Here is a 55233-nt window from a genome sequence, read left to right on the forward strand (position 1 = left end):
GCGGCACTTCGGAAGGCGCTGGTGGCTCAAGCTTCTACCTGTTCACCGACAGCATGATCAACCAGTTCGCCCGTGCTGGCGAGAACACCAACTTCGGCCAGTATTCGTATGACTTCGCCTCGCTGGGCGTTCCGGGCCTGAAGGCTTCGGTTGCCTACCTGCGCGGTGATGACATTCGCTACAAGAGCGGCCACGGCACCTACAACGAGTGGGAACGTGACGCACGCATCGATTACACCATTCAGGAAGGCACCCTCAAAGGCCTGGGCTTCAGCCTGCGTCAGGGTGTCTATCGTGGCAGCGGTGGTTCGAGCAGCGAGTTCACCAAAGACCAGGATCAGGCTCGCTTCATCGTGAACTACACTTACAGCTTCCTGTAAGCCGTAGCCACACAGAAAGCCTCGCCTAGTGCGAGGCTTTTTTGTGGCCGCAATTCTGTATGCGTAAAAGTTATAAATAAATCATTATTTATTCTTTTTATTTCTCATCGAATGCAGGCACATTGAACCCACAACGCCAGAACACAGCACAGGAGCCGCACCCCATGAGCCTCAAACTCGGCGACATCGCCCCGGACTTCGAACAGGAATCCAGTGAAGGCAAGATCCGCTTCCACGAATGGCTGGGCAACAGCTGGGGTGTGCTGTTCTCCCACCCGGCGGACTTTACCCCGGTGTGCACCACCGAGCTGGGCCTGACCGCCAAGCTCAAGGATGAATTCGCCAAGCGCGGCGTGAAGGCCATCGCCCTGTCGGTCGACCCGGTCGATTCGCACCATAAATGGATCGAGGACATCAACGAGACCCAGAACACCGTGGTCAACTTCCCGATCATCGCCGACGCCGACCGCAAGGTCTCGGACCTGTACGACCTGATTCACCCCAATGCCAGCGACACCCTCACCGTGCGCTCGCTGTTCGTCATCGACCCGAACAAGAAGGTGCGCCTGACCATTACCTATCCGGCCAGTACCGGGCGCAACTTCAATGAGATCTTGCGGGTGATCGACTCGCTGCAGCTCACCGACAACCACAAGGTCGCCACACCAGGTAACTGGCAGGACGGCGACGAGGTGGTGATCGTGCCTTCGCTGAAGGACGAAGACGAAATCAAGCAGCGCTTCCCGAAAGGTTATCGGGCGGTGAAACCCTATTTGCGGCTGACCCCGCAACCGAATCGTTGATGAATTCCTCGTTGCATTGCTCTTAGCCATAGCAGGGATTTCCGGGCCGTTTCGACGGCCCTTTTTTTATGGCTGCGAAACACTCAATCAAATAGATTTGAATGGAATAAACAAATGAAAAAATATGATTTCTAGATATATGGCCAGGCTGGTAATGTCACTCCAACAGAACACCAGGCAACGCCGACACCACTGACCGGCCGAGCCATCGCTCCACCACCTTACTCGCCCGTCAACGAGGCAAGCAGGTGCAACCCGAACCCCAATCGCACAGGAGAGCGCCATGCGCACAGTCTTCTTGCGTCGTGGTCTGGTCGCCCTGTTTGCGGCGGCTGTGTCCTTCGGCGCCATCACCCAAGCCCAGGCCGAGAGCCTGCGTATCGGTTACCAGAAATACGGCACCCTGGTGCTGCTCAAGGCCAAGGGCACGCTGGAGAAGCGCCTGGCCGAGCAGGGCGTGCAAGTGCAGTGGACCGAGTTCCCAGGCGGCCCGCAGCTGCTTGAAGGGCTGAACGTCGGCTCGATCGACTTCGGCGTCACCGGCGAGACCCCGCCCGTGTTCGCCCAGGCTGCTGGCGCCGACCTGCTCTACGTGGCCTACGAGCCACCCGCGCCGCACAGCGAAGCCATCCTCGTGCCCAAAGGCTCGCCGATCCAGTCGGTGAAAGAGCTCAAAGGCAAGAAAGTCGCCCTCAACAAAGGCTCCAACGTCCACTACCTGCTGGTCCGCGCCCTGGAAGATGCCGGCCTCAAGTACACCGACATCCAGCCTGTCTACCTGCCGCCTGCCGATGCCCGCGCGGCCTTCGAGCGTGGCAGCGTCGATGCCTGGGTGATCTGGGACCCGTACCAGGCGGCCGCCGAGCAGCAGCTGCAGGCCCGTACCCTGCGTGATGGCAAGGGCCTGGTCGACAACCACCAGTTCTACCTGGCTACCCGCACCTACGCCACCCAGCACCCGGCGGTGATCAGCACCCTGATCGACGAGGTGCGCGCCGTGGGCCAGTGGTCCCAGGCCAACCCGCAGGAAGTCACCGACCAGGTCGCGCCACTGCTTGGGCTGCCCGCCGACATCACCCTGACCTCGGTTAAGCGCCAAGGCTACGGTGCCCAGGCGCTCACCCCGCAAGTGGTGGCCGCGCAACAGAAGATCGCCGACACCTTCCAGGCGCTCAAGCTGATTCCCAAGCCGCTGAGCATCAAGGACGTGATCTGGACACCCCCGGCCAAGGTCGCCACTGCGCCTTGATTGATTCGCCTGCGCCGGGGCGCCGCCCTGGCCCTCGCCACCCCTGAGGAGACAACTCCAATGAGCCTTAACATTTTCTGGTTCCTCCCTACCCACGGTGACGGCAAGTACCTGGGCACCTCTGACGGCGCCCGCGCGGTCGATCACGGTTACCTGCAGCAGATCGCCCAGGCCGCCGACCGCCTGGGCTTCGGGGGCGTGCTGATCCCTACCGGGCGATCCTGCGAGGACTCCTGGCTGGTGGCCGCGTCGCTGATTCCGGTGACCCAGCGCCTGAAGTTCCTGGTGGCCCTGCGCCCAGGCATCATTTCGCCGACCGTGGCCGCACGCCAGGCCGCAACCCTCGATCGGCTGTCCAATGGCCGTGCACTGTTCAACCTGGTGACCGGGGGCGACCCGGACGAACTGGCCGGCGATGGCCTGCACCTGAACCATCAGGAGCGCTACGAAGCCTCGGTCGAGTTCACCCGTATCTGGCGCAAGGTGCTGGAAGGCGAAACCGTCGACTACGACGGCAAGCACATCCAGGTAAAGGGCGCCAAACTGCTCTATCCGCCCATCCAGCAGCCGCGCCCGCCGCTGTACTTCGGTGGCTCTTCGGAGGCTGCCCAGGACCTCGCCGCCGAGCAGGTCGAGCTGTACCTGACCTGGGGCGAGCCGCCGAGCGCAGTTGCCGAGAAAATCGCCCAGGTGCGTGAGAAAGCCGCCGCCCAGGGCCGCGAAGTCCGCTTCGGCATCCGCCTGCACGTGATCGTGCGGGAAACCAACGAAGAAGCCTGGGCTGCCGCCGACAAGCTGATCTCGCACCTGGACAACGACACCATCGCCCGTGCCCAGGCCTCGCTGGCCCGTTTCGACTCGGTCGGCCAGCAGCGCATGGCAGCCCTGCACAAGGGTAACCGTGACAACCTGGAAGTCAGCCCCAACCTGTGGGCCGGTGTCGGCCTGGTGCGTGGTGGTGCCGGGACCGCGCTGGTCGGCGATGGCCCGACCGTGGCGGCACGGGTCAAGGAGTACGCCGAGCTGGGTATCGATACCTTCATCTTCTCCGGTTATCCACACCTGGAAGAGTCGTATCGGGTTGCCGAACTGCTGTTCCCGCACCTTGATGTGCAACGCCCGGAGCAGGCCAAGGCTGGCGGCTACGTGAGCCCGTTCGGCGAAATGGTCGCCAACGACATCCTGCCCAAGTCCGTCGCGCAGAGCTGAGGGCCGGGTCATGAGTCGTGCAACCTCCACCACTTTGAGCCAGCGCCTGGCGCCGTGGGCACTGCCGGTGCTGCTGCTGGCGGTCTGGCAGCTGGCGGTCAGCGCCGGCTGGCTGTCGACCCGCATCCTGCCTGCGCCGAGCGCGGTGGTCAGCGCCGGTGTCGAGCTGGTGCGCAGCGGTGAAATCTGGACCCACCTGGCCATCAGTGGCTGGCGGGCCGGGCTGGGCTTTGCGATCGGCGGCAGCATCGGCCTGTTGCTGGGCTTCATCACCGGCCTGTCGAACTGGGGCGAACGCCTGCTCGACAGCTCGGTGCAGATGATCCGCAACGTGCCGCACCTGGCGCTGATCCCGCTGGTGATTCTGTGGTTCGGTATCGACGAGTCGGCGAAGATCTTCCTGGTCGCGCTGGGCACGCTGTTCCCGATCTACCTGAACACCTACCACGGTATCCGCAATGTCGACCCGGCACTGGTGGAGATGGCCCGCAGCTACGGCCTTTCCGGCTTCGGCCTGTTCCGTCAGGTGATCCTGCCCGGTGCGCTGCCATCGATCCTGGTCGGTGTGCGCTTCGCGCTGGGTTTCATGTGGCTGACGCTGATCGTCGCCGAGACCATTTCGGCCAACTCCGGCATCGGTTACCTGGCCATGAACGCCCGTGAATTCCTGCAGACCGACGTGGTGGTGCTGGCCATCGTCCTGTACGCCGTGCTCGGCAAGCTCGCCGACCTCGCCGCCCGCGGCCTGGAACGGCTGTGGCTGCGCTGGCACCCGGCCTACCAGGTAGCGAAGAAGGAGGGCGCATGACCGTGCTCAAGGACCAGCCGCCACGCCTGCTGCGTGGCATCCCGTTGGCCGCCAACGGCCTGCGCAAGGCCTTCGGCCAACGTGAAGTATTGAAAGGCATCGACCTGCATATCCCGGCCGGCCAGTTCGTCGCCATCGTCGGTCGCAGCGGTTGCGGCAAGAGCACCTTGCTGCGCCTGCTGGCCGGTCTCGACCAGCCGACTGCCGGTCAGTTGCTGGCCGGTGCCGCCCCGTTGAGCGAAGCCCGCGAGGAAACGCGGCTGATGTTCCAGGAGGCACGCCTGCTGCCCTGGAAGAAGGTGATCGACAACGTCGGCCTGGGCCTCAGTGGCAACTGGCGCCAGCGCGCGTTGGATGCGTTGGAGGCGGTCGGCCTGGCTGATCGCGCCAATGAATGGCCAGCGGCGTTGTCCGGTGGCCAGAAGCAGCGCGTGGCCCTGGCCCGCGCCTTGATCCACCAACCACGCCTGCTGCTGCTGGATGAGCCGCTGGGGGCGCTGGATGCGCTGACCCGCATCGAGATGCAGCAATTGATCGAACGTCTGTGGCGTCAGCACGGTTTTACCGTGCTGCTGGTGACCCACGACGTCAACGAGGCGGTGGCCGTCGCTGACCGGGTAATCCTGATCGAGGACGGCGAAGTCGGCCTGGACCTCACCGTAGACCTGGCAAGGCCAAGGGCGCGTGGTTCGCACCGCTTGGCCGCGCTGGAAAGCGAAGTGCTGAACCGTGTTCTGTCGGTACCGGGCATCCCGCCCGAGCCGGACCCTGTAGCCCCTTTGCCCACGCAACTGCGTTGGGCGCATTGAAAGACTCACTAAGCCAAAGAGAAGGAATCAAGCCATGACCATCAAAGCCATCAACGTCCGCAACCAGTTCAAAGGCACCGTGAAAGAAATCCTCGAAGGCCCGGTACTGTCGGAAATCGACGTGCAGACTGCCTCGGGTGTCGTCACCTCGGTGATCACTACCCGCTCCGTGCGTGAGCTGGAGCTTCAGGTGGGCAGTGAGGTGATTGCCTTTGTGAAATCGACCGAAGTGTCCATCGCCAAGCTGTGATGCGGTTCGTGACTGGGGCCGCAGAGCGGCCCTAGAATACCGGGTTGGAACGCTTTGCCAGAAACGGCGGCAGATAAAGCCCCAGGTACGCCTCGAACACCCGCTTGCCTTCTTCGGCCATGCGCGGGGTAATCGCTTCATGCAACTGCACCGACCGCGCATACACCCGGTCGCTCAGTTCCATCGCCAAGGCGAACACATCCACATCCGCCGGCATCACCGGCAGGTGGAAGTGCTGGTCGAACAACTTGTGCATCAGTTCGCCCAGCTCCATGTCGTGCTGCCGGTCGGCCTGCACCACTTCGCTGAGCCCATGCTGGGCCAGGATCAACTGCCGCGCCGCCGCATCCCCGTTGTAGATATCGAGCATGCGTTGTTCGATCAGCCGCGACAGCTCGTGCCAGGTGGCAAACGCGCTGCTGTCGATCGGCGCACTCAATGCCTCGCGAAACGCCCGGTGCACATCGGCGGTCAGCGCTTCCAGCAAGGCCGGGACGCTGGCGAAGAAGTGATACACCGACGACGGTGGAATCTGCGCCCGCTCGGCCACGCTGTAGATCGACAGTGCTGCCACCCCTTGTTCAGCCAGCAGCTCGCGTGCGGCCGCCAGGATCGCTTCGATCCTGGCCTGGCTGCTGGCGCGAGGCTTGCGCGGGGTGGCGGTGCGGCTCATCAGTTGCTGATCGCCAGGATGCTGGCCTGGTAGGCGCCGACGAACAAGTCGAAGTCGCCGACCTCCTCCTGCTCCAGCTCGGACTGCTTGGCGAGCGACTCGCGAGCCAACGTCTCGAAGGCCTGTTGCTGCTCGGCCGACAGTGGCTGCTCGCGGAAGGTCTCGGCGTGCAGGCGGCTCTGGCGCAGGGAGAACTGGACGAAGGTTTCGTCATGCTCGGTCATGCGTGCCAGCACCTGGGCCGAGGGGGTCAACGAGGCGTCATCGACCTTGGCCTGTTGGGTGGCCAGGGCCTTGGCGTGTTCGTTGCCACCCTGGGCGAGGTCGAGCAACTCCGCCAACTGGCCGATGCGGCTGATCAGCTCGGTGGCCCATTCGCGCAGGGCGATGGGCTGGCCGTTGCGGTGCAGCTCCAGGCCTGGGCGGCGGCCTTCCTTGACCACGGTGAGGAAGTTGCTGGTGCACTGGCCGCACTCGCCGTTGTCCAGCTGCGGGCTCTCTTCAAGGGCGCAGAACAGCAGGAAGGCGTCGAGGAAGCGCGCTTCGGTCAGGTCGATGCCCACCGGCAGGAACGGGTTGATGTCCAGGCAGCGCACTTCGACGTACTGCACGCCGCGCGAGGTCAGCGCCTGGATCGGCCGCTCGCCGGTGTAGGTGACGCGTTTCGGGCGGATGTTCGAGTAGTACTCGTTCTCGATCTGCAGGATGTTGGTGTTCAGCTGCACCCACTCGCCATCCACGTGGGTACCCACCTCGACATACGGCGGGTAGGGCGTGCCCACCGCCTTGCGCAGGCTGTCGGTGTAGCTGGCGAGGTTGTTGTAGCAGGGCGTGAGGCCGGCCTGGGCGTTGCTCTGGTAGCCCAGGTCGCTCATGCGCAGGCTGGTGGCATACGGCAGGTAGAGGGTTTCGGCGTCCAGCTCTTCCAGCTGGTGCGGGCGGCCGCGCAGGAAGCCTTTGTCCAGTGCTGGCGAGGCGCCGAACAGGTACATCAGCAACCAGCTGTAGCGGCGGAAGTTGCGGATCAGCGCAATGTACGCCGAGGACTGGAAGTCGCGGTCGCTTTCTTCGCTGCCTTCGCTATCGCGCAGCAACGGCCACAGCGCTTCGGGCAGCGAGAAGTTGTAATGAATGCCGGCGATGCACTGCATGGTGCGGCCGTAACGCAGGGCCAGGCCCTTGCGGTAGACGTGCTTGAGCTTGCCGATGTTCGAGGTGCCGTACTCGGCGATCGGGATGTCCTCCTCGGCCGGCAACGTGCAGGGCATCGACGGGCTCCACAGGTATTCGTCGCCAAGCTTGCTGTAGACAAAGCGGTGGGTCTGTTCGAGGCTTTCGAGCACCTTGGCCGGGTCGGCCAGGGCCGGGGTGATGAACTCCAGCAGCGACTCGGAATAGTCGGTGGTGATCTGCTCGTTGGTCAGCGCCGATCCCAATGCTTCGGGGTGCGGGGTCTGGGCCAGGCGACCTTCGTCGGTCACGCGCAGGCATTCGCGCTCAATACCGTGCAGGCACTGCTTGAGCAGGGGAAGATTGGCGCCGAGCAGGCTCAGGCGGCGGTTGAGGAGGTCGCTCAAGATGTATTCCTTCACGCGTCAGTCGCCCCAATATGGGGGTAGAGATGACGGTCTACAAGGGTAGGAAAAAAGGAACTGGCGTTGTCGCCTGGTTTACGCGGTTCCGGCAGTGCCAGCGCACTGCCGAAAAATACCGCAGATACCCCTTGGTGAGCTAGAGAACCGCGAAGGTTCCTTGCGCTTTCGCCACCAGTTTGTCGCCTTGAACTACGTCGGCGTCGACCACCAGGGTACGGCGCCCGGCGTGCAGCACACGAGCGGTGCACAGCACTTCACCGTCGCTGATGGCGCGCATGTAGTTGATCTTGCATTCGATGGTCACGCTCTGTTGGTCGAAACCGTGGCTGGCCGAGCAGGCCAGGCCCATGGCGATGTCCACCAGGCTGAAGATCGCCCCGCCGTGCAGCTTCTGGCCGCGGTTGCGCAGCTGCGGCTCAAGTGCCAGGGCCACCTCGGCAACGCCTGTATCCAGGCGTTGCACGCGGCAGCCAAGGAGCTGGCTGTAGGCGCTTTGGACCAAGTCCTTGGGAATATCCATCACTTCTTCTTCAGCTGCTTGGCGTTGGCGAACAACGAGGCCATGGCGTTGTTGGCTGGGGCTGCAGTGGCGGTTTCACGCTGGCGTGGCGCCTGCTGCTGACGGTTGCCGCCATTGCCACGGTTGCCGCCGCGGTTGCCTTCGACCTTTTCGCCCGGGGTGTCGCTCATGCGCATGGACAGGCCGACGCGTTTGCGCGGGATGTCCACTTCCATGACCTTGACCTTGACCACGTCGCCCGCCTTGACCGCTTCGCGTGGGTCCTTGATGAACTTCTCCGACAGCGCCGAAATGTGCACCAGGCCGTCCTGGTGCACGCCGATGTCGACGAAGGCACCGAAGTTGGTGACGTTGGTCACCACGCCTTCGAGGATCATGCCTGGCTCCAGATCCTTGAGGTCCTCGACGCCGTCCTGGAAGGTGGCGGTCTTGAACTCCGGGCGTGGGTCACGGCCGGGCTTGTCCAGTTCCTGCAGGATGTCGGTGACGGTTGGCAGGCCGAAGGTTTCGTCGGTGAACTTCTTCGGGTCCAGGCGCTTGAGGAAGCCGCTGTCGCCGATCAGCGAGCGGATGTCGCGGTCGGTGTCGGCGGCGATGCGCTGCACCAGCGGGTAGGCCTCAGGGTGCACGGCGGAGGCGTCGAGCGGGTTGTCGCCGTTCATCACGCGCAGGAAGCCGGCGGCCTGCTCGAAGGTCTTTTCGCCCAGGCGGCTGACCTTTTTCAGCGCCGCACGGGTGGCGAACGGGCCGTTGGCGTCGCGGTGGGCGACAATGTTCTGGGCCAGGGTCGCGTTGAGGCCGGAAATACGCGTCAGCAGCGCCACGGAAGCTGTGTTGACGTCGACGCCGACGGCGTTCACACAGTCCTCGACCACCGCGTCCAGGCCGCGAGCCAGCTTGATTTGCGACACGTCGTGCTGGTACTGGCCGACACCGATGGATTTCGGGTCGATCTTCACCAGTTCGGCCAATGGGTCCTGCAGGCGGCGGGCGATCGACACGGCGCCACGGATCGACACGTCCAGGTCCGGGAATTCGCGGGCGGCCAGTTCAGACGCCGAGTACACCGAAGCGCCTGCCTCGGAGACCATGATCTTGGTGATCTTCAGTGCCGGGTACTTCTTGACCAGCTCGGCCACCAGCTTGTCGCTCTCGCGGCTGGCGGTGCCGTTGCCGATGGCGATCAGCTCCACCGAGTGCTTGGCGCACAAGGCGGCCATGATGGAAATGGTGCGGTCCCAGTCGTTCTTCGGTGCGTGCGGGTACACCGTGGTGTAGTCCAGCAGCTTGCCGGTGGCATCGACCACGGCGATCTTGCAGCCGGTGCGCAGGCCCGGGTCGAAGCCCAGGGTGGCGCGCGGGCCGGCCGGGGCGGCCAGCAGCAGGTCGTGCAGGTTGTGGGCAAAGACGTTGATTGCCTCGCCTTCGGCATTGTCGCGCAGCTCGCCGAACAGGTCGGTTTCCAGGTGGGTGTAGAGCTTGACCTTCCAGGTCCAGCGCACCACTTCGCCCAACCATTTGTCGGCCGGGCGGCTGCGGTTTTCGATGCCGACGTGGTTGCTGATCATCAGCTCGCACGGGTGCAGGGTGCCGGGCAGTTCTTCGCCGACCTTGAGCGAGGCGCTCAGCACGCCTTCGTTGCGCCCGCGGAAGATCGCCAGGGCGCGGTGCGAAGGGGCCGTGCGCAGCAGTTCATCATGGGCGAAGTAGTCGCGGAACTTGGCGCCTTCCTCTTCCTTGCCGGCCACCACGCGGGCGCTGAGCACCGCTTCCTGCTTGAGGAAACTGCGCAGCTTGTCGAGCAGGGCGGCGTCTTCGGCGAAGCGCTCCATGAGGATGTACTTGGCGCCTTCCAGCGCGGCCTTGACGTCGGCCACGCCCTTTTCGCCATCGACGAAGCGTGCGGCTTCGCTTTCCGGGGTCAGGTTGGGGTCGTTGAACAGGCTGTCGGCCAGCGCGCCGAGGCCGGCTTCCAGGGCGATCTGGCCCTTGGTGCGGCGCTTCTGCTTGTACGGCAGGTAGAGGTCTTCGAGGCGGGTCTTGGTGTCGGCCAGCTTGATCTCGCGGGCCAGTTCCGGGGTCAGCTTGCCCTGTTCCTCGATGCTGGACAGGATGCTGGCGCGGCGCTCGTCGAGTTCGCGCAGGTAGCGCAGGCGCTCTTCCAGATGGCGCAGCTGGGTGTCGTCGAGGCTACCGGTCACTTCCTTGCGGTAACGGGCGATGAAAGGCACGGTGGAGCCTTCGTCCAACAGGCCCACGGCCGCCTCGACCTGCTGGGGGCGTACGCCCAGTTCCTCGGCGATACGGCTGTTGATGCTGTCCATGTAAACCACCTGACATTTGTGAATACGGGGGTCGCCGGCGGGCCTTGGGCCCGGTGGCGCTGGATGAAAGGCGCGCATTATACCCATCGCAAACGGCTTGCGGTGATGGCGCCCGGCCAGCCGGAACTGGCGCCCGGGGAAAAATCTGCTAACAATGCTCACGCAACGTGCAGCAATGGCTACGCCATAATGCGCGGCGATATCAGAGGAGTTATTCATGACCGGCACCGCAAACACCGCTGAAGGTGACAAGATTCTCATCGTCGACGACGATCCGGGGCTCAGCAGCCTGCTGGAACGTTTCTTCACCAGCAAGGGCTACCGCGCCCGTGCGGTGCCCAACACCGAACAGATGGACCGCCTGCTTGCACGCGAAGTGTTCAACCTGGTGGTGCTCGACCTGATGCTGCCAGGCGAAGACGGCCTGTCCGCCTGCAAGCGCCTGCGCCAGTCGAACAACCAGATCCCGATCATCATGCTCACCGCCAAGGGTGATGAGCTCAGCCGCATCAAGGGCCTGGAACTGGGCGCTGACGACTACCTGGGCAAGCCGTTCAACCCGGACGAGCTGATGGCGCGGGTCAAGGCCGTGCTGCGCCGCCAATCGCCGAGTGTGCCGGGTGCCCCGGGCAGCGAGGACGAGTCGGTCACCTTTGGCGACTACGAGCTTTCGCTGGCTACTCGCGAACTCAAGCGTGGCGACGAAGTGCACATGCTCACCACTGGCGAGTTCGCCGTGCTCAAGGCGCTGGTGATGCACGCCCGTGAGCCGCTGACCCGCGACAAGCTGATGAACCTGGCCCGTGGCCGCGAGTGGGACGCGCTTGAGCGCTCCATCGACGTGCAGATCTCGCGTCTGCGCCGCATGATCGAGCCGGACCCGTCCAAGCCACGCTACATCCAGACGGTCTGGGGCGTCGGCTACGTGTTCGTTCCAGACGGAAACGCCGGCAAATGATGCTTCGCCGTCAATGAAAACGCCGCTCTGGTTCCCGCAAAGCTTCTTTGCCCGCACCCTGTGGCTGGTGCTGATCGTAGTCCTGTTCTCCAAGGCACTGACGCTGGTCTACCTGCTGATGAACGAGGACGTGCTGGTTGATCGGCAGTACAGCCACGGTGTGGCGTTGACCCTGCGCGCCTATTGGGCGGCGGATGAAGAAAACCGCGACAAGATCGCCGAAGCCGCCGGGCTGATCCGGGTCACCGGTTCCGGCGTGCCGGAGGGTGAGCAGCACTGGCCTTACAGCGAGATCTACCAGCGGCAGATGCAGGCCGAGCTGGGTGAAGATACCGAGGTACGCTTGCGCATCCATGCGCCGCCTGCGCTGTGGGTGAACGCACCGAGCCTGGGCCCGGGCTGGCTGAAGGTGCCGTTGTACCCGCACCCGCTGCGTGGGCAGAAGATCTGGAACGTGCTGGGCTGGTTCCTGGCCATCGGCCTGTTGTCCACCGCCTCGGCTTGGATCTTCGTGCGTCAGCTCAACCAGCCGTTGAAGCGCCTGGTGTTCGCTGCCCGGCAGGTAGGCCAGGGGCGCAGCGTGCGCCTGCCAATCAGCGACACGCCCAGCGAGATGACCGAGGTTTACCGCGCCTTCAACCAAATGGCCGAAGATGTCGAGCAGGCCGGTCGTGAGCGGGAGCTGATGCTGGCGGGGGTATCCCATGACCTGCGTACGCCGCTCACGCGCCTGCGGTTGTCGCTGTCGCTACTGAACAGCGATAACGAACTCAGTGATGACATGGTCCGCGATATCGAGGACATGGACGCGATTCTCGACCAGTTCCTCGCGTTCATTCGCGATGGGCGGGACGAGCCGGTCGAGGAGGTCGACCTGGCCGACCTGGTGCGCGAAGTGGTGGCGCCCTATAACCAGCCGGAAGAGCGTGTGCGCCTGTGCCTGGAGCCGATTCCGCCGTTCCCGCTGCGCCGGGTTTCGCTCAAGCGCATGCTTGGCAACCTGATCGGCAATGCCCTGCATCACGCGGGCAAGGGCGTCGAGGTGGCGGCCTATGTGTCGGGGGACGAGAGCGCACCGTATGTGGTGCTCAGCGTGCTGGACCGGGGTACCGGGATCGACGAATCGGAGCTGGAAACCATCTTCAACCCGTTCATTCGCGGCGACCGCGCCCGAGGCGGCAAGGGGACCGGGCTGGGCTTGGCGATCGTCAAACGGATCGCGGCGCAGCATGGCGGCAATGTCGAGTTGCGTAACCGCTCAGGTGGCGGGATCGAAGCGCGGGTAAAGCTGCCATTGGGGCTGTTGCTGCCGCGTAATGCTGTTTGAGGTTCTCTGGCCTCATCGCGGCTTTAGCCGCGATGAGGCCGGTGCAGGCTGAATCAGCCCTTGCCCTTGGTCCGGGTCTGATTCGGCCCGCCATTCTTCTCCAGGTGCTCGATGATCATCCCGGCCACGTTCTTGCCGGTGGTCACTTCGATCCCTTCCAGCCCAGGCGACGAGTTCACTTCCATCACCAGTGGCCCGTGGTTCGAGCGCAGGATATCCACACCCGCCACGCTCAACCCCATCACCTTGGCGGCACGAATGGCGGTCATGCGTTCTTCGGGGGTGATCTTGATCAGGCTGGCCACCCCGCCGCGGTGCAGGTTGGAGCGGAACTCCCCCGGCTTGGCCTGGCGCTTCATCGAGGCGATCACCTTGTCGCCCACCACGAAGCAGCGGATATCCGCACCGCCGGCCTCCTTGATGTACTCCTGAACCATGATGTTCTGCTTCAGGCCCATGAACGCCTCGATCACCGACTCGGCAGCCTTGGTTGTCTCGCACAGCACCACGCCGATGCCTTGGGTACCTTCCAGCACCTTGATCACCAGCGGTGCGCCATTGACCATCTGGATCAGGTCGGGGATGTCATCCGGCGAGTGGGCGAAACCGGTGATTGGCAGGCCGATGCCGCGCCGCGACAGCAATTGCAGCGAGCGCAGCTTGTCGCGCGAGCGGGCGATGGCCACCGATTCGTTCAGCGGATAGACGCCCATCATCTCGAACTGGCGCAGTACTGCGCAGCCATAGAAGGTCACTGAAGCGCCGATGCGTGGGATCACCGCATCGAAGCCCTCCAGCGGCTTGCCGCGGTAGTGGATCTGCGGCTTGTGGCTGGCGATGTTCATGTAGGCCCGCAGGGTGTCGATCACCACCATTTCATGGCCCCGCTGGGTACCGGCTTCGACCAGACGGCGGGTGGAATACAGACGCGGATTGCGCGACAGCACAGCGATCTTCATGCAGCACCTGTGACAGGGGAGAGGGTGGCCGGATAGGCCGGTTTGTCTTGTACGTATTTCAGGCCGGGGTTGACCACCAGCTGGCCATGTATGAGCGCCTTGGAGCCCAGCAGCAGGCGATAACGCATGTTCTTGCGACAGGCCAGGGTGAACTCTACTTCCCAGACCGCATCGCCCAGGGCCAGCGTGGTGCGGATCACGTAACGGGTCTGCGCCTGGCCGTTGGAGCTCTTGATGGTCTTCATGGTCACCAGCGGCGCTTCACAGCGGCGGTGGCGCAACTGCACCACCGAGCCAAGGTGGGCGGTGAAGCGTACCCAGGCCTGGCCGTCACGCTCGAACGGCTCGACTTCGGTGGCATGCAGGCTGGAGGTGCTGGCGCCGGTGTCGATCTTGGCGCGCAGGCCCGCCACGCCGAGGTCGGGCAGGGCCACCCACTCACGCAGGCCGATCACTGTCAGATGGTCAAATTTCTTCACGAAGCACACCCTGCGGATAAGGTGGTGAACTGTAAGCACGGCGGGGACTTTTTGCATCCGTCAGTTACGGTAGTACAGTTCGATGAAAGACAGAATTCGAGGAAACGAGATGGCACAAAAAGCCGAGGACGACGACAAGGTCCGCCTGGACAAATGGCTGTGGGCGGCGCGGTTCTACAAGACCCGTGCGCTGGCCAAGGCGGCGATCGAGAGCGGCAAGGTGCATTGCCGGGGCGAACGCTGCAAGCCGGGCAAGGAACCGCGGCTGGGCGATGAGTTCGTCTTGCGCACCGGGTTCGACGAGCGCACGGTCGTGGTCAAGGCGCTGTCGGTGGTGCGGCGCGGGGCGCCGGAGGCGCAGACGCTGTATGAAGAGACTGACGAGAGTGTGCGCCGCCGTGAGCAGGCGGCCGAGATGCGCAAGGCAGGGGCGATGGGGGTGACTACCGATGGCCGGCCGACCAAGAAGCAGCGGCGGCAGATTCACCAGTTGCATGGGAGCTTCGAATAGCTGGGGCCGCTGTGCGGCCCATCGCCGGCAAGCCAGCTCCCACATTGATCGACGTACGCATGACCTTGTGGGAGCTGGCTTGCCAGCGATGGGCTGCGCAGCAGCCCCAGGGATCTAGCGGATCACTGCCAATCGTCCGACCAACGGTAGCTTGGCCGCGATCGCAAACAACGGCGCCGTCCCGCGCAGCAGCAAGCCACTGCCCTTGGCCGCCAGCGGCGTATGGCAACTCCAGCCCAACGCCAGCACCGCCATCAGCAGGCCGCCAATGTAATCGTCTTGCCCCCAGTGCGCCCCGGCCACCAGCCGCGGCATCATGAACAGGAACGCCAGGCTCCAGACCACCAGATGCTGTACCAGCCGGCGGCTGAACAGGCTCATGAACAAGGCCCAGATCAGCAGCACCGAAGCATGATCACCCGGGAAACTGTTGCTGGAGCGGTCCTTCAGTTCCCAGGCTTTTTCCAGGTTCGGGTAGTAGCTGCTGAGGTGTACCACGTGGTCGAACACCATCGACGGGCTGTCATGTTGCCAACCCATTGCATCCACCCACTTGGAAAACAGCGCGCGAATCACCACTAATAGGAGCAGCGTGACCAGAAAGCCAAAGAAGGCTTCGCGAACCTGGCTGGCCTTGAACACCCAGTTGCCACGGATCAGCACGGCCAGAAGGATCAGGCCTACGACGATGTCGAAGGGGCGCAGGCTGCCGACGGTCCAGATGTAGCGCCACGCCGTGTGGTCGGCCAGTGGCGTATTGAGGCTATGGAATAGCCACTCGTCGAAAGTCAGGCACAGGATCTGGCCAATAGGCCATAACCAGAAACACAGTAGAGCGATGGGAAGCAGCGTACAGGCTGCCAATGGCCCCAAGGACCACCTTGCTTGGAACAGTGGTCGATTGTCCATAGAATACCTCTATTGCAAACAGGAATCAGAGCGCCTTGTGAGCGCTCTACCACGGGATATCGCAGTAGTTCGACATCCGGTGTAACCATTTTGTCATCATTTTCAGATAGCCAAAACCTATGAGCGATTTGCCTGATACCGATTTCACCCAACGTTTCATCTTCGACGAGCGCGATGTGCGCGGCGAGTGGGTGTCTCTCGATGACAGCTACGCCGCGGTGCTGGCTCGTCATGAGTACCCGCAGCCGGTGCAGGCACTGCTTGGCGAACTGATGGCCGCCACCGCCTTGCTGGTGGGCGCGTTGAAGTTCGACGGCCTGCTGATTCTGCAGGCGCGTTCCGAAGGGCCGATCCCGCTGCTGATGGTCGAATGTTCGGGCGAGCGCGACATCCGTGGCATGGCCCGCTACGAGGCGCAGCAGATCCCGGCCGATGCCACCCTGGAGCAGTTGATGCCCGGCGGCCACCTGACCCTGACCATCGACCCGGTCAAAGGCCAGCGTTACCAAGGCACCGTCGAGCTGGACGGCGCCGACCTGGCGGAGTGCTTCACCAACTACTTCGTGCAGTCGCAGCAGCTCAACACCCGCTTCTGGCTCAACGCCGATGGCGGCAAGGCCCGTGGCCTGCTGTTGCAGCAACTGCCGCGCGATCGCCAACCGGACGATGAGGAGCGCGAAGACAGCTGGCAGCACGTGATTGCCCTGGCCAAGACGCTCAAGCCCGAGGAGTGGTCGGAAGACAACGAAACCCTGCTGCACCGCCTCTACCACGAAGACGCCGTGCGCCTGTTCGACATCCAGCCGCTGCGCTTCAAGTGCAGCTGCTCGCGCGAACGTTCCGGCAATGCGCTGGTCAGTTTGGGCGAGCACGATGCCAACGCACTGGTCGAGGAGTGCGGTGGCACGGTGGAGATCGATTGCCAGTTCTGTAACCAGCGCTATTTCTTCGATGCCAGCGATGTTGCGCAACTGTTTGCCGGTGGCGGCACGGAAGCGGCGTCAGAAACTCGCCACTGAAACGTTTAATTTCAGGGGAATCTCCTGTCGAATTGCGCAAAAGAGCAGTTCTGACAGGAGGGGCCTACTTTTTTTGGGCGTTTCTGGCATAATCCGGCCACTTTTTTCGCTGTAGTAGTTTTTTCGAGACAACTACAAAACGTTTGGAGCACTCGGCCTCGGGCCGGATGGGGTATCTCATGACGCAAGCCAACAACACCGTGTACACCGACCTGAGCGTCGATAAGCTGGTTGAAGAAGCGCTGCAACGCGGTGAAGGCGTGCTGGCCGATACCGGCGCACTGGTAGTCGAAACTGGCCACCGTACTGGCCGCTCGCCGGCTGACCGTTTCATCGTCGAAGAACCTTCCACCCAGGCCGCTATCGCCTGGGGCCCGATCAACCGCAAGTTCCCGGCTGACAAGTTCGATGCCCTGTGGGACCGCGTCGAGGCGTTCAACAACGCCCAGGATCACTTCGTTTCCTACGTTCACGTAGGGGCTGCTGCCGAGCACTACCTGCCGGTGAAGATGACTACCCAGACTGCCTGGCAGAACCTGTTCGGTCGTTGCCTGTTCATCAACCCGGAGCCAGGCCAGTTCAACCCGGCCGGTCGCGACCAGTGGCAGATCCTCAACGTTGCCAACTTCGTTTGCGAGCCTGAGCGTGACGGCACCAACTCCGACGGCTGCGTGATCATCAACTTCGCCCAGAAGAAAGTGCTGATCGCTGGCATGCGCTACGCCGGCGAAATGAAGAAAGCCATGTTCTCGGTGCAGAACTTCCTGCTGCCGGCTGCCGACGTGCTGCCGATGCACTGCGCTGCCAACATCGGCGAAGAAGGCGATGTCACCCTGTTCTTCGGCCTGTCCGGCACCGGCAAGACCACCCTGTCGGCCGACGAAAGCCGTTACCTGATCGGTGACGACGAGCACGGTTGGGGCGAAGGCGTTGTCTTCAACATGGAAGGCGGCTGCTACGCCAAGTGCATCGACCTGTCCGAGAAGAACGAGCCGGTCATCTGGAAAGCCATCAAGCACGGCGCCGTGCTGGAAAACGTTGTTCTCGACGCCAACAAGCACGCCGACTACACCGATGTCAGCCTGACCCAGAACAGCCGTGCGGCCTACCCGCTGGAGCACGTTGCCAAGCGCTCCGAAGCGAACCTGGGCGGCGAGCCTAATGCCGTTATCTTCCTGACCTGCGACCTGACCGGTGTTCTGCCTCCGGTTTCGATCCTGAACAACGAGCAGGCGGCCTACCACTTCCTGTCCGGTTACACCGCGCTGGTCGGTTCCACCGAAATGGGTTCGGGCGGCGGCATCAAGTCGACCTTCTCCACCTGCTTCGGCGCACCGTTCTTCCCGCGCCCGGCTGGCGAGTACGCCGAGCTGCTGATCAAGCGTATCAACGCCTTCGGCTCCAAGGTCTACCTGGTCAACACCGGCTGGACCGGCGGTGGCTACGGCGTTGGCAAGCGCTTCAGCATCCCGACCACCCGTGCGGTGATCGCTGCGATCCAGAGCGGCGCGCTGGTCGGTGCCGAAACCGAGCACCTGGACATCATCAACCTGGACGTGCCGAAGGCTGTTCCAGGCGTTGAAACCGAGCTGCTCAACCCGCGCACCAACTGGGCTGACAAAGCTGCCTACGACGAGGCCGCCCAAGGCCTGGCCAAGCTGTTCATCGAAAACTTCAAGAAGTTCGAAGTTTCCGACGCCATCAAGGCTGCTGGCCCACAGCTGTAAGCTGAGCCCAGCCGCAACGAGAAAGCCGCCCATTCGGGCGGCTTTTTTGTATCTGGGTCACGGCCACTGCTGCCGTGCATGGAGGATGCGTATGATCTCAATGCGGTCATCCATGATTCGGTAAATCATCACATAATTCGACCTTACGACAATTTCTCTCGTGCCTGGGTATCTGCCGGCCTTATACAGCGTGGGTGCCAGAGTGGCGCGCCTCGCCTTGTCTCTGAACGTCTCGTCCAACACTACGGCAGCTGCAGGATTGTTCTCGGAAATGTGCTCCATGATGCGAATACGGTCTTTAAGCGCCATTTCTCGCCAAACCAGTCGCATCAGCGAGTCTTGGCTTTGAGGTTGGCGCGCAAGACAGCGAGTTGCCGCTCCGCATCATCGTCCTCGATCACAGGGGATACATCCTTGAGGCTTGCCTCGACCTGTTCGGAAAACCACCCTTCATAGGCTGCTGCCTCATGAGCTCGTTTGAGTGCCAGCGCACGGTCAGGACGTTGGTAGGTGCTCAGCTGGGCCGGGTCGAAGGTGGACGCATCGACCTGGAAATGCTCAATGCCGAGGTCGAGCAGGTAGGTCACCAAGGTTTCGAATTTCTTGAACAGCCTGACATTGCCACTGCGTTGAGCAATGAGCACATGTTCCTGATGGTTGACGTCAACCTGGACAGCCCAGCCTCCGGGCTGCCCTACAATATGTGTTGCATTGATTCGGCCTGATTCTGCCATTCGGCTAAGGTGTGCATGGTCCAGCTGATGAGTAGGCACTGGTGTGATTCTCGATTTCATGGGGGATACACCATGCTATGCAATCTATAGTTGAGTGCGACTATAGGCCTTCCTGACTTGTTGTGGGAAGCTTCTCTCTGATGTAACCAATTGTGGATAACTCATGACCGAATCCCCCAACCGCACGGCCTTCTCCCACTTCCACCCGATCCTCACCCGCCCCCAGGACAACGACGTCAACGGCCACATCGCTGGCGCCACCGTGCATGGTTTCTTCGAAACCGCCATCCAGGCCTTCCTTGTCGAACAGGCGGATGTCGATCTGCGCGATGGCGAGCTGGCGGCTTTCGTGGTGAGTTCGGCGGCAGACTTCTTCGCTTTGCCGGGTTTCCCGGATGTGCTGGAGGTGGGGCTGGGCGTGATGCGGCTGGCAGGCAGCACGGTGGAGTACCGCCTGGCACTCTACCGCCCAGGGGAAACCGATGCGTGCGCGGCAGGGACGGTGGTGCAGGTGTTCATCGAGCGTGCCAGTGGCAGGCCGGTGCCGCTGCCCGAGGCACTGCAGGTGATCCTGGCCGGCCTGCAACTCGATCCGCAGGCATGAAAAAGCCCTGCCGGTGAGGGCAGGGCTCTTTTTACCTGTGGGCTGAGCCTCAGGTATCAGTCACGCCAGTGACGGTGCTTGCGGTGGCCATAGTGGCGGCCACGGTCGTAGTGGCGACGGTCGTCGTAGTCACGACGGTAGCGACGGTCGTCATGGCGATCTTCTTCATCGGCTTCTTTGCCCATGTAGTTGCCCAGTGCACCACCAGCGCCGCCGCCAGCGGCTGCACCGATGTAGCTACCGGTGGTGCCGCCCATCGAGCGACCTACCGCGTTACCGCCTGCGGCGCCCAATGCGCCACCGATGGCAGCCTCACCACGCTGGTGCTTGTTGGCACCTACGGCACTACCGGCAGCGCCGCCCAGGCCAGCACCGATGGTGCCGCCAGTGCTACCGCCGATGGACTGGCCCACGACTGAGCCCAGTACCCCACCCAATGCGCCGCCAATGCCGGCCTCGGTGGTGCCGCCTGCCATGGCAACGCCGCTGAGCAAGCTGAAAGACAACAACAGAATCGAGGAGTACTTCTTCATCGAGAAAGCCTCATAGGGATGACGAGGGCGAATTTGAGGCTAAGGCGGGCGGCTGGCAACGAAAATCCGACGAGTAACACGAGTTGTACACAATTCTCTAACTTACTGTATTTGCTATGAAACTTTGTCTATTTTCGCTTGTCTGAGTTTATTGTGACAAAGCCCTGGACCTCGCGGTTCAGGGCTTTTTTCGTTTTTGCCGGGGCACTTCTGCTTACAGGATTCGGCCGTCGTCCCGGGCGCGTTCCAGCTTGATGGCAACGAACTTGGAGGTCGGCGTATGGCTGCCGTCGCCGATGCTTTCCAGGGGAATCAGCGGGTTCACTTCCGGATAGTACGCCGCCGCTTGCCCCGCAGGGATATCGAAGGCCAGCAATGTGAAGCCATGCACACGGCGCACATGCTCGTCACCCCACAACGAGACGATGTCGACCTTCTGCCCAGGCTGGAAGCCCAGGCGGATGATGTCGGCCTCGTTGGCGAACAGTACCTCGCGCTGCCCGCGCACGCCGCGGTAGCGGTCGTCTAGGCCGTAGATGGTGGTGTTGTACTGATCGTGGGAGCGCATCGACTGCATGATCAGGTCCGGCAACTGGCCGCTGGCGCGAACGCGCTCGTCGATCAGGGTGTCGGGCAGCAGGTTGGCCTTGAAGTTGGCGCGGCCCGTGGTGGTCTTCCACTGGCGGCTGCCAGCGCTGTTGCCCAGGTAGAAACCGCCCGGGAGGGCCAGGCGTTGGTTGAAGTCGGTAAAACCGGCAATGGTGTCGCCGATCAGGTCGCGGATGCGGTCGTAATCGGCCACCAGCCAGTGCCAGTCCACCGGGTGTTTACCCAAGGTAGCGGCCGCGATACCGGCAACTACGGCAGGCTCCGAGCGCATCTGGGTCGACAGCGGCTTGAGCTGGCCATTGGAGGCGTGGACCATGCTGAACGAGTCTTCCACGGTGACGGCCTGGGGCCCGTCGGCCTGCAGGTCGATATCGGTGCGGCCCAGGCACGGCAGGATCAGCGCTTGCTTGCCGTGGATCAGGTGGCTGCGGTTGAGCTTGGTGCTGATGTGCACGGTGAGGTCGCAGTTGCGCAGGGCCTGCGCGGTGCGTTCGGTGTCCGGGGTGGCCTGGGCGAAGTTGCCGCCAAGGCCGATGAACACTTTCGAGCGGCCATCGAGCATGGCGTGGATCGCCTCCACGGTGTTGTGGCCGTTATGCCGCGGCACCGGGAAGTTGAAACGTTTTTCGATGGCATCGAGCAGCGCCGCTGGCGGGCGCTCGTTGATGCCCATGGTGCGGTCGCCCTGCACGTTGCTGTGGCCACGTACCGGGCACAGGCCGGCGCCTGGCACGCCGATGTTGCCGCGCAGCATCTGCAGGTTGACGATTTCCTGGATGGTTGGCACCGAATGGCGGTGCTGGGTGATTCCCATCGCCCAGCACATGATCACCCGCTTGCCACGGCAGTACATGCGGGCAGCCAGCTCGATGTCGGCTAGCGTCAGGCCGGATTGTGCCTGGATGTGTTCCCAGGAGGTGGCGTCCACCGCTGCCAGGTATTCCTCCACGCCGTGGCCGTGCTCAGCAATGAACACGTGGTCGAACACTGCCGGCTCGCCGTTGGCCTGGGCTTCGCGCTCCCATTGCAAGACGAACTTGGCCATGCCGCGCAGCAACGCCATGTCGCCGCCCAGTGCCGGGCGGAAGAAGGCCGTGTTGGTCGGGCGGTCGCTGTTGGTCAACATTTCCAACGGGTTTTGCGGGTGCTGGAAGCGCTCCAGGCCACGCTCCTTGAGCGGGTTGACGCAAACCACCTGGGCGCCGCGTTTCACCGCGTCGCGCAGTGGATCGAGCATGCGAGGGTGGTTGGTACCTGGGTTCTGACCCCAGACGAAGATCGCATCAGCGTGCTCGAAGTCGTCATAGGTGACAGTACCCTTGCCGACTCCGATGCTCTGGCCCAGGGCCACACCGCTGGCTTCGTGGCACATGTTCGAGCAGTCGGGGAAGTTGTTGGTGCCATAGGCGCGCACGAACAGCTGATACAGGTAGGCCGCTTCGTTGCTGGCCCGGCCGGAGGTGTAGAACTCGGCCTGGTCGGGGGTGGCCAGCTTGTTCAGCTCACGGGCGATCAGGGCGTAGGCGGCATCCCAGGCGATCGGCTGGTAGCGGTCGCTTTGTGGGTCGTAAACCATCGGCTCGGTCAGGCGGCCCTGGTACTCAAGCCAGTAGTCACTCTGTTGCAGCAGTGCGCTGACGCTGTAGCGAGCGAAGAACGCCGCATCGACACGGCGTTTGGTGGCTTCCCAGTTGACCGCCTTGGCGCCGTTCTCGCAGAACTTGACCATGCCGCTCTCGGGCGAGTCACCCCAGGCGCAGCCGGGGCAGTCGAAGCCGCCGTTCTGGTTGGTCTTGAGCAGGGCGCGGATGTTCTTCAGCGCGTTGTCGCTGCCGACCCAGGCCTTGGCCACGCTGCGCAGCGCGCCCCAACCACCGGCGGGGCCGTGGTAGGGCTGGTAGCGAGGGGTGGAGGCAGGGGCGTTGTCCGGGAGTTGCTGGTACGAGGTCACGACTGTTACGACTCCGCCGCTGGGCTGTAGACCCGCGGTGCACTGTGTTTGGGCAGATGAATGAGGTTGAGGTTGTGCTTGCGCGCCCATTGCAGGGCCAGGCCGGTGGGCGCCGAGAGGCTGACCAGGGTCTGGATGCCGGCGCGCAGCACTTTCTGGATCAGCTCCAGGCTGCAGCGGCTGGTGACGATCGCCAGGCCGCCTTCGGTGCTGATGCCTTGGCGCAGCAGGGCGCCGATCAGCTTGTCGAGGGCGTTGTGCCGGCCGATGTCTTCGCGGCCCATCAGCAGTTCGCCCTGGGCGTTCATGAACAGCGCCGCGTGCACGGCACCGCAGTGCTGGCCCAGCGGCGTGAACGCATCGATGCGCTCGCGCAGGCCTGCCAGCCATTGCGCCGGCGGCAACGGAGCGCCCGGCAGAGCAGTCAGTTCCGGTAGCGCCTGTTCCAGGGCTTCCACCCCGCACAAGCCGCAGCCGCTGGTACCGGCCAACTGACGGCGCTGGTTCTTCAGGTTCCAGAACGCACGGCTGGAGATCTCCAGGTCGGCATACATCGCCGAGCCGCTGCCGGAAAGCTTCAGGTCATAGATCTCCGCAGTGCCTTCGACAATGCCGCTGCCGACGCTGAAACCGACCGCGAAGTCTTCCAGGTCGGTGGGGCTGACCAGCATCACCGCCTGGTTCAGGCCGTTGTAGGCAATGGCCAGGGCGACTTCTTCGGCCAGCGGCGTGCAGGCGCGTTGGCCGTCGCTGAGCTGGACGTAGTCGTAGGTGTTGCTGGCGGCGGGCAGGGCCAGAGGCATGGAGGCCGCGCAGACCGGAGGTTTGCTTTGCATCGGGAGGCTGACTACCGGCGGCTGTTTGATAGCATCAAGCCTAGGCTTGTGGGCCGGTCGCGTCTAATCGCTAGGGTCTATGCCTTGATAGACCGCGTCGATTGGTCGCAGTGGGGCGGGCGGGGCAATCATGGCCTAGACTCCTGGCTCCGAGGTTTACGTCAACAAGGAGCGCGTCATGAGCCTGTTCAGTTTCGTGAAGGAAGCCGGCGAGAAGTTGATCGACCTGCTGACTCCCGGCAATGCCAACGCCGAGGAGCAGTTGAAGAAACACGTGGAAAGTGTCGGCCTGGGCAACCCGAATATCTCGGCCACTGTAGAGGGTGACAAGGTCACTCTCAAGGGCGAGGTGGCCAGCCAGGAGGAGAAAGAGAAGATCATTCTTGCTGCGGGCAACATCGCCGGGGTGGCCAGCGTCGATGACCAGATCACCGTGACCGGGCCGGTCGTGGCGGCGGCCAGGTTCGTCACCGTGAAAAAAGGCGACACGCTGTCAGCGATTGCGGTGGTCGCGTATGGTAAGGCCGATTACAACAAGATCTTCGAGGCCAACAAGCCGATGCTCAAGCACCCGGACAAGATCTATCCGGGGCAGGTGCTGCGCATTCCTGACTGATCTCTATCTGCCGTCCCGGCCCTTTCGCGGGTTTACCCGCGAAGAGGCCCTTACAGGCCTACCAGCAAATCCCGGTAGTCCTCGACCGCCGCGAACTCCTCGGTATCGCGCGGCTGCGCCTTGCTGTCCGGCTGGCGTATTGCCAACAGATGCCCCACGCCAAACCGCCGCGCACTGCGCAGGATGGCCAAGGTGTCATCGATGAACAGGCTGCGCTGCGGATCAAAGCCGATATCCGCCTTCAAGGCATCCCAGAACTGCGGGTTCTCCTTTGGGAAACCGTAATCGTGCGAACTGATCAGCCGTTCGAAATACGGCGCCAGTTCCACCCGCTCCAGCTTCAGCGACAGTGAATCGCGGTGGGCATTGGTGATCATCACCACGCGCTTGCCGGCCTTGCGGATGGCCGCGAGGAAGGTGTCGGCATCGGGCCGCAGGGCGATCAGGTCGGCGATTTCGCGCTTGAGCTGGCGAATCGGCAGTTTCAGCTCGCGGCTCCAGAAGTCCAGGCAGTACCAGTTGAGTGTGCCGGCATTGCGCTCGAACAGTGGCTGCAGCTCCATTTCCGCCATGGCCCGGCTGACTCCATGCAGCTCGGCGTAGCGCTGGGGCAGGTGGTCGAGCCAGAAGCGGTTGTCGTAGTGCAGGTCGAGCAGGGTGCCGTCCATGTCCAGCAGGACGGTATCGATGGCAGACCAGGGAAGAACAGGCATGGGAAACTCTCGATCAGTCGGCAAGCCACGGTATAGTAACCCGTTCACGCCAAGGAGCCGCCCCATGCGCCAGAAACCCACCGTCCTCAGTCGCGAAATCGTCGCCAGCAGCCGCCTGTTCAGGGTCGAGGCCGTGCAGCTGCGCTTCAGCAATGGCAACGAGCGCACCTATGAGCGCCTGGTTGGCCGTGGCAACGGCTACGGCGCGGTGATGATCGTGGCCATGCTCGACGCCGAGCACGCGGTGCTGGTGGAGGAATACTGCGGCGGCACCGACGAATACGAGCTGTCGCTGCCCAAGGGCCTGATCGAGCCAGGTGAGGACGTGCTGGCCGCCGCCGACCGTGAGCTCAAGGAAGAAGCCGGCTTTGGCGCTCGCCAGCTGGAGCACCTGACCGAGCTGTCGCTGTCACCGGGCTACATGAGCCAGAAGATCCAGGTGGTACTGGCCAGCGACCTGTACGAGGAGCGCCTGGAGGGCGACGAGCCGGAGCCGATGCGGGTCGACAAGGTCAACCTGCGCGAACTTTCGGCCCTGGCCATGCACCCGCAGTTCACCGAGGGGCGGGCGTTGGCGGCGCTGTACCTGGCTCGTGACCTGTTGATCCAGCGGGGGCTGCTCGACGCATGAACGACCTGCAACTGATGCACCAAGTGGTCAAGCTCGCCCAGCAGGCCGGCGAGGCCATCCTGCCGTTCTGGCGCGCCGACGTGGCGGTGACCAACAAGGCCGACGATTCGCCGGTGACGGCTGCCGACCTGGCGGCGCATCGGGTCATTGCCGATGGCTTGCTGGCGCTGGCGCCGCAGATTCCGGTGCTCTCCGAAGAGGACTGCAATATCCCGCTGGCCGAGCGCCAGGGCTGGAGCCGCTGGTGGCTGGTTGACCCGCTCGACGGCACCAAGGAGTTCATCGCCGGCAGTGAGGAATTCACCGTCAACATCGCGCTGGTCGAGAACGGCGAGGTGGTGTTTGGCGTGGTGTCGATGCCGACCAACGGGCGCTGCTATTTCGGTGGCCGTGGCCTGGGTGCCTGGCGTGCTGAGGCTGGCGCCGAGGCTTCGCCCATTCAGGTCCGCAATGCGCCGCCTGCCGGTAGCCATTTCACCGTGGTGGCCAGCCGTCGTCATTCCAGCCCGCAACAGGAGGCGCTGCTGGCGGATCTGAGTGCTGCCGTCGGTGAGCTGGAGTTGGCGAATATCGGCAGCTCGCTGAAATTCTGCCTGCTGGCCGAAGGCAGCGCCGACTGCTATCCACGCCTGGCGCCGACTTCGCAATGGGATACGGCGGCGGCGCAGGGCGTGCTGGAAGGTGCCGGGGGCGAGGTGATTGGTCTGGATGGCCAGCCGTTCCGCTACCCGGCCCGTGAGTCGTTGCTCAATCCCTTCTTCCTGGCCCTGCCCGGTGCCGCCAGCTGGCGCCAGGCGCTGATCCAGCTCGCCTCAGCGATGTAACACATACTGCCCGCTGAAGGTGACGGCGGGCTCATCACTGCCAGCGTTGCTGACCGTGGTGACCAGCGTCAGCCGGGCCCGGCCACGGCGCTGGTACATCGTCAGGAACCGCTCCCAGGCCTTTTCGTCCGGTGCTGCGCAACGCGCCACCGCCGCGCCGGTCACCGGCAGCGGATAGCTGATCTGGCCTTCCTGGATGACGATATGCCCGTCATCGATGCCCAGATCGCGCAGGCGCAGGTGCAGCCAGCCCCAGCCCACCAGCACCGCGGCACAGTACAGGCTGCCGCCGAACATCGTGCTCTTGTGGTTGACGTTGGCCGCCAGCGGCAGTTGCAGGCGCAGGGTCTGGGCTTGCCAATCGATGACTTCCAGGCCCATTTCACGGGTCAGCGGAATGTCGCCGTGCAGCACGGACTGCAGGTATTGGCTATCGGAACTCATGGGCGGTTTTCCTCGTGGTCGTCGCTGCCGCTGGCACCGCCTTCAAAATGCAGGCCGTGCTTGCGCAGCTTGTCGTGCAGGGTCTTGCGCGGGATACCGAGGGCTTCGGCGAGGCTGCGCATGGAACTGTGGGGCTGGGCCAGTTCGGCGGCGATCAGCGAGCGTTCGAACCGCTCGACCTGCTCGCTGAGGTTGCCCAGCAGGATTGGCGCCGCAGTCGGTGCAGCAGCGGGTGCCTGCTCATCGAGGGCCAGCTCCAGGCCCAGGGCAAAACGTTCGGCAGCATTCTGCAGTTCGCGCACGTTGCCCGGCCAGTCATGGCGCAGCAGCATGGCCCGCTGGGCCGGTTGCAGGCTGTGGGGTGGCAGGCCATGGCGCTGGCTGGCGGCATCGGCGAAGTGCTGGAACAACACCAGGATGTCGTCCCCGCGTTCGCGCAAAGGGGGGATGCGCAGCGGTGCCACGTTCAGGCGGTAGTAGAGGTCGGCGCGAAAGCGCCCCTGGTCGGCAGAGGTGCGCAGGTCTTCCTTGGTGGCCGCGATGATGCGGATATCCAGCGGGATGAGCTGGTTGCCGCCGAGGCGCTCGACCACCCGCTCCTGCAGCAGGCGCAGCAGCTTCACCTGCACGTCCAGGCTCATGCTCTCGATCTCGTCGAGGAACAGCGTGCCGCCATTGGCGAACTCGAACTTGCCGATGCGGCGCTTCTGCGCACCGGTGAAGGCGCCCGGCTCGTGGCCGAACAGCTCGCTTTCGACCACCGACTCGGCCAGTGCACCGGCATTGATTGCTACGAACGGGCCCGCGCGACGGCTGGACAGGTCGTGCAGGGCGCGGGCGACCACCTCTTTGCCGGCGCCGGTTTCGCCGAGGATCAGCACATCGGCGCGGGTACCCGCCAGGGCGCCGATCTGTTCACGCAGGCGATGCATCGACGGTGAGTGGCCGACCAGGCGGGTGGCCAGTTGCTGACGGTCGCTCAGGGCCAGGCGCAGGCTGCGGTTGTCCAGCACCAGGCGGCGCAAGGCCAGGGCGCGGCGCACGCTGTCGAGCAGGGCGTCGCTGGCGAAGGGCTTTTCCAGGAAGTCGTAGGCGCCCGCGCGCATCGCCTGCACCGCCAGTGGCACATCGCCGTGGCCGGTGATCAGCAGCACCGGTAGCTCGCTGTCGCGGCCGTGCAACTGCTCCAGCAGTTGCAGGCCGTCGATGCCTGGCATGCGGATATCGCTGACCACCACGCCCGGCCAATCAGGCTCGATGCGCTCGGCCAGGCCTTGGGCATCTGCCAGGGCGGCGACCTTGAGCCCGGCCAGGTCGAGGGTCTGGCTCAGGGCCTGGCGCAGGTGTGGGTCGTCATCGACCAGGATCACCTGGGCCTGGCTGTCGATGTAAGGCTCGGTCGTCATGCCGAGGGGTCCTCCGAAGTGGGCAAAGTAGCGCCGGGTGCGGCCACGCGCAGTTGCAGGGTGAGCAGGGCGCCACCTTCAGGGTGGTTGGCCAGCAGCAGTTCACCGCCCAGGGCGCGCATCAGGCTTTCGCAGATGGCCAGGCCCAGGCCCAGGCCCTGGGTGCGGGTCTTGGTGGTGAAGAACGGCTCCTTGGCGTGCTCCAGGGCCTGGCGGCTGAAGCCCGGGCCGTTGTCGCGAATGTACAGGTAGACGTAGCCATCGCGCTGTTCGGCACTCAGCCACAGGCGCCGCGGGTTGGCCTTTTCCGTCAGGGCGTCGAGGGCGTTGGCCAGCAGGTTGCCAAGCACCTGGCGCAAGCGGGTTTCGCCGGCCTGCACCCACAGGGTGGCTTCGGGCAGGTCGCGGATCAGCTCCACGGCCATTGCCCGGCGGCGCTTGGCCAACAGGGCCAGCGCATCATCCAGCGCTGGCTGCAGGGCTACGCTTTCCGGGGCGTGGCGGTCGCGACGGGCAAAGGCGCGCAGGTGGGCGATGATCGAAGCCATGCGCCCGGTCAGTTCGCCAATCAGCTTGAGGTTGCCGCGGGCGTCCTCGGTGCGCTGGTGGTCGAGCAGGATTTCGGCGTTCTCGGCGTAGCTGCGGATCGCCGCCAGGGGCTGGTTGAGCTCGTGGCTGATGCTCGCCGACATGGTGCCTAGCACCGACAGCTTGCCGGCCTGGACCAGTTCGTCCTGGGCGCGCACCAGCTCCTGCTGGGCGTTCTCGCGCTCCAGTACGGCGCTCTTGAGCCGGGCATTGAGGCCTTCGAGGGCGGCGGTACGCTCGGCCACGCGTGACTCCAGCTCCTGGCGGCCACGGGCCTCGAAGTCGATGCGGTCGATGTAGTGGCGGCGCCGCTGCATCACCAGGCCGGCGAACAGCATCAGCACCAGCAGTGCGCCAGCGCCGATGGCCATTACGGTCTGCACCGAGCGATCGACCAGCGAGCGTGGGGCAAGGATGCTCACCTGCCAGCCGGTTTCCTTGATGTCGCGGGTCTGGGTGAGCCAGGCGTCCTGGTTGAGCATCAGTGGCTGCGGGGCCTGGGTCGGGTAGGGCTGGATAGCGATGATCGCCTGGCGCTCGGCGTCGGTCAGTTCACGGGTGGCACGAAAACGCCATTCGGGGCGCGAGGTGAGGATCACCACGCCGTTGTGGTCGGTCAGCAGCAATTGCTCGGGGGTACGGCCCCAGAGGGTTTCGGTGTGGTCCAGGTCGACCTTGACCACCAGCACACCGACGATGCGTTCGCGGTCGCGCACGGCGGCAGCGAAGAAGTAGCCGCGTTTGGCCGAGGTGGTGCCTTGGCCGAAGAAGCGACCCAGGTGGCCGGCCATGGCTTCGATGAAGTACGGGCGGAACGAGAAGTTACGGCCGACGAAGCTGTCCTGCTTGTCCCAATTGGAGGCGGCCAGGGTATTGCCGCTGACGTCCATCAGGTACATCACCTCGGCGCCGGTCTGTTGGACGATGTCCTTGAGCAGGCGGTTGGCATTGGTGACCGCTTCGAGGCGGAACGGGTCGGCCAGCACGCCGCGCAGTGCCGGCAGGTCGCCGAGGATCTGCGGCAGGGTTTCATAGCGGTGCAGGGTGCCGAGCAGGTTGGCGACGTACAGGTCGAGGGTCTGGCGGTTCTGCGAGGCCAGTTCGTCCTGGTAGTAGCGCTCGGCCAGATGGTGCAGTGGCCACAGCAGTGGTGCCAGGCACAGGGCCAGCAGGGCCAGGCTGCGCCAGCGGGGACGGCGAGGGGGCGTGGGTTTTGCAATCATCGCGTACATGCGCCAGAAGGGTCTGGCGCAATTATGCGCTACTTGAGGCAGTCGATCAGTGCCTGGTGCCAGTGCGGCAGGTGTACGTCCCACTCACGGGCCAGGCGCGAGCAGTCCAGGCGTGAGTTGGCCGGGCGGCGCGCTGGGGTCGGGTACTCGCTGGACGGGATCGGCAGCAGCTCGGCGCAGGGCAGGCCGCGCGCCTTGAGCTGCTCGCCGATGGCCTGGGCGAAGCCGAACCAGGAAGTTTCGCCTTGGGCGGTGAGGTGATAGGTGCCCCAGGCGCCGCGCCGCCCGGCTTGCCAGCGCTCGATCAGTTCCCGGGTGGCGACGGCGATGGTCGTGGCCCAGGTGGGGGCGCCGACCTGGTCGCTGACCACGCGCAGCTGCGGTTTTTCCTGCAGCAGGCGTTGCATGGTCAGCAGGAAGTTGCGCCCGTACAGCGAGTAGACCCAGCTGGTGCGCAAAATCAGGTGTTCACCATCCACTGCGGTGATGGCTTGCTCCCCGGCCAGTTTACTGCGGCCGTAGACCCCCAGCGGGTTGGGGTGGTCGAGCTCGGTGTAGGGCAAGGCCTTTTCGCCATCGAAGACATAGTCGGTGGAGTAGTGGATCAGCGGCGCACCCAGGCGCACCGCCTCTTCGGCCAGAACCCGTGGGCTTTCTGCATTGATCGCGAAGGCCAGGTCGGCTTCGCTTTCGGCCTGGTCCACCGCGGTATGGGCGGCGGCGTTGATGATCAGCTGCGGGGCAAGGCGTCGCAGTGGTTCGCGCAGCGCCTCGGGCCGTGCCATGTTCAGTTGATCGCGGCCAAGCAGATGCACTTCGCCAAGCCCGTTCAATTGCGCCTGCAGCGCCTGAGCGACCTGGCCATGGTGGCCACAGACGAGGATTTTCATGGGAACAGGTCCGCGTCTTTCAACCGCACGGCCGCCTGGTCCTTGGCCGACAGGGTCGGGTTCTCCACCCCCCAGTCGATGGCCAGGTCAGGGTCGTCCCAACGGATCGAGCGCTCGGCGGCAGGGTTGTAATAATCGGTGGTCTTGTACAGGAAGTCGGCTGTTTCGCTCAGCACCAGGAAGCCATGGGCGAACCCCGGTGGAATCCAGAACTGCAGGTGGTCGGTGGCGGTCAGGCGCCGGGCTACCCAGCGGCCGAAGTACGGCGAACTGCGGCGGATGTCCACGGCCACGTCCAGCACTTCGCCCTGCACCACGCGCACCAGTTTGCCCTGAGGGTTGTCGATCTGGTAATGCAGGCCGCGCAGCACGCCGCGCTGGGAGCGCGAATGGTTGTCCTGGACAAAATGGCCGTCAAACCCGGTCTGCTTCTTGAATTCGCGGGCATTGAAGCTTTCGAAGAAGAAGCCACGGCTGTCGCCGAAGACCTTTGGTTCGATGATGACTACGTCGGGTATCTCGGTCGCTATGATGTTCATGGAAATTCTTCGGTCAGTGTGCTGAAGGTCCGACCTTGAAAGGTCCGCTCTAAGTCCGCCGCCTTGGCAAACTGAGCCTAGATCGGCTGGCGGTGAGCCAGCACGAGCCCACCTGTCGATTTCATCTTTGCACCGGGTTATCGGCCACAAGCTCGGCTTTTCAAGCAGAAAGATGAAACAGGTTTCATCTTGAGGCTTTTTGGCATGCTGGTGCAGCCTGCGCCAAACAATTATATCGAACGTCGATACCCGATTGATCTTGGCTGACCACTTGTCGATTGATATCGGTCAAAAGTAGAAATTTATCAATCATTAATCGTATTTTAGGCTTCTAAAGTCGATATGTATCGGTTATAAATTAGCCAAATGCCGCCGGCATCCTGCACCGTCGGAAATGTCACATTCACTTGCTATCCATCGACCATCGGCCTAGTGCCTTTGCAGAGGTTACCCATGAAAACCCTCAATTCCACCCCCCGCGCCGACGGTTTCCACATGCCCGCCGAATGGGCGCCGCAAAGCCAGGTCTGGATGGTCTGGCCAGAGCGCTCGGACAACTGGCGCCTGGGCGGCAAACCAGCTCAGGCGGCCCATGTCACCCTGGCCAAGGCAATTGCCCGCTTCGAGCCGGTAACGGTAGCCGTTTCCGCCGGTCAGTACGAAAACGCCCGTCGTCAGCTCGACCTGCCGAACATTCGTGTGGTGGAAATCAGCAACGATGACGCCTGGGTGCGTGACACCGGCCCGACCTTCGTGATCAACGACCACGGTGAAGTGCGCGGTGTGGACTGGGGCTTCAACGCCTGGGGCGGCTTCGACGGTGGCCTGTATGCGCCGTGGAACCGCGATGAGGAACTGGCGGCCAAGGTGCTGGAAATGGAGCGCTGCCAGCGCTACCACACCGAAGGCTTCGTGCTGGAAGGCGGTTCGATCCATGTCGATGGTGAAGGCACCCTGATCACCACCGAAGAGTGCCTGCTCAACCGCAACCGCAACCCACACCTGAACCGCGAGCAGATCGAAGAGACCCTGCGCGAGCACTTGGCGGTGGAAACCATCGTCTGGTTGCCCGATGGCCTGTACAACGACGAAACCGACGGCCACGTCGACAACTTCTGCTGTTACGTAAGCCCGGGCGAAGTGTTACTGGCCTGGACGGATGATTCCAACGACCCCAACTACGCCCGTTGCCACGCCGCCTACGAGGTGCTGAAAAACACCCGTGATGCCAAAGGCCGCGAGTTTGTGGTGCACAAGATGCCGATCCCTGGTCCGCTGTTTGCCACAGAAGAAGAATGCGCCGGTGTCGATCAGGTGGCCGGCAGCCAGGAGCGCGACCCGTCGGTGCGCCTGGCCGGTTCGTACGTGAACTTCCTGATCGTCAACGGCGGCATCATTGCACCGAGCTTCAATGACCCGGCAGATGCGCAGGCCAGAGCGATTCTTGCCAAGGTCTTCCCGGACCACGAAGTGGTGATGATCCCGGGCCGTGAGCTGCTGCTTGGCGGTGGCAACATACATTGCCTGACCCAGCAGCAGCCGGCACCGTTCAAGCGCTGATAGCTGCCACACGAAAAAGCCCGTCAGATGACGGGTTTTTTTTGCTCCGACGATATCCGGAAGGCTGCGTGGCATACGTTTTGTATTGTTTTTCAGGGAGTTACCCAGGCAGGCCGGGCACACCGTCCTGTAACAATCAAGACGTAAATTAGCCGCTCACGGGCCCAGGGAGTACGTGTGGACATGAACGCAGCAAGTGAGACGGCTTTGCGCCCATCGGCAGTCAATCACCACTCGCTCAGGGTTGTGGCGCAGTGGTTGAAACACCATGGAGGCAAACGGGTCAGGACGACCGACCCACGACGTCTGCTTGACGGCCGCTATCCTCAAGGGCTGATCAGCGACGCTGAGCTGGATGCGCTGCTGGGGGTCTGGCACTGACCAGGGCAGGAGCCCGCCCCAAAAAAAACGCCACCGCTATTGCGGTGGCGTTTTCGTTTGTGGCCTGGCAAGCCGTTGCAAGGGTTCGCCGGGATTTGTCTGATAGGTCAAGAGGGCCAATCCTACAAAAGAGAAATTGCCTTTCGTATTGGCAAACCTGCATGGAAATGCACCAAGTCATTCCTCGAATTTGGTCATATCAACCTGCAATTCACGACTTTTTGACATTTGTAATCGCACACGGATAGGATTCGGCCAACGCTTGCTGGCCACCCATGGCCATGCTGCTGCGAAAAGCCCGCCATCCCATGATCGGCGGGCCTTTCAGTTCGGATCCGCATAGCGTCGAACCTACGAAGGGGCGTTGGTTCCTGGCGTAATAGTGCAAAGCGTTTTTGATTTGGAAATAAGGAAAACAACATGTTGAAAACCAGGATCAGCCTGGTCGCCCTGGCGATGATCGCCGCGACCCAGGCACAGGCCAACGATCAGGCCGACAGCAAGGGCTTCCTCGAGGACAGCCACGCCAACGTTCTGCTGCGCAATGCCTACATCAACCGTGACAAGAAGCACGGCAAGAACGATCAGAGCGAATGGGGCCAGGCGTTCATCGGCAAATTCTCCTCCGGCTTCACCCAAGGCACCGTAGGTGTGGGCGTTGACGCCTTTGGCCTGTATGCACTGCGCCTGGATGGTGGCAAAGGCCGTAATGGCGGGGCCGGCATCGACTTCTTCAAGCCAAGCGACACCGCGCCGACCAATTCGCCGCACAACCTGGCCCGCGGTGGCGCTGCCATCAAGTTCCGCGTCTCCAACACCGTGCTCAAGTACGGTGACATGATGCCTGAGCTGCCGGTTCTGCAGTACGACGACAGCCGCCTGCTGCCCGAGAGCTACACCGGTACCTTCATCACCTCCAAGGAGATCGAAGGCCTGGAGCTGAACGCCGGTCACTTCACCGAGCAAGCGCGCAAGAGCGCCGAAGGTCGTGACAGCGGCCACCTGAAGTCGATCGACGTATTCGGTGGCAGCTACAAGTTCACCGACAACTTCACCGCTTCCGCCTACACGTCGAACATCGAAGACGTGATGAAGAAGCACTACCTGGGCATGAACTACGTCTTCCCGATCGCGGCAGACCAGTCCCTGACCCTGGACTTCAACGGCTACAAGTCGGACATCAACAGCAAGTACGTCCAGAAAGCCGAACTGACCGGTGACGAAAACACCATCTGGAGCCTGGCGGCCACCTACGCCTTCGGCCCGCACTCGGTGACCCTGGCGCACCAGCGCAGCACCGGCAGCACCGGCTACAACTACGGCTGGTACCAGGACCGCGGTGGCGTGGGTGACGGTGGTTCGACCATCTACCTGGCCAACTCCTACTGGTCCGACTTCAACGCCGAAGACGAGCGCTCCTGGCAGCTCGCCTACGGCCTGGACTTCGGCGCCTTCGGCATGCCGGGCCTGACCTACAAGATCGCCTACGTGGCGGGTGACAACATCAACACCCACGGCTTCGGCGAAGGTAAAGAGCGCGAAATCTTCAACCAGCTGCGCTACGTCGTTCAGGACGGCCCGGCCAAGGACCTGTCGGTCAAGCTGCGTGGTTCCTGGCTGCGTACCAACAACGCGGTACAGCAGAACGGCTACAACGACGACGGCAACGAAGTCCGCGTATTCGTCGAGTACCCGATCAGCATCTTCTGATCCTGACCGAGCGTCCCGAACAGCCCCGGCTTATGCCGGGGCTGCTTCTTTGCGGTGCACCCTGGCCGATACCGGTGCGCCCGCTACCTCGCCTGTCTCCGGCGCAAAGCTGTCACTGCGCGCCATCCGCCACATCCGCGCATAGAACTCGCTTTCGATCGAGCCGCTGAGCAATTCGCCAGGCTTGAGGAATTGGTGCAGGTCGGAAAACAGGCTGATCTGGCTGGTGCTGATACGCCGCGCCAGGTGCTTGGGCTTGAGCTCCGACGGGTGCTCCAGCCCTGCGGCCGCGAGCATTTCGGCCAGGGCATGCAGCGTGTTGCGATGGAAGCTGGCCACCCGCTCGGCCTTGTCGGGTACGACCAGTGCACGCTGGCGCAGGGCGTCCTGCGTGGCGACGCCGGTCGGGCATTTGTTGGTGTGGCAGCTTTGCGACTGGATGCAGCCGATGGCGAACATGAAGCCACGGGCCGAGTTGACCCAGTCGGCGCCGATGGCCAGCACGCTGGCGATATCGAAGGCGCTGACGATCTTGCCCGCGGCGCCGATGCGGATGCTTGAGCGCAGGTTCAGGCCGACCAGGGTGTTGTGCACGAACATCAGGCCTTCGCGCATCGGCACGCCCATGTTGTCGCTGAACTCCCGAGGCGCCGCGCCGGTGCCGCCTTCCTTGCCGTCGACGACGATGAAGTCTGGGGTGATGCCGGTGACCAGCATGGCCTTGGCGATGCCCATGAACTCCCACGGGTGGCCCAGGCAGAACTTGAAGCCCACCGGCTTGCCGCCCGACAGCTCGCGCAGGCTGGCGACGAAGTGCAGCAGCTCCACCGGGGTGCGGAACGCACTGTGCGCGGCCGGCGAGATGCAGTCTTCGCCCACGCGCACACCGCGGGTGGCAGCGATTTCCGGGCTGACCTTGTGTGCCGGCAGAATCCCGCCATGGCCGGGCTTGGCGCCCTGGCTGAGCTTGATTTCGATCATCTTCACCTGCGGGCTGCGTGCCTGCTCGGCGAAGCGTTGCGCGTCGAAACCGCCGTCTTCGGTGCGGCAACCGAAGTAGCCGCTGCCGATTTCCCAGATCAGGTCGCCGCCATGCTCGCGGTGGTAAGGGCTGATGCTGCCCTCGCCGGTGTCATGGGCAAAGCGGCCAAGGCGTGCGCCCTGGTTGAGTGCGGCAATCGCGTTGGCACTGAGCGCGCCAAAACTCATGGCCGAGATGTTGAAGATCGACGCGGAGTAGGGCTGGCGGCATTGCGGCCCGCCGATGGCAATGCGCAATGATGCCGGGTCGGGTGTGGCGACCGGCAGCATCGAGTGGCTGATGAATTCGAAGCCAGGCTTGTAGGCATCGTTGAGCGTGCCGAAGGCTTTCTCGGCGCTCTCGTTCTTGGCCCGGGCATATACCAGCGAACGCTGCGAGCGGGAGAACGGCAGCTTGTCGTCGTCACCTTCGATCAGGTACTGGCGGATTTCGGGGCGGATGGTCTCGATCAGGTAGCGGATATTGCCCAGGATCGGGTAGTTGCGCCGCACCGCGTGGTGGCTTTGGCGCAGGTCGTTGAGGCCGACCAGGCTGAGCAGGGCGGTAACCACCGTCAGCGGCCAGAGCCAACTGTGCTGGGCAAGGAACGGGATACTGGCGAAGGTGAACAGCAGGCACAGGGCCAGGCAGGCATAACGGCTGGGGAGCGAGTCTTTCATGGGTCCATCGCAGGCTGGATGACGCGGCCTAGGATAGGCAAACCGCAGGTTCGGAAAACCTGGGGTTTTGGTAAAAGACTATTACCTGAACGCGGGGCTGGATCACCGAGGCAGCAGTACACTGACGCGCAAACCGCCGCCTTCACGATTGCGCAGCAGCAGTTCGCCGCCATGGCTGCTGGCGATGCGCTGGGCGATGCTCAGCCCCAGCCCATAGCCCCCGGACGCCTGGTTGCGCGAACCTTCGCCACGCACGAACGGATCGCTGATGGTGGCCAGCAGGCCCGGCGCGATGCCGGGGCCGCGGTCGTCGATATGGATGTACACGCCGGTGATGGCGGTTTCCAGGGTCACCGAAACCTCCCTGGCATAACGCAGGGCATTGACCACCAGGTTCTGCAGGCAGCGTTGCAGCAACAGGGCATCGACCCGCAGGCTGCCGCCCTTGCCGTGCACAGGCAAGGGCTCGGCACTGCTGGCAAGGTCGACGCACAGCCGCGCCACCAGCCGGTCGAGGTCGACCAGCTGGAGGTTCTGCTGTTCGCCAGCACGCAGGTAGTCGAGCACCTGGCCGATCATGTTGTCCATCTGGGTGATGTTCTGCCGCAGGCGTTCGCGCTGCTCGTCGTCTGGCAGCCGCTCCAGGCGCAGGCGCATGCGTGTCAGCGGGGTGCGCAGGTCGTGGGACACGGCAGCCAGGAAGTAGGCCTTGTCGTTGACCATGGCGATCAGGCGCTGTTGCATGGCGTTGAAGGCCAGCGCGGCCTGGCGCACTTCCTCGGGGCCGTCCAGGGCCAGTGCCGGCTGCTCGAGGTTGCTGCCCAGCCCGCGCGCCGCGTCGGCCAGGCGCCGCAACGGGCGCAGGCACAGGCGCACCGCGATCAGGCAGACCAGCAGCACGGCGACGATGCGCAGCGCATAGACCCGCAGCAGGTAGTCACTGATCAGCACCCACGCCGACTCGCCGCTCCAGCCTTGCAGTTCCTGGCCGTCGATGCTCAGCCAATGGCCGTCGGGCAACGGTACGGCGAACTGGATATGCGCCTGGGCCGTGCGCAGGCCGAACAGGCTGCGCCAGACGATCGGCTGGCCCTGTTCATCGGTCAGTTGCACCATCAGCAGGCGCACCTCCTGGGCATGGCCCAGTTCGTACTTGAGCGCCTGCTGCAGCAGCAGTTCGACGCGCCGGTGCCCGCGCCGCTGATCCTGCTGTTGCGTGGGTTCGCTTTCGGCGCAGCGCAGCTGATAGTGCACCGGCACCTGCAACTGTTCCGTGTGGCAGTCGGCCTGCGCAATCAGCGGGGCGCTGCGCGCGGCCATGAGCCGGATCGGTGCCTCGAGCACCTGGGCGAAACGCACATCGAACCAGATGCTGCTCGACATCAACTGGATCACCAGCGTGCCGCTGACCATGATCAGCAGCAGCTGGCCAAACAGCGTGCGCGGCCACAGGCGGCGGAGCCAACGCATTTCAGCCGCCTGCCTCGGCACGGGCGATGCTCAGCAGATAGCCTTCGTTGCGGATGGTCAGGATCTGGATGTCGCTGGCCGGCGCACGGCGCAGTTGCTGGCGCAGGCGGCTGATGCACATGTCCACCGAGCGGTCATCGGGGTGGTGATCGCGGCCAAACGCGCTGCGTGTCAGCTGATCGCGCGAGACCACACGGTTGTTGGCTTCCAGCAGTTCACGCAGCACCCGGTAATCGGAGCGGGGCAGGGTGAGGGTTGTGCCGTCGGGGCGGGTCAGCAGGCGCTTGACGTGATCGAGGCTGAACCCGGCGAAACGCTCGGCTGGGGCAGCGGCTGCTTCGGCCGGGGTATCCAGGCGTTGCGGGCGGCGCAGCACCGCCTTGATGCGGGCGATCAGTTCGCGCGGTTCGAATGGCTTGGCCAGGTAGTCGTCGGCGCCCACTTCCAGGCCGATGATGCGGTCCAGCGTACTGCCCTTGGCCGACAGCATGATCACCGCCAGGCCCGGCGTCGCTTGCAACTGGCGACAAAGGCTCAAGCCGTCCTCGCCAGGCAGCATCACGTCGAGCACCACCAGGTCGACCTTGCTCGCAGCCAGTTGCTCGCGCATGCCTTCACCGTCTGCTGCCGCCAGTACGGTGTAGCCGGCATCGGTAAGGTAATCACAAAGAAGTTCGCGGATCTCGTCGTCATCGTCGACAACCAGCAAGGTCGTGCTCATCGGGAAAACACCTGTTCGGGAGGGCCGGCAGCGCTCGTTACGTTCTATTACATCCCCGTACAAGCCGGGTATGGAGCCCAAAGGGCGGATCCCTAGAATCGTAACAAAAAATCATCTGCAAATACGAAGACTTCCCAAATGAATCCCAAGATCGCCATGAACGACTTCACTGCTGTTGTCCGGGGTAGTAGCCGCCAGCACCCGCTTGCCTTCTTCGTTGCCGTCGCCATCAGTGGCAGCGCCTTGGCTGCCGAAAGCCAGCCCCTGGAGCTGGAAGCCACACAGATCGAGGACAGTGCGCTGGTGTCCGCAGATGACACCGGCCAGCTCGGCTACACGGTAGAAAGCACCCGCAGCTCCACCGGCCTGAAGCTTACGCCCCGGCAGACGCCGCAGTCGGTCACCACCATCACCCGGCAGCAGATGGACGACCGCGATGTGCACTCCATCGAACAGGCGCTGGACACCACGCCAGGCGTGAGTGCCACCAAGTCCGAAGTGGGTGGGCGCACCGACTTCCGTGCCCGTGGCTACTCGATCAGCAACTGGAAGGTTGACGGCCTGCAATTTCAGGGCGGTTCCGACTTCAGCGGTGGCGGCAACGCGCTGAACATGGACCTGTACGAGCGCATCGACATCGTCCGCGGCGCCAACGGCCTGCTCGGCGGCACTGGCGACCCGTCGGCCACCGTCAACCTGATCCGCAAGGCACCGACCCGGACCTTTGGCGGCAGCGCCTACGCTACCTACGGCAGCTGGGACAAACGCCGCCTGGGCGCCGACCTCAACCTGCCGCTGTCCGAAGACGGCCGCCTGCGTTCGCGCTTGGTGATGACCCAGGGCGATTCCAACTCGTTCCGCGACAACCAGTCCGAACGCTCGCGTGCGGCCCTGGCCAACTTCGCGTTCGACATCGACGATGCCACCACGATTGGCGCCGGTTACCAGTACGAATACAACAAGGTGGTTGGCGGCGGCTGGGGCGCCAATATCCCCATCTGGTACAAGGACGGCAGCAAGACCGACCTGCCGCGCAGCACCAACGTGGTGCCGAGCTGGAGCTTTGGCGAGTACACCACCCGCACCGCCTTCGGTTCGTTGGAGCACCGCTTCGACAACGACTGGACCCTGGACCTGAAGGCCGCCCAGAGCACTGCCGAAGTGCTCAACCACCGTGGCCTGGCCAAGGTCAACTCGGCTGGCCGTGGCAGCTACGGCGGTTACTGGGACCAGGATGGCAGCGGCGCCGTGCTCAACGGCCTGCACAGCTCCAGCGACACCACCCAACAGTCGGCGCAGATCGACCTGTCCGGCCCGTTCCAGCTGTTCGGCCGTACCCACCAGGCGATGGTCGGCTACAACGACAGCCGCACCGTGGCCTGGTCGCCGCAGTACACCTGCACCATTGTCGGCAATGACCGCATCAGTGCGCCTTCGGCAGGCTGCCAGTTCCGCGCCAACAACGGTTTCCCGGTCACGGACTGGCACGACGGGGTGGACAGCGACTACGACATGATCGCCTCGCGCACCGGCTTGCACACCAAGACCACCACGCGCCTGCAGGGCATGTACGCGGCCACCCGCCTGAGCATCACCGACCCGTTGTCGGTCATCGTCGGCGTGCGCACCACCGATTATTCGGCAACCACCAACAGTGTCGCCGGCGTGCGCAGCAACCAGCAGAACAACGGCATCGTCACCCCGTACCTGGGCGCGGTGTACGACCTTAACGACACCTACTCGCTGTACGCCAGCTACACCGACATCTTCAACCCGCAGACGGCCGAGACTGAAAGCGGTACCAAGGTCGAGCCGATTCGCGGCCAGAGCTACGAGACCGGCATCAAGGGCGAATGGCTGGACGGTCGCCTGAACGCCTCGGCGGCGTATTTCCGCACCAAGCAGCAAAACAAGGCGGTGCTCGACGACGGCCTGACCACGCCGACCGGTGGTGATGCTTACAAGGCCGGCACGGGCCAGGAAACTGACGGTATCGACCTGGAAATTGCAGGTGCGCTGACGCCGAACTGGAACGTCTATGCCGGCTACACCTACCTGCACTTGCGCCGCGTCGACAGCGACGGGCGCAGTGACCCGTCGCACCTGTTCAAGGCCTCGACCACCTATCGGCTGTCTGGCCCGCTGGACCGCCTGACCCTGGGTGCGGGAGTAAAGGCGCAGACCAACATCCGCGCGATTTCCAGCCCGGCTGGGCAGCCGGTGAATGGCGTGAGTGCGGGCGCGACTGATGTGAACTGGTCCGGTTATGCGATCTGGAATGCCATGGCCAAGTACCAGCTCACGGATGACACCACGGTGAGCCTCAATGTCGACAACCTGTTCGACAAGCACTACTACACCCAGTACGGGTTCTATGCCGGGGCGATCTACGGTGACCCGCGCAACATGTCGCTGAGCGTCAGCACTGCGTTCTGATCAATGGGGGCCGCAAAGCGGCCCCTTTTGCCAGGGCAGGGGATACCCAGCAGGCTATGAACAAGCAGCGGGGGCTATAGCACAGCCTCGTCATCTGGCATGTCATCGGTAACCATTACTCGCACATGCGCGCCGCATGGGTCTTCCATGCGTAAGCCGAAGTAACGGGAGTCGTTGGCATCCCAGAATGCCTCGACCTGCGCCATGGAGGCATTGGCAAGCAGCACTTCAGCGTTGTGCTCCAGGATGATCGAGTAACGGATTTCGGCATTCATTACAGAGGCGCTCGCAATGGCGGATTGAATAAGCGGATAGGGGGTAGGTCGCGATGCCATTATGCCCACCTGCGGATTATCGATCTTCGCCGCTCGTCGCACGGCGCAGTCCATCATCGGCAAGCCCGCTGCGCTCTCAAGGCTTGCGCATCCCTTGTGGGAACCGCGCTGGTCGTGGCGACGAACCAAAGCGATGGGTCGCAAAGCGGCCCCCAAGCTCAAATCAAAGTGTGTGCCGCCGGGTGGACACAGAGTATTCAAGGCTACCTAGCCGTTTCTTGATGTATCGCCAAATTGGCGATACGGTCGAGCCATGTCTACCAAATACCGATTTCGCGAAAAGTATCGTATTGAGCTAAGGGAAAGGGATCATCTGCCCCCTCATGTGCACCTCACGGGAGGTGGGGTCGATGTGGTGATCAGTCTGGAAACTGTGACTGTTACGCAGGGCAGAGCGCCTGCCAAAGTGATGCAAGAGGCCGCGGCCAATCAGGCCGATCTTCTGAAGGAGTGGATGAAATGGCATCGATGAAACGTCCCCGCTTGCGAGCGGTTCAGCCTCGCTCGGGCGCCTGCCTCGAACTGACCTTTACCAATGGTCAACAGTTCATCCTGGATATGAGCGACGCTTTGAGGGCTTATCCGGGATTGGCACCACTGGTTGAGCGTAAAGCGTTTGACGGTGTCACGTTGGGCGATGGGGGGTGGTCTGTGGAGTGGCCGGAGCTGGATATTCAGATTGGTGCCGACACGCTATTACTGGACGCGCTCGCCCAGACTGCCCCTGATGAGAACACCCGAATCTTCATTCGCTGGCGTCTACGACACAGGATGACGCTCGACCAGGCAGCCGAAGCGCTTGGGGTGAGTGCTCGCAGCATCAGCCGCTATAGCAGTGGACGTGAAGCGGTGCCGCGTACGTTAGCGCTGGCTTGTTTAGGGTGGGAGATGTTGGAGCAGAAAGCTGCCTGATAGGAAGTCGTTTCAAGCTGAAAACAAAAAAGGCCCACCTTTCGGTGAGCCTTTTTTGATACTGCGTATGGTGCCGGCACCAGGAATCGAACCCGGGACCTACTGATTACAAGTCAGTTGCTCTACCATCTGAGCTATACCGGCAATGGGGCGTCATTATAACGATCGGTTGGCGCCTGTAAACCACTTCCTTGCGAAAGCGTGAAAATAGGCTAAGTCACCGGCCCAAAAGGATATTTTCTTACCAGCCGCGATGGATGGTGTTGACGCTCGGCTCGTTCTTTCCAGGGTTGAAGAACAGCTTGTCGTTGTCGCAGCCACGCTTGCGGCAGGGGCTGTCGACGCGCAGGGGGAGGCCGTTGTCGCCGCCCAGCTGCATGCCGGGGGTGTTCCAGTCCAGGTTGCTCGCAGGGTGTGGGGCAGGGCTGTTGGCGCAGGCGCCCAGGGTCAGGGTGAAAGCCAGCAGGGCAAGGGATTTGGCTTGGGTCACGATGGTTTAGTCCGTTAGTCCATTGTCGATTCTGGCGCAACGCCAGACGGTCGCAGGGCTGGCGGGCAGCGTGCGACGTTGCTTTTTAATGATTTGGGGGGCGGATGATACACCGTCGGGCCTCTTCGCGGGTGAACCCGTTTCTACAGGGACCGTGGTGATTTTGTGAGGGAATTCTGAACTTGAGATCCAATGCTTCAGGATTGGGGGGTTGGGAATTATCCTACGCGGCTAGTCGACCCTTCTCTGTTGGCGGGGAAGTGGCCCAGGGATAACGTTCCTGGGTTGCCAATTCCTGGTGACCGGGTGTGAGAAACCCGACAAGGAGCTATTTCGGCTAGTCAGTTATGGCGGTCGTACGCGGGCAGACTTCGGTCTGGCCGAGCTTTGTAGCTCCCTCGGTTTTCTCACCCCGTGTACGACTGCCACCTGAACCCGTGAGAAAGGTCCATGTGGTGGTTCTATTCAAGGAGCTGCTGTCATGAAAAAATCGTACTTGATCCACCCTATGTATTAATCCAACCCCCTTTGCGGCCGACTCGGCATTGACCCTGTTCCAGCATGCGGTAGCGAGCGTGCGCGATGAAGAGGGGCAGGCGCATGAGTGATGCCGCTAATACCATCGTCACGGCAGGTGTAGAGACCTTCCTGGAAGCAGGAAACCCGACTGTGGACCTGCTACGCGTGCAACCGGGTATCCCGATCGACCATGCCTAGGAGCATGTGTCGGTGTTGCTCGGCTATATCAAGCACCTTGTGCGCGAGGGGGATATGGAAGATGACCATAAGCTGTTGGGCGCTGCCGACTATCTGCTGGCCCTGGCCAAGGCGCTGATGAACGATATCGAGATTGCCAAGAACAAGGTGCATTGATTCGGCGGCCCTTTCGCGTGCAAGCCCGCCTCCACAAAGGGGGCCATTTGCCTAATCGAAAATTTGTTTATGCACAAGAGGCATTGCCGCCTTGCGCGAAAGGCATGCCGCTTCTCGATACCGCCGGTCTTTGCGCAAATACCTGTTTTTACTGGGCTTGAGGCCCATGCTGGAATAAGCCAATCGCTTGAAATAGCGCTTGGCTCCATCCACTCATCAAAAGCTTGTTCACAGAGTTATCCACAGGTTGTGCTGCGGCTAACGGTCACGTTCGGCGATCAGCAACAGGTTGCGTGGCGTGAGCGGGTAATCGCAGAAAGTGCCCACGCGAACGAGGTAGCCCTGTTCTTCGAGGAACAGGGCGCGGTCGAGCACCAGCCATAGCTCCAGTGGGCGGCGGAACAGGTTGCGCAGGCGTTCGAGGTTGCGTACCTCGGCCAGGCGCTGCCAGCCGGCGGCCTCCAGCGCAGCCCAGTCCGGGTTGCCGCTCAGCTCGACCTGGCGCAGGTCGGCCAACTCACGGCAGTACTGCTCGAAAGGCTTGTCCAGCCAGGCGACAGGCAGGGAAGGGGTGGACAGGTATTCGTCGCATTGGCGCTGTTCACGCTGCAGCAGGTCGAAGCCCAGGCGGCGGGCCATGGAGCAATCGCGCTGATGGCGCACACGGGCGCTGGCGGTGACGGCTTCGTTCAGCGGCAAGCCCAGGTCGATCAAGCTCAACTGCAGTGGCGAGTTCTGCGCGGCTGTGGATAACGGCTGATAGTGCTCGCCCGGGATGCGGTTGTAGCAGCAAGGGGCCACGGCCAGGTGGCGGCAGCCTTGCTGGCTGGCCTGGCGCAGCAGGTGCATGTGCAGTTCGCCGCAGGCATGCAGGGCGACCACGCTTTTCTCGTGGTTCAGGTGCTGGGTGCTGCCGGCAGCCATCACGTCCTGCTGGACGTGGGTCGCGGGCAGGTGATGGTGATCGCTCAGGGCCTGGCCGGCGGCGACCAGCTCAGGGTTGTACTCCAGGCAGGTCAGCTGCTGGCCGGGTTGCAGCAGGCGGCGGCCGAGGTGGCCTTTGCCGGAGCACCAGTCGAGCCAGTGGCGAGTGTGTTCGCGAAAGCCCAGGCGGCGGCTGAAGGCTTCGATCTGCTGCCATTTGCGGCCGGGCACGGCGACATCAAGGCGGTGGCCAGCGGCGGGCAGGCCGGTATCGGGGAGCTCGCCCAGGGCTGACAGTTGCCCGGCTTGTGCGGCCAGTTGCGGGAACGGGGCCGGCAGGCCGTGCGGGTTGATGTCGGCGTCGGCGTCGGCCAGTGAGCATTGGCGCAGGTGGGCGGCGAGTTCGGGGTATTTGCCTTCCCAGTCCAGGTGTAGGGCAGTGAAGGGGCGGGGTTTCCACAGCGGTTGGTGCTCGGTCAGGAACTGGTCGAGGGCCAGGAAGCGGTTGCTCAGGTGGTGGCTGTAGAGGTAGGTGGACATGGGTAGGGTTTGAGATGTGTGGTGTTTTTCAAAGCCCTATCGCGGGTAAACCCGCTCCTACAGGGGTACGTATCCTGTAGGGGCGGGTTTACCGGCGAAGACGGCAGTGAAGGTTTAACGGCCCTGGCAGGCGTCCACGCGCAACCAGCGCTCCAGCAGCTTGAAGCCTTGCACCAGCACGAACGAGATTACCAGGTAGAACACCCCGGCAGCGAAGAAGATCTCCACCGGCAGGTAGGTCCGGGCAATGATGGTACGGGCCATGCCGGTCAGTTCCAGCAGGGTCACGGTACTGGCCAGGGCGCTGGCCTTGAGCATCAGGATCACTTCGTTGCTGTACGCCGGCAGGCCGATGCGCGAGGCGCGCGGCAGCATGATGTAGAACAGCGTCTTGCCCCGCGACATGCCCAGCGCCCGTGCCGCCTCGATCTCACCCTTGGGGATCGACTGCAGCGCACCGCGCAGGATCTCGGCAATGTAGGCGGCGGTGTGCAGGGTCATGGTCAGCACCGTGCACCAGAACGGATCGCGCAGGTACGGCCACAGCGAGCTGGAACGCACTGCGTCGAACTGCGCCAGGCCGTAGTAGACCAGGAACAGCTGCACCAGCAGTGGCGTGCCACGGAAGAAGAAGATGTAGCTGAACGGCACGGCGCGCACGTACCAGTGGCGCGAGGAGCGGGCGATGCCCAGCGGGATGGCCAGGATCAACCCGGCAACCACGGCGATGGCCACCAGCTCCAGGGTCAGGGTCGCGCCCTGGGCCAGGCGCGGCAGCCACTTGATGATGACTTCCCAATTCATTATTCAGCCCTCGCAAAGCCGCGAGCGGCGCGTTTTTCCATGAAGTGCATGCCGGTCATGGCGACGATGGTCAGGCTCAGGTAGATGCAGGCGGCAACCATGTAGAAGGTGAACGGCTCTTTGGTCACGGTCACGCCGATCTGCGCGTGACGCATGATTTCTTCCAGGCCGATCACCGACACCAGCGCGGTGTCCTTCATCAGGATCATGAACAAGTTGCCCAGGCCCGGCAGGGCAATGCGCCACATCTGCGGCAGGATGATCCGCGACAGGATGCGGCCCTTGGACAAGCCCAGTGCCAGGCCGGCCTCACGGTGGCCCTTGGGGATTGCCAGGATCGCGCCGCGGAACACTTCAGTGGCGTAGGCGCCGAAGCACAGGCCCAAGGCGATGACACCCGCGGCAAAGGCGCTGAGCTCAAGGCCGGGCATGTTCAGGGCTTCGCCGAGGCTGCTCATCAGGCCGACGGTGCCGAAGTAGATAAGCAGGACCCAGAGCAGCTCGGGCACGCCGCGTACCAGGGTCGAGTAGAAACCGCCAAGCCACTGCAGTGGCTTGACCGAAGAAGTCTTGGCCAGGGCGCCGAGCAGGCCCAGCACCAGGCCTAGCAGCAGGGCGCAGAGCGCCAGTTTTACGGTCATCAGGGTGCCGGCCATCATGGCCGGACCGAATCCGTGCAGGTCGATATTCATGGGCAGGTCATTTTAGGGACTTGCGCGCCCCGTGGGCGCGCAGGTCGGGGCGGATCATTCGATGCTGAATGGGAAGTACTTGTCGTTGATCTTCTTGTACGTACCGTCAGCCTTGATTTCTGCCAGGGCGGCGTTCAGCTTTTCGCGCAGCGGGTCGCCCTTGCGCACGGCGATGCCGATCTTGTCGCTGTCGACCACAGGCTCGCCCTTGAACTCGAAGTTCATGCCGTCCTTGCTCTTGAGCCACTCGTACTGCACGTACTTGTCGGCCAGGATGCCGTCGATGCGGCCGGAGACCAGGTCCAGGTAGGCGTTCTCCTGGGTGTCGTACAGTTTGATCTCTACGTCGTTGCCGTAGTTGTCTTCCAGCCAGGTGCCGGCCAGGGTGGCGCGCTGGGTGCCGATCACCTTGCCCTTGAGCGAAGCCTTGTCGGTCTTGAAGTCGACATTTTTCGGCGCGATGAACTGCAGCTTGTTGGAGTAGTACGGGTCGGTGAAGTCGACGGCCTGCTTGCGCTCGTCGGTGATCGACAGCGACGACACCAGGAAGTCGAACTTCTTGGCGTTCAGGGCCGGTATGATGCCGTCCCAGTCGGAGGTGACCACCGAGCACTCGACCTTCATCTTGGCGCACAGGGCGTCGCCGATGTCCTTGTCGAAGCCGACGACGTTACCGCTGGCATCCTTGTTGTTGAACGGTGGGTAGGCGGCTTCGATACCCATGCGCAGTTTTTCCGCGGCCATGGCGTTTGCCGACATCACCAGCGTGGCAGCAGCTGCCAGGAGGAACTTCTTGTAAGTGTGCATGTATTGCTCCGTTAGCGGTGGCTGGACATGAATTGCTTGCAACGCGCCGAGGTCGGGTTCTCGAAGACCTGCTGCGGCGATCCTTGCTCTTCAACCAGGCCCTGGTGCAGGAAGACGACTTCACTGGACACCTGGCGGGCAAAGTTCATCTCGTGCGTCACCAGCAGCATGGTACGGCCTTCTTCGGCCAGTGCGCGGATAACGTTAAGCACTTCCTGGACCATTTCCGGATCGAGCGCCGAGGTCGGCTCGTCGAACAGGATGACCTTGGGCTTCATGGCCAGGGTGCGGGCGATGGCAGCACGTTGCTGCTGGCCACCGGAAAGCTGGGCGGGGTAGCTGTGGCGCTTGTCGTAGATGCCGACCTTATTCAGCAGCGCTTCGGCGGCTTCGATGGCCTCGGCCTTGCTCTGGCCGAGCACGCGGCGTGGTGCCTCGATGATGTTGTCGAGGATCGACATGTGTGGCCACAGGTTGAAGTTCTGGAAGACGAAGCCGATCTCGCTGCGCAGGCGGTTGATCTGGCGGTTGTCGGCGGCGATCAGGTCGCCGTTCTTGGCGGCCTTGAGCTTTAGGCTCTCGCCAGCAACGAGGATTTCGCCCTGGTGGGGGTTTTCCAGCAGGTTGATGCAGCGCAGCAAAGTGGACTTGCCGGAGCCGGACGACCCCAGGATGGAGATCACGTCACCGTCGCGCGCGGTCAGCGAAATGCCCTTGAGAATTTCCTGCTCGCCGTAGCGTTTGTGCAGATTGCGGATTTCCAGCGCGGGCGTGGCCTGGGCCATGTGCGGTCCTCATGTGATCGGGTGCGTTCCCAGCTGTTGGCGGCCTTCCTGGCGAGCGCCACGCTAGCATAGCGGCAATATGACGGCCAACAGGGTCGCAGGGGGCTCAAGGCGTTGCCGGGGCAGTTTGTCGCATCGTTGCAGTGCAACGTCGCGCCGATGTCCGCAAAGGGTCTCGCCCAGCTCCATAGCCTTGATGAAAAAAGGCGCGATGGTGCCAGTTTTGGCCGGCACTGGGAAGCTGTTTTAGACCATTCGCGGGTCTGGCCCGCGGCTGTGGGTGCGACTTCGGCCTGTTGATCCGGGGGTGGAGGGTTGTACCCTTGGGTTGCACTTTTGTGGCTTGCGCTGGTGCAAAGGTGTTACCGGGGAGCACCTTTGGTGCGTTTGTAAGTGGGTATTTCAGTAATCCGGAAGTGGCAGGGGGATTTGGCGACCTTTCGGTCAAGGGTTGGCCGAATGGCCTGCAACCCGCGCCGTTTGAAGGTTGGGCTATCCATCTGACGAATGTACTTGGCACATGGCGCGCTTATTGCCAGTAGGAATCCGCCGATTGCAGCGACGCCTAGGTCAACCCCAGGTGCGCTCTGTTCCCGCAGTCGGAGTGGTCCACTCCTTACAAAGGTAGTTTTAATGAGCGGTAACAATTCCAATGACCTCGCTCAGGGGCTCAAACAACGGCATGTCACCATGCTGTCCATTGCTGGCGTCATCGGCGCCGGTCTGTTCGTGGGTTCCGGCCATGCCATCGCAGCTGCCGGCCCGGCCGTGCTGCTGGCCTACGCCGCCGCTGGTACCTTGGTCGTACTGGTGATGCGCATGCTTGGCGAAATGGCGATCGCCTCGCCGGATACGGGCTCGTTCTCTACTTATGCCGACCGCGCCATTGGCCGCTGGGCCGGTTTCACCATTGGCTGGTTGTACTGGTGGTTCTGGGTGCTGGTGATTCCGCTGGAAGCCAACGCCGCTGCGGCCATTCTCCACGCCTGGTTCCCGTCCGTGGACCTGTGGGCCTTCTCCCTCCTTATTACCCTGGCGCTGACCCTGACCAACCTGTGCAGCGTCAAGAACTACGGTGAGTTCGAGTTCTGGTTCGCCCTGCTCAAGGTGCTGGCGATCATCGGCTTCATCGTTGTCGGTTGCATCGCCATGTTCGGCTTTGTGCCTAGCAGCCAGGTGAGCGGCGCTGCGCACCTGTTCGATACCCAGGGCTTCATGCCTAACGGCTTGGGTGCGGTGCTGGCGGCCATGCTGACCACCATGTTCTCGTTCATGGGTACCGAAATCGTCACCATTGCGGCTGCCGAATCGAAAGACCCGGGCAAGCAGATCAGCCGTGCTACCAACTCGGTGATCTGGCGGATCTGCCTGTTCTACCTGGTGTCGATCTTCCTGGTCGTGGCCCTGGTGCCGTGGAACGACCCGGCCCTGGCCGAAGTCGGTTCCTACCAGACCGTGCTGAGCCGCATCGGCGTGCCGAACGCCAAGCTGATCGTCGACATCGTGGTACTGGTTGCCGTGACCAGCTGCCTGAACTCGGCGCTGTACACCTCGTCGCGCATGCTGTTCTCGCTGAGCAAGCGTGGCGACGCCCCGGCCATCGCCCAGCGCACCACCAAGGCGGCTACCCCGCATGTGGCTGTGCTGCTGTCGACCGCTGCCGCGTTCCTCTGCGTGTTCGCCAACTACGTGGCTCCGGCCCAGGTGTTCGAGTTCCTGCTGGCCAGCTCCGGCGCCATCGCGCTGCTGGTGTACCTGGTGATTGCCGTGTCGCAGCTGCGCATGCGCAGCCAGCGTGAAGCGCGTGGCGAGAAAATCGACTTCAAGATGTGGCTGTTCCCGGGCCTGACCTGGGCGACCATCGCCTTCATCGTCGCCGTGCTGGCAGTGATGGCGCTGCGTGAGGATCACCGTGCCGAGATCATCGCGACTGCGCTGCTGAGCATTGGTGTGGTGGCGGCGGGCTTGCTGGTGCACCGCAAGCGTGAAGCTGCCGGGCGGGTGGCGCTGGACAACTGATCCGCGCTGCTTGAAATGAAAAGGCCGCGTCCTGCACAGGACGCGGCCTTTTTTGTTGCCTGTGCGGGCCTGTCAGCCAAACTGCTTCTGCTGTTGCTGCTGCTTGGCCACCAGCTCGGAAGCGGCGATATAGGCTTCCTGGAATTCATCGCTCTCCAGCCAGGCCATGGTGGTGTCTTCATCGGCGCCGTCGAGCCAGGTACGGTAGGCGTTGAACACCAGCACGATGTAGTCGGTGGCGTGTTCTTCCTTGTGGCCCTTGAGTACCAGGGCCAGCAGCGGGTCGACCAGGAACACCGAGATCATCGCCACCAGGCCGGTTTCCTGGGCGGCCTTCATCTTGTCGAACAGCTCTTTGTAGCTGTCGGTCTCCATGGCCTTGTTGAACACCTGCTCGATGCTCGCGCTGTCACCGGCGCTGGCCTTGACCGCCTGGCCGCTGCGCACCATGCGGTTCTGCTTGGCTTTGCTGGCGGCGCGTTTGGCGCGTTTCTGTTGCTTGGTTGGGGTGGCCATGGGGTGAATCCTTGGGGTGTTCGGAAATTGCGCGTATTGAAGCGCAGCAGCCCGGGCGATTCAACTGGCGAGCGGTGTCGGCTCGTCCTCCTCGAACCCGCGCGATGCACGGCCGACCAGTAGTTCATCCGGCGCATGCGCCACGCGGTGGTCCTTGCCCGGGTAATCCAGCGAATGCAGGAAATGCCGGATGCAGTTGATCCGCGCGCGCTTCTTGTCATCCGACTTGATCACCGTCCATGGCGCATCGGCAGTATCGGTATGGAAGAACATCGCCTCCTTGGCTGCTGTGTAGTCCTCCCACTTGTCCAGCGACTTGATGTCGATGGGCGACAGCTTCCAGTGCTTGAGCGGGTCGTCCCGGCGCGAGATGAAGCGGCGCAGTTGCTCTTCACGGTTCACCGAGAACCAGTACTTGAACAGCAGGATGCCGCTGTTGCACAGCATCCGCTCCAGGTCCGGTGCCTGGCGCATGAATTCCAGGTACTGCAGCGGCGAGCAGAACTCCATCACCTTCTCGACCCCGGCGCGGTTGTACCAGGAGCGGTCGAAGAAGACCATTTCACCCGCCGTGGGCAGGTGCTGGATGTAACGCTGGAAATACCACTGCCCCAGCTCCTGCTGGGAAGGCTTCTCCAGCGCGACGATCCGTGCGCCGCGTGGGTTCAGGTGCTCCATGAAGCGCTTGATCGTGCCACCTTTGCCCGCCGCGTCACGCCCCTCGAACAGGATCACCACGCGCTGGCCGGTTTCCTTGACCCAGCTTTGTACCTTCAGCAGCTCGATCTGCAGCGCATGCTTGGCCTTTTCGTAATCCTGGCGGCGCAGGCGGGTGCGGTACGGGTAGCTGGCTGGCAGGCGCGCCGAGGTGCTGTCTTCATTACTGCCTTTCGGAGCACTGGCCACTTCAAGCGCGGCCGGGGCCTGGCTGACCTGGGTGATGGTGGGCTCGGGTTTGCGTTGGCGAGGGCGGCGCGTGCGAGGTGCGGCAGGGGCGGGGGAAGAGGATTCGCCGGGGGCGGGGAGCAGGAGGGTGGCTTCTTCGCTCATGGAGGTCCTTGCGAGGTTGGGTCGAATGTCCACCTGCAATTTTGAGACTGGGCGATAGAGGGCTTGTTGATACCGGTCAACGGCAGAGAGGGGGCAGGGCAGTAAATCCAAGACAACAAAAAACCCGCACTAGGCGGGTTTCTTGCTGTCGCTTCGGGTAACTTTGCAACCACCAGAAGCTTGAAGGTGGTGCCCAGAGACGGAGTCGAACCGCCGACACGAGGATTTTCAATCCTCTGCTCTACCGACTGAGCTATCTGGGCGACGAGGTGAATTAAATAGATTTTCTGACGGCCCGTCAACGACTTTTTGAAAAAATTTTAAATTAATTCCGTCGCTTACGATTCGTGGGGTCATTCAGAGGGTGGAACGTAGCCTTCCGCCTGGGCGTATTCCTCGCCAGCGAAAAACTTGTCCATCTCGCCCTGGAGGAACTTGCGGTCCTCGCCGTTCATCATGTTCAGGCGCTTTTCGTTGATCAGCATGGTCTGGTGTTTTTTCCAGTCTTCCCAGGCTTTCTCCGAGATGTGGTCGAAGATGTCCTGGCCCTTGGCGCCAGGGTAGGGCGGACGAGCCAGGCCTGGGAGTTCTTCTTTGTACTTGCGGCACATCACGGTGCGGGTCATCGGGCTTCTCCTGCAATCAGTTCGTCGGCCGCGCGTTTGAGCAGCTTCTTGACCGGGGCGGCGAGGCCCAGGCGCGGCGGGGTGGCGAGGTTATACCAGAGCCAGTCGGCATCGGCCACGTGCTGGCCGACCGGGTCGACACGTACCAGCCAGGGCTCGATCGCCAGCTGGAAGTGGCTGAAGGTATGGGTCAGGCCGTCCAGTGCGCGGCTTTCGGCCAGGCGCAGGCCATGCTGGTAGGCGAGGTCGTCGAGCTGGGCGATGTCGTCCAGCTCCGGCAGGCTCCACAAGCCGCCCCACAGGCCGCTGGATGGGCGCCGGTAAAGCAGGATGGCGCCTTCGTGGTTGGCCAGCAGCGGCATCAGCGTGCGCCGTTGTGGCAGTGCCTTACGTGGCTTGGGCTCGGGGTAGCGGGTTTCTTCGCCGTGCAAGTGCGCTTCGCAGCCGCGCTGCAACGGGCAGATCAGGCAGCTGGGCTTGCTGCGCGTACACAGCGTCGCGCCCATGTCCATCATCGCCTGGGTGTAGTGGTTGGCGCGCTGCTGCGGAGTAAAGCGCTCGGCCGTGGCCCACAGCTGGTTGGCCACCTTCGGCTCGCCGGGGTAGCCGGCCTGGGCGGTGTAGCGGGCCAGCACGCGCTTGACGTTGCCATCGAGAATCGGTGCACGGATGCCCATGCTGATGCTGGCGATGGCACCAGCCGTGGAGCGGCCGATGCCGGGCAGCTCGGTGAGCTGCTCGACGCTGCGCGGGAATTCGCCACCATGCTGCTCGACGACGATCTTCGCCGCCTTCTGCAGGTTGCGTGCGCGGGTGTAGTAGCCAAGGCCAGTCCACAGGTGCAGCACTTCGTCCTCCGGCGCTGCAGCCAGGGCCTGCACGGTTGGCAGGGCCTGCATGAAGCGGTCGAAGTAGTTGAGCACGGTGCTGACCTGGGTCTGCTGCAGCATGATTTCCGACACCCACACGCGGTATGGGTTGATGCCCTGTTGCCAGGGCAGGTCGTGGCGACCGTGCTGGTCGTACCAGTCCAGCACGGCGCTGGAGAACTGCGTGGGGGTCATCGCTTGAACAGCCCCTTGAGCGCGTCTTTCAGTTCTGGGTTCACTTTGTCTCCGAGCTTTTCATCGATCTTGTCTTGCAGGCGGTTGCCAGCCAGTTTGGCCGCGACCTTGCCCAGGCCGTCCTGGTCCAGGCGGCAGGCCTTGGCACCGAGCTCCAGCGGGCCACGGCAGCGCAGCGGCACTTCAACGCCCACGAAGCGTTCGTTGACCTGGCAGGCCGGGTCGGGCATGGCGCGCTGGTCACCTTCGACGATCACGCCGATGTTGTAGTCCATGCCCAGCACACGCAGGTCGAGGTCGCCATGGCCGTTGACGGTCAGGCCCGGGATTCGTGCCTTGAGGTCCGGGTTGCTGGCCACGCCGTTACGAATCACCAGGCTGCCGCGCAGTTCTTCGAACGGGGTGTCCTTACCGCGTGGCTCGCCGCTCAGTGCCTTGCGGTTGAGGGTGGCGATGGCCTGGCAGAGTTGCTGTTCGAGGTTGGCGTTGACCAGCACGCCATCGTTGATGGTGAAGTTTGCGCTGCCATTGAGGGTATCGACCAGTGCCTTCTGGCTGTTGCCGGTGGCGGTCAGATCACTGGTCAGGGTCAGCAGGCCTTTGACAGGAGGCGTCTGCTCCTTGCCTTCAGCCTTGATGAAGTGCTCGACCGGCACCCGATTGATTTTGCTGTTGATACCGAGCTGTGGCACGGCCGGGCGCACGTCGACATTGCCTTTGGCTTCGAAGGTGCCGTTGTAGAGGCCGCCACGCAGGGTCTGCAAGGTCAGCAGCCCACCCTGGCCGGTGGCCTGCAGCTGAGCGTCGCTGATCGGCAGCTTGTCCAGGGTCAGCGAGCCAAAGGCCAGGTCAGCCTGCAGGTCGAGTGCGCGCAGGCGGTCCACCGGCAGCAGCTTGTCGTCGCTCCAGGCCACCTGGGTCGGGGCGTTTGGCAGCGGTGAGCTGCCGGCACCGGCCACCGCAGTGGCTTCCTGCTGCTGGACCTCGGCCTGGCGTGCGACAGTGGCACCCTTGGCCTCTTCGCTTTTGGCCGCCATGTAGCGATCGGCGTCGAACTTGTCGCCTTTGAGCTGCAGGCGCAGGGCCTGCTTGGCGAAGTCCTCGATGGCTACGCGGCCAGTGAAGGTGGTGTCGTCCAGCTTCACGGCCAGGTCGGCC

Annotated in this window: 56 protein-coding genes, 2 tRNA genes and 1 pseudogene (2 of these 59 cut by a window edge); 24 read left to right on the plus strand and 35 right to left on the minus strand. The window is 63.1% G+C overall.

What is annotated here, in order from left to right; genetic code table 11:
• From F6X59_RS14655 to F6X59_RS14685, 7 genes are all read left to right on the plus strand, one after another.
• On the plus strand, window positions 1–380 hold the final stretch of the coding sequence (locus F6X59_RS14655) for an OprD family outer membrane porin (protein ID WP_152956823.1). The gene continues 973 nt to the left of window position 1, outside the view; the window shows 380 of its 1353 coding nt (coding positions 974–1353); the start codon falls outside the window, past its left edge; its stop codon occupies window positions 378–380.
• Between the two features lie 164 nt (window positions 381–544).
• Window positions 545–1183 (plus strand): peroxiredoxin, encoded by a 639-nt coding sequence (locus F6X59_RS14660; RefSeq protein WP_152956824.1) that lies wholly within the window; start codon window positions 545–547, stop codon window positions 1181–1183.
• Between the two features lie 283 nt (window positions 1184–1466).
• Window positions 1467–2432, plus strand: coding sequence for a sulfonate ABC transporter substrate-binding protein (locus F6X59_RS14665; protein ID WP_152956825.1), 966 nt, complete (start codon window positions 1467–1469; stop codon window positions 2430–2432).
• A 60-nt stretch (window positions 2433–2492) separates the two neighbouring features.
• Window positions 2493–3641: an FMNH2-dependent alkanesulfonate monooxygenase gene (ssuD, locus tag F6X59_RS14670; protein ID WP_152956826.1), complete on the plus strand. Its 1149-nt coding sequence runs from the start codon at window positions 2493–2495 to the stop codon at window positions 3639–3641.
• A gap of 10 nt (window positions 3642–3651) precedes the next feature.
• The gene (ssuC, locus tag F6X59_RS14675; RefSeq protein ID WP_152956827.1) at window positions 3652–4449 is read left to right on the plus strand and encodes an aliphatic sulfonate ABC transporter permease SsuC; all 798 of its coding nucleotides are present in this window, start codon (window positions 3652–3654) and stop codon (window positions 4447–4449) included.
• On the plus strand, window positions 4446–5258 hold the full coding sequence (ssuB, locus tag F6X59_RS14680; protein ID WP_152956828.1) for an aliphatic sulfonates ABC transporter ATP-binding protein: 813 nt from the start codon (window positions 4446–4448) through the stop codon (window positions 5256–5258). The genes ssuC and ssuB overlap by 4 nt, the downstream gene beginning before the upstream one ends.
• Window positions 5259–5292: 34 nt before the next feature.
• Window positions 5293–5508 carry a molybdopterin-binding protein gene (locus tag F6X59_RS14685; protein WP_027595183.1) on the plus strand — a complete coding sequence of 72 codons (216 nt, stop codon included), beginning with the start codon at window positions 5293–5295 and terminating at the stop codon, window positions 5506–5508.
• A gap of 31 nt (window positions 5509–5539) precedes the next feature.
• On the opposite strand, the gene F6X59_RS14690 is transcribed toward F6X59_RS14685, so the two are convergent.
• The 4 genes from F6X59_RS14690 to F6X59_RS14705 form a co-directional block, all read right to left on the minus strand.
• Window positions 5540–6181, minus strand: a complete 642-nt coding sequence (locus tag F6X59_RS14690) for a TetR/AcrR family transcriptional regulator (protein WP_152956829.1) — start codon at window positions 6179–6181, stop codon at window positions 5540–5542.
• A complete protein-coding gene (gene gshA / locus F6X59_RS14695) occupies window positions 6181–7758 on the minus strand; it encodes a glutamate--cysteine ligase (RefSeq protein WP_152956830.1) in 1578 nt (525 codons plus the stop codon). The genes F6X59_RS14690 and gshA overlap by 1 nt, the downstream gene beginning before the upstream one ends.
• 154 nt (window positions 7759–7912) lie before the next feature.
• Window positions 7913–8296 carry a PaaI family thioesterase gene (locus F6X59_RS14700; protein WP_152956831.1) on the minus strand — a complete coding sequence of 128 codons (384 nt, stop codon included), beginning with the start codon at window positions 8294–8296 and terminating at the stop codon, window positions 7913–7915.
• Window positions 8296–10620, minus strand: a complete 2325-nt coding sequence (locus tag F6X59_RS14705; protein ID WP_152956832.1) for a Tex family protein — start codon at window positions 10618–10620, stop codon at window positions 8296–8298. The genes F6X59_RS14700 and F6X59_RS14705 overlap by 1 nt, the downstream gene beginning before the upstream one ends.
• Before the next feature lie 217 nt (window positions 10621–10837).
• Here F6X59_RS14705 and ompR point away from each other — a divergent pair, with 217 nt between their 5' ends.
• Entirely contained in the window at window positions 10838–11578 is a 741-nt protein-coding gene (gene ompR, locus F6X59_RS14710; RefSeq protein WP_152956833.1) for a two-component system response regulator OmpR, read from the plus strand.
• Between the two features lie 13 nt (window positions 11579–11591).
• Window positions 11592–12905, plus strand: a complete 1314-nt coding sequence (locus tag F6X59_RS14715; protein ID WP_152956834.1) for an ATP-binding protein — start codon at window positions 11592–11594, stop codon at window positions 12903–12905.
• Window positions 12906–12958: 53 nt separating this feature from the next.
• Here F6X59_RS14715 and rimK read toward each other — a convergent pair whose 3' ends face one another.
• Window positions 12959–13864 carry a 30S ribosomal protein S6--L-glutamate ligase gene (rimK, locus tag F6X59_RS14720; protein ID WP_015268602.1) on the minus strand — a complete coding sequence of 302 codons (906 nt, stop codon included), beginning with the start codon at window positions 13862–13864 and terminating at the stop codon, window positions 12959–12961.
• Window positions 13861–14343, minus strand: coding sequence for an ATP-dependent zinc protease (locus F6X59_RS14725; RefSeq protein ID WP_372240393.1), 483 nt, complete (start codon window positions 14341–14343; stop codon window positions 13861–13863). Before F6X59_RS14725 ends, rimK begins: the two co-directional genes overlap by 4 nt.
• A 109-nt stretch (window positions 14344–14452) precedes the next feature.
• On the opposite strand from F6X59_RS14725, the gene F6X59_RS14730 reads away from it, so the two are divergent.
• Window positions 14453–14854, plus strand: coding sequence for an RNA-binding S4 domain-containing protein (locus F6X59_RS14730; RefSeq protein ID WP_152956836.1), 402 nt, complete (start codon window positions 14453–14455; stop codon window positions 14852–14854).
• Window positions 14855–14968: 114 nt separating this feature from the next.
• On the opposite strand, the gene F6X59_RS14735 is transcribed toward F6X59_RS14730, so the two are convergent.
• The gene (locus F6X59_RS14735; protein ID WP_152956837.1) at window positions 14969–15763 is read right to left on the minus strand and encodes a phosphatase PAP2 family protein; all 795 of its coding nucleotides are present in this window, start codon (window positions 15761–15763) and stop codon (window positions 14969–14971) included.
• 119 nt (window positions 15764–15882) lie between these two features.
• Between F6X59_RS14735 and hslO the strand changes: the two genes are divergently transcribed.
• Together hslO and F6X59_RS14745 are read left to right on the plus strand one after the other, a co-directional pair.
• Window positions 15883–16782 (plus strand): Hsp33 family molecular chaperone HslO, encoded by a 900-nt coding sequence (gene hslO / locus F6X59_RS14740; protein WP_152956838.1) that lies wholly within the window; start codon window positions 15883–15885, stop codon window positions 16780–16782.
• A 179-nt stretch (window positions 16783–16961) separates the two neighbouring features.
• Window positions 16962–18509: a phosphoenolpyruvate carboxykinase gene (locus tag F6X59_RS14745; protein WP_152956839.1), complete on the plus strand. Its 1548-nt coding sequence runs from the start codon at window positions 16962–16964 to the stop codon at window positions 18507–18509.
• Between the two features lie 57 nt (window positions 18510–18566).
• On the opposite strand, the gene F6X59_RS14750 is transcribed toward F6X59_RS14745, so the two are convergent.
• The gene (locus tag F6X59_RS14750; RefSeq protein WP_152956840.1) at window positions 18567–18839 is read right to left on the minus strand and encodes a type II toxin-antitoxin system RelE/ParE family toxin; all 273 of its coding nucleotides are present in this window, start codon (window positions 18837–18839) and stop codon (window positions 18567–18569) included.
• Window positions 18839–19303, minus strand: a complete 465-nt coding sequence (locus tag F6X59_RS14755; RefSeq protein ID WP_152956841.1) for a hypothetical protein — start codon at window positions 19301–19303, stop codon at window positions 18839–18841. The genes F6X59_RS14750 and F6X59_RS14755 overlap by 1 nt, the downstream gene beginning before the upstream one ends.
• A gap of 103 nt (window positions 19304–19406) precedes the next feature.
• Between F6X59_RS14755 and F6X59_RS14760 the strand changes: the two genes are divergently transcribed.
• A complete protein-coding gene (locus F6X59_RS14760; RefSeq protein WP_152956842.1) occupies window positions 19407–19847 on the plus strand; it encodes a thioesterase family protein in 441 nt (146 codons plus the stop codon).
• 56 nt (window positions 19848–19903) lie between these two features.
• Here F6X59_RS14760 and F6X59_RS14765 read toward each other — a convergent pair whose 3' ends face one another.
• The 3 genes from F6X59_RS14765 to fdhD form a co-directional block, all read right to left on the minus strand.
• Window positions 19904–20380, minus strand: coding sequence for a glycine zipper domain-containing protein (locus tag F6X59_RS14765; RefSeq protein WP_152956843.1), 477 nt, complete (start codon window positions 20378–20380; stop codon window positions 19904–19906).
• A gap of 214 nt (window positions 20381–20594) precedes the next feature.
• Window positions 20595–22940 carry an FdhF/YdeP family oxidoreductase gene (locus tag F6X59_RS14770; RefSeq protein ID WP_372240394.1) on the minus strand — a complete coding sequence of 782 codons (2346 nt, stop codon included), beginning with the start codon at window positions 22938–22940 and terminating at the stop codon, window positions 20595–20597.
• A 5-nt stretch (window positions 22941–22945) separates the two neighbouring features.
• Window positions 22946–23776: a formate dehydrogenase accessory sulfurtransferase FdhD gene (fdhD, locus tag F6X59_RS14775; protein WP_152956844.1), complete on the minus strand. Its 831-nt coding sequence runs from the start codon at window positions 23774–23776 to the stop codon at window positions 22946–22948.
• A 178-nt stretch (window positions 23777–23954) separates the two neighbouring features.
• On the opposite strand from fdhD, the gene lysM reads away from it, so the two are divergent.
• Window positions 23955–24392, plus strand: a complete 438-nt coding sequence (gene lysM, locus F6X59_RS14780; RefSeq protein ID WP_152956845.1) for a peptidoglycan-binding protein LysM — start codon at window positions 23955–23957, stop codon at window positions 24390–24392.
• Between the two features lie 50 nt (window positions 24393–24442).
• On the opposite strand, the gene yrfG is transcribed toward lysM, so the two are convergent.
• Window positions 24443–25105, minus strand: a complete 663-nt coding sequence (gene yrfG / locus F6X59_RS14785) for a GMP/IMP nucleotidase (protein ID WP_152956846.1) — start codon at window positions 25103–25105, stop codon at window positions 24443–24445.
• A 64-nt stretch (window positions 25106–25169) separates the two neighbouring features.
• On the opposite strand from yrfG, the gene nudE reads away from it, so the two are divergent.
• Together nudE and cysQ are read left to right on the plus strand one after the other, a co-directional pair.
• Window positions 25170–25736 carry an ADP compounds hydrolase NudE gene (nudE, locus tag F6X59_RS14790; protein ID WP_152956847.1) on the plus strand — a complete coding sequence of 189 codons (567 nt, stop codon included), beginning with the start codon at window positions 25170–25172 and terminating at the stop codon, window positions 25734–25736.
• Complete coding sequence (gene cysQ / locus F6X59_RS14795) at window positions 25733–26560, plus strand: 3'(2'),5'-bisphosphate nucleotidase CysQ (RefSeq protein ID WP_152956848.1); 828 nt, start codon at window positions 25733–25735, stop codon at window positions 26558–26560. Before nudE ends, cysQ begins: the two co-directional genes overlap by 4 nt.
• Here the strand turns inward: cysQ and F6X59_RS14800 are convergent.
• From F6X59_RS14800 to rfbC, 5 genes are read right to left on the minus strand one after another with little or no spacing between them, the layout of a single operon-like run.
• Entirely contained in the window at window positions 26549–27004 is a 456-nt protein-coding gene (locus tag F6X59_RS14800) for a YiiD C-terminal domain-containing protein (protein ID WP_152956849.1), read from the minus strand. The genes cysQ and F6X59_RS14800 overlap by 12 nt on opposite strands.
• Window positions 27001–28410 (minus strand): sigma-54 dependent transcriptional regulator, encoded by a 1410-nt coding sequence (locus F6X59_RS14805; RefSeq protein WP_152956850.1) that lies wholly within the window; start codon window positions 28408–28410, stop codon window positions 27001–27003. The genes F6X59_RS14800 and F6X59_RS14805 overlap by 4 nt, the downstream gene beginning before the upstream one ends.
• Window positions 28407–30221, minus strand: coding sequence for an ATP-binding protein (locus tag F6X59_RS14810; protein WP_152956851.1), 1815 nt, complete (start codon window positions 30219–30221; stop codon window positions 28407–28409). The genes F6X59_RS14805 and F6X59_RS14810 overlap by 4 nt, the downstream gene beginning before the upstream one ends.
• 38 nt (window positions 30222–30259) lie before the next feature.
• Window positions 30260–31120: a dTDP-4-dehydrorhamnose reductase gene (gene rfbD, locus F6X59_RS14815; RefSeq protein ID WP_152956852.1), complete on the minus strand. Its 861-nt coding sequence runs from the start codon at window positions 31118–31120 to the stop codon at window positions 30260–30262.
• Window positions 31117–31659, minus strand: a complete 543-nt coding sequence (gene rfbC / locus F6X59_RS14820) for a dTDP-4-dehydrorhamnose 3,5-epimerase (protein WP_152956853.1) — start codon at window positions 31657–31659, stop codon at window positions 31117–31119. Before rfbC ends, rfbD begins: the two co-directional genes overlap by 4 nt.
• A 453-nt stretch (window positions 31660–32112) precedes the next feature.
• On the opposite strand from rfbC, the gene aguA reads away from it, so the two are divergent.
• From aguA to F6X59_RS14835, 3 genes are all read left to right on the plus strand, one after another.
• Window positions 32113–33219 (plus strand): agmatine deiminase, encoded by a 1107-nt coding sequence (gene aguA / locus F6X59_RS14825; protein ID WP_152956854.1) that lies wholly within the window; start codon window positions 32113–32115, stop codon window positions 33217–33219.
• Between the two features lie 183 nt (window positions 33220–33402).
• A complete protein-coding gene (locus tag F6X59_RS14830; protein ID WP_152956855.1) occupies window positions 33403–33600 on the plus strand; it encodes a hypothetical protein in 198 nt (65 codons plus the stop codon).
• A 420-nt stretch (window positions 33601–34020) separates the two neighbouring features.
• Window positions 34021–35310 carry an OprD family porin gene (locus tag F6X59_RS14835; RefSeq protein WP_152956856.1) on the plus strand — a complete coding sequence of 430 codons (1290 nt, stop codon included), beginning with the start codon at window positions 34021–34023 and terminating at the stop codon, window positions 35308–35310.
• Between the two features lie 30 nt (window positions 35311–35340).
• Here F6X59_RS14835 and F6X59_RS14840 read toward each other — a convergent pair whose 3' ends face one another.
• From F6X59_RS14840 to F6X59_RS14850, 3 genes are all read right to left on the minus strand, one after another.
• Window positions 35341–37011 carry an FMN-binding glutamate synthase family protein gene (locus F6X59_RS14840; RefSeq protein WP_152956857.1) on the minus strand — a complete coding sequence of 557 codons (1671 nt, stop codon included), beginning with the start codon at window positions 37009–37011 and terminating at the stop codon, window positions 35341–35343.
• A 102-nt stretch (window positions 37012–37113) separates the two neighbouring features.
• Window positions 37114–38481, minus strand: a complete 1368-nt coding sequence (locus F6X59_RS14845) for an ATP-binding protein (protein ID WP_152956858.1) — start codon at window positions 38479–38481, stop codon at window positions 37114–37116.
• Window position 38482: 1 nt separating this feature from the next.
• On the minus strand, window positions 38483–39202 hold the full coding sequence (locus tag F6X59_RS14850; RefSeq protein ID WP_152956859.1) for a response regulator: 720 nt from the start codon (window positions 39200–39202) through the stop codon (window positions 38483–38485).
• 138 nt (window positions 39203–39340) lie between these two features.
• On the opposite strand from F6X59_RS14850, the gene F6X59_RS14855 reads away from it, so the two are divergent.
• Window positions 39341–41638 (plus strand): TonB-dependent siderophore receptor, encoded by a 2298-nt coding sequence (locus F6X59_RS14855; RefSeq protein WP_372240396.1) that lies wholly within the window; start codon window positions 39341–39343, stop codon window positions 41636–41638.
• 74 nt (window positions 41639–41712) lie between these two features.
• Here the strand turns inward: F6X59_RS14855 and F6X59_RS14860 are convergent, their stop codons facing one another.
• Complete coding sequence (locus F6X59_RS14860) at window positions 41713–41913, minus strand: hypothetical protein (protein WP_152956860.1); 201 nt, start codon at window positions 41911–41913, stop codon at window positions 41713–41715.
• Window positions 41914–42226: 313 nt separating this feature from the next.
• On the opposite strand from F6X59_RS14860, the gene F6X59_RS14865 reads away from it, so the two are divergent.
• Together F6X59_RS14865 and F6X59_RS14870 are read left to right on the plus strand one after the other, a co-directional pair.
• The gene (locus F6X59_RS14865; protein ID WP_152956861.1) at window positions 42227–42445 is read left to right on the plus strand and encodes a DUF4160 domain-containing protein; all 219 of its coding nucleotides are present in this window, start codon (window positions 42227–42229) and stop codon (window positions 42443–42445) included.
• The gene (locus tag F6X59_RS14870) at window positions 42433–42885 is read left to right on the plus strand and encodes a DUF2442 domain-containing protein (protein ID WP_152956862.1); all 453 of its coding nucleotides are present in this window, start codon (window positions 42433–42435) and stop codon (window positions 42883–42885) included. The genes F6X59_RS14865 and F6X59_RS14870 overlap by 13 nt, the downstream gene beginning before the upstream one ends.
• A gap of 68 nt (window positions 42886–42953) precedes the next feature.
• Here F6X59_RS14870 and F6X59_RS14875 read toward each other — a convergent pair.
• Together F6X59_RS14875 and F6X59_RS14880 are read right to left on the minus strand one after the other, a co-directional pair.
• Window positions 42954–43029 (minus strand) — tRNA-Thr (locus F6X59_RS14875).
• A 97-nt stretch (window positions 43030–43126) separates the two neighbouring features.
• Window positions 43127–43375: a hypothetical protein gene (locus tag F6X59_RS14880; RefSeq protein WP_346654149.1), complete on the minus strand. Its 249-nt coding sequence runs from the start codon at window positions 43373–43375 to the stop codon at window positions 43127–43129.
• Window positions 43376–43975: 600 nt separating this feature from the next.
• Here F6X59_RS14880 and F6X59_RS14885 point away from each other — a divergent pair.
• Window positions 43976–44248 (plus strand): annotated as a pseudogene (locus F6X59_RS14885) (DUF3077 domain-containing protein).
• A 258-nt stretch (window positions 44249–44506) separates the two neighbouring features.
• On the opposite strand, the gene F6X59_RS14890 reads toward F6X59_RS14885, so the two are convergent.
• From F6X59_RS14890 to F6X59_RS14910, 5 genes are all read right to left on the minus strand, one after another.
• Window positions 44507–45712, minus strand: a complete 1206-nt coding sequence (locus tag F6X59_RS14890; RefSeq protein ID WP_152956863.1) for a methyltransferase — start codon at window positions 45710–45712, stop codon at window positions 44507–44509.
• A 114-nt stretch (window positions 45713–45826) separates the two neighbouring features.
• Window positions 45827–46516 (minus strand): ABC transporter permease, encoded by a 690-nt coding sequence (locus F6X59_RS14895; protein WP_054886716.1) that lies wholly within the window; start codon window positions 46514–46516, stop codon window positions 45827–45829.
• Window positions 46516–47208, minus strand: a complete 693-nt coding sequence (locus tag F6X59_RS14900) for an ABC transporter permease (protein WP_152956864.1) — start codon at window positions 47206–47208, stop codon at window positions 46516–46518. The genes F6X59_RS14895 and F6X59_RS14900 overlap by 1 nt, the downstream gene beginning before the upstream one ends.
• A 54-nt stretch (window positions 47209–47262) precedes the next feature.
• Window positions 47263–48015, minus strand: coding sequence for an ABC transporter substrate-binding protein (locus F6X59_RS14905; RefSeq protein ID WP_152956865.1), 753 nt, complete (start codon window positions 48013–48015; stop codon window positions 47263–47265).
• Between the two features lie 11 nt (window positions 48016–48026).
• Entirely contained in the window at window positions 48027–48800 is a 774-nt protein-coding gene (locus tag F6X59_RS14910) for an ABC transporter ATP-binding protein (RefSeq protein ID WP_085677911.1), read from the minus strand.
• A gap of 633 nt (window positions 48801–49433) precedes the next feature.
• Between F6X59_RS14910 and gabP the strand changes: the two genes are divergently transcribed.
• Complete coding sequence (gabP, locus tag F6X59_RS14915; RefSeq protein ID WP_152956866.1) at window positions 49434–50819, plus strand: GABA permease; 1386 nt, start codon at window positions 49434–49436, stop codon at window positions 50817–50819.
• Window positions 50820–50891: 72 nt separating this feature from the next.
• Here gabP and F6X59_RS14920 read toward each other — a convergent pair whose 3' ends face one another.
• From F6X59_RS14920 to F6X59_RS14945, 6 genes are all read right to left on the minus strand, one after another.
• Complete coding sequence (locus tag F6X59_RS14920; protein ID WP_110639159.1) at window positions 50892–51335, minus strand: hypothetical protein; 444 nt, start codon at window positions 51333–51335, stop codon at window positions 50892–50894.
• 60 nt (window positions 51336–51395) lie between these two features.
• Window positions 51396–52385, minus strand: coding sequence for a polyphosphate kinase 2 (gene ppk2, locus F6X59_RS14925; protein WP_152956867.1), 990 nt, complete (start codon window positions 52383–52385; stop codon window positions 51396–51398).
• Between the two features lie 187 nt (window positions 52386–52572).
• A tRNA-Phe gene (locus F6X59_RS14930) sits at window positions 52573–52648 on the minus strand.
• Between the two features lie 90 nt (window positions 52649–52738).
• Complete coding sequence (locus F6X59_RS14935; RefSeq protein WP_027917574.1) at window positions 52739–53011, minus strand: oxidative damage protection protein; 273 nt, start codon at window positions 53009–53011, stop codon at window positions 52739–52741.
• On the minus strand, window positions 53008–54075 hold the full coding sequence (gene mutY, locus F6X59_RS14940; protein ID WP_152956868.1) for an A/G-specific adenine glycosylase: 1068 nt from the start codon (window positions 54073–54075) through the stop codon (window positions 53008–53010). Before mutY ends, F6X59_RS14935 begins: the two co-directional genes overlap by 4 nt.
• Window positions 54072–55233, minus strand: partial view of an AsmA family protein gene (locus F6X59_RS14945; protein WP_152956869.1) — the 3' portion only. It continues 1076 nt past the right edge of the window; only the last 1162 of its 2238 coding nucleotides appear in the window; its start codon lies beyond the right edge, outside the window — the gene reads right to left on this strand; it ends in the stop codon at window positions 54072–54074. Before F6X59_RS14945 ends, mutY begins: the two co-directional genes overlap by 4 nt.

The sequence above is a fragment of the Pseudomonas sp. MN1F genome, assembly GCF_009391885.1.
Classification (GTDB): domain Bacteria; phylum Pseudomonadota; class Gammaproteobacteria; order Pseudomonadales; family Pseudomonadaceae; genus Aquipseudomonas.

Coding starts and splice junctions, on each gene's coding strand:
- F6X59_RS14660 (WP_152956824.1), top strand. CDS start 545: ATGAGCCTCAAACTCGGCGACATCGCCCCGGACTTCGAACAGGAATCC.
- F6X59_RS14665 (WP_152956825.1), top strand. CDS start 1,467: ATGCGCACAGTCTTCTTGCGTCGTGGTCTGGTCGCCCTGTTTGCGGCG.
- ssuD (WP_152956826.1), top strand. CDS start 2,493: ATGAGCCTTAACATTTTCTGGTTCCTCCCTACCCACGGTGACGGCAAG.
- ssuC (WP_152956827.1), top strand. CDS start 3,652: ATGAGTCGTGCAACCTCCACCACTTTGAGCCAGCGCCTGGCGCCGTGG.
- ssuB (WP_152956828.1), top strand. CDS start 4,446: ATGACCGTGCTCAAGGACCAGCCGCCACGCCTGCTGCGTGGCATCCCG.
- F6X59_RS14685 (WP_027595183.1), top strand. CDS start 5,293: ATGACCATCAAAGCCATCAACGTCCGCAACCAGTTCAAAGGCACCGTG.
- F6X59_RS14690 (WP_152956829.1), bottom strand. CDS start 6,181: ATGAGCCGCACCGCCACCCCGCGCAAGCCTCGCGCCAGCAGCCAGGCC.
- F6X59_RS14700 (WP_152956831.1), bottom strand. CDS start 8,296: ATGGATATTCCCAAGGACTTGGTCCAAAGCGCCTACAGCCAGCTCCTT.
- F6X59_RS14705 (WP_152956832.1), bottom strand. CDS start 10,620: ATGGACAGCATCAACAGCCGTATCGCCGAGGAACTGGGCGTACGCCCC.
- ompR (WP_152956833.1), top strand. CDS start 10,838: ATGACCGGCACCGCAAACACCGCTGAAGGTGACAAGATTCTCATCGTC.
- F6X59_RS14715 (WP_152956834.1), top strand. CDS start 11,592: ATGAAAACGCCGCTCTGGTTCCCGCAAAGCTTCTTTGCCCGCACCCTG.
- rimK (WP_015268602.1), bottom strand. CDS start 13,864: ATGAAGATCGCTGTGCTGTCGCGCAATCCGCGTCTGTATTCCACCCGC.
- F6X59_RS14730 (WP_152956836.1), top strand. CDS start 14,453: ATGGCACAAAAAGCCGAGGACGACGACAAGGTCCGCCTGGACAAATGG.
- F6X59_RS14735 (WP_152956837.1), bottom strand. CDS start 15,763: ATGGACAATCGACCACTGTTCCAAGCAAGGTGGTCCTTGGGGCCATTG.
- hslO (WP_152956838.1), top strand. CDS start 15,883: ATGAGCGATTTGCCTGATACCGATTTCACCCAACGTTTCATCTTCGAC.
- F6X59_RS14745 (WP_152956839.1), top strand. CDS start 16,962: ATGACGCAAGCCAACAACACCGTGTACACCGACCTGAGCGTCGATAAG.
- F6X59_RS14750 (WP_152956840.1), bottom strand. CDS start 18,839: ATGCGACTGGTTTGGCGAGAAATGGCGCTTAAAGACCGTATTCGCATC.
- F6X59_RS14755 (WP_152956841.1), bottom strand. CDS start 19,303: ATGAAATCGAGAATCACACCAGTGCCTACTCATCAGCTGGACCATGCA.
- F6X59_RS14760 (WP_152956842.1), top strand. CDS start 19,407: ATGACCGAATCCCCCAACCGCACGGCCTTCTCCCACTTCCACCCGATC.
- F6X59_RS14765 (WP_152956843.1), bottom strand. CDS start 20,380: ATGAAGAAGTACTCCTCGATTCTGTTGTTGTCTTTCAGCTTGCTCAGC.
- fdhD (WP_152956844.1), bottom strand. CDS start 23,776: ATGCAAAGCAAACCTCCGGTCTGCGCGGCCTCCATGCCTCTGGCCCTG.
- lysM (WP_152956845.1), top strand. CDS start 23,955: ATGAGCCTGTTCAGTTTCGTGAAGGAAGCCGGCGAGAAGTTGATCGAC.
- yrfG (WP_152956846.1), bottom strand. CDS start 25,105: ATGCCTGTTCTTCCCTGGTCTGCCATCGATACCGTCCTGCTGGACATG.
- nudE (WP_152956847.1), top strand. CDS start 25,170: ATGCGCCAGAAACCCACCGTCCTCAGTCGCGAAATCGTCGCCAGCAGC.
- cysQ (WP_152956848.1), top strand. CDS start 25,733: ATGAACGACCTGCAACTGATGCACCAAGTGGTCAAGCTCGCCCAGCAG.
- F6X59_RS14800 (WP_152956849.1), bottom strand. CDS start 27,004: ATGAGTTCCGATAGCCAATACCTGCAGTCCGTGCTGCACGGCGACATT.
- F6X59_RS14805 (WP_152956850.1), bottom strand. CDS start 28,410: ATGACGACCGAGCCTTACATCGACAGCCAGGCCCAGGTGATCCTGGTC.
- F6X59_RS14810 (WP_152956851.1), bottom strand. CDS start 30,221: ATGATTGCAAAACCCACGCCCCCTCGCCGTCCCCGCTGGCGCAGCCTG.
- rfbD (WP_152956852.1), bottom strand. CDS start 31,120: ATGAAAATCCTCGTCTGTGGCCACCATGGCCAGGTCGCTCAGGCGCTG.
- rfbC (WP_152956853.1), bottom strand. CDS start 31,659: ATGAACATCATAGCGACCGAGATACCCGACGTAGTCATCATCGAACCA.
- aguA (WP_152956854.1), top strand. CDS start 32,113: ATGAAAACCCTCAATTCCACCCCCCGCGCCGACGGTTTCCACATGCCC.
- F6X59_RS14830 (WP_152956855.1), top strand. CDS start 33,403: ATGAACGCAGCAAGTGAGACGGCTTTGCGCCCATCGGCAGTCAATCAC.
- F6X59_RS14835 (WP_152956856.1), top strand. CDS start 34,021: ATGTTGAAAACCAGGATCAGCCTGGTCGCCCTGGCGATGATCGCCGCG.
- F6X59_RS14840 (WP_152956857.1), bottom strand. CDS start 37,011: ATGAAAGACTCGCTCCCCAGCCGTTATGCCTGCCTGGCCCTGTGCCTG.
- F6X59_RS14845 (WP_152956858.1), bottom strand. CDS start 38,481: ATGCGTTGGCTCCGCCGCCTGTGGCCGCGCACGCTGTTTGGCCAGCTG.
- F6X59_RS14850 (WP_152956859.1), bottom strand. CDS start 39,202: ATGAGCACGACCTTGCTGGTTGTCGACGATGACGACGAGATCCGCGAA.
- F6X59_RS14855 (WP_372240396.1), top strand. CDS start 39,341: ATGAATCCCAAGATCGCCATGAACGACTTCACTGCTGTTGTCCGGGGT.
- F6X59_RS14860 (WP_152956860.1), bottom strand. CDS start 41,913: ATGAATGCCGAAATCCGTTACTCGATCATCCTGGAGCACAACGCTGAA.
- F6X59_RS14865 (WP_152956861.1), top strand. CDS start 42,227: ATGTCTACCAAATACCGATTTCGCGAAAAGTATCGTATTGAGCTAAGG.
- F6X59_RS14870 (WP_152956862.1), top strand. CDS start 42,433: ATGGCATCGATGAAACGTCCCCGCTTGCGAGCGGTTCAGCCTCGCTCG.
- F6X59_RS14890 (WP_152956863.1), bottom strand. CDS start 45,712: ATGTCCACCTACCTCTACAGCCACCACCTGAGCAACCGCTTCCTGGCC.
- F6X59_RS14895 (WP_054886716.1), bottom strand. CDS start 46,516: ATGAATTGGGAAGTCATCATCAAGTGGCTGCCGCGCCTGGCCCAGGGC.
- F6X59_RS14900 (WP_152956864.1), bottom strand. CDS start 47,208: ATGAATATCGACCTGCACGGATTCGGTCCGGCCATGATGGCCGGCACC.
- F6X59_RS14905 (WP_152956865.1), bottom strand. CDS start 48,015: ATGCACACTTACAAGAAGTTCCTCCTGGCAGCTGCTGCCACGCTGGTG.
- F6X59_RS14910 (WP_085677911.1), bottom strand. CDS start 48,800: ATGGCCCAGGCCACGCCCGCGCTGGAAATCCGCAATCTGCACAAACGC.
- gabP (WP_152956866.1), top strand. CDS start 49,434: ATGAGCGGTAACAATTCCAATGACCTCGCTCAGGGGCTCAAACAACGG.
- F6X59_RS14920 (WP_110639159.1), bottom strand. CDS start 51,335: ATGGCCACCCCAACCAAGCAACAGAAACGCGCCAAACGCGCCGCCAGC.
- ppk2 (WP_152956867.1), bottom strand. CDS start 52,385: ATGAGCGAAGAAGCCACCCTCCTGCTCCCCGCCCCCGGCGAATCCTCT.
- F6X59_RS14935 (WP_027917574.1), bottom strand. CDS start 53,011: ATGACCCGCACCGTGATGTGCCGCAAGTACAAAGAAGAACTCCCAGGC.
- mutY (WP_152956868.1), bottom strand. CDS start 54,075: ATGACCCCCACGCAGTTCTCCAGCGCCGTGCTGGACTGGTACGACCAG.